The sequence below is a fragment of the Sporomusa aerivorans genome (assembly GCF_041428895.1).
GTDB classification, from domain to species: Bacteria; Bacillota; Negativicutes; order Sporomusales; family Sporomusaceae; genus Sporomusa; species Sporomusa aerivorans.
The window spans coordinates 3,047,501-3,103,860 of sequence record NZ_CP156926.1 but is presented as its reverse complement, the minus strand read 5'-3'; the positions used below and the strand labels follow the sequence as shown (position 1 = coordinate 3,103,860).

The 56,360-nt window shown below is 42.7% G+C and carries 62 protein-coding genes, 12 tRNA genes, 1 rRNA gene, 1 other RNA gene and 1 pseudogene (1 of these 77 cut by a window edge); 20 read left to right on the top strand and 57 right to left on the bottom strand.

The genetic code is table 11. The features are described from left to right. Positions 1-1,028, bottom strand: the 5' portion of a protein-coding gene (locus SATMO3_RS14615) for an APC family permease (protein WP_371381489.1). Its footprint begins 283 nt before the window's first position; 1,028 of the gene's 1,311 nt are visible here — the first part of the coding sequence; it begins with the start codon at positions 1,026-1,028; its stop codon lies off the left edge, out of view. 142 nt (positions 1,029-1,170) lie between these two features. Between SATMO3_RS14615 and SATMO3_RS14610 the strand changes: the two genes are divergently transcribed. Together SATMO3_RS14610 and SATMO3_RS14605 are read left to right on the top strand one after the other, a co-directional pair. Then, positions 1,171-2,568 (top strand): [Fe-Fe] hydrogenase large subunit C-terminal domain-containing protein, encoded by a 1,398-nt coding sequence (locus SATMO3_RS14610; protein WP_371381488.1) that lies wholly within the window; start codon positions 1,171-1,173, stop codon positions 2,566-2,568. A 232-nt stretch (positions 2,569-2,800) separates the two neighbouring features. Next, positions 2,801-4,150, top strand: a complete 1,350-nt coding sequence (locus SATMO3_RS14605) for a pyruvate carboxylase subunit B (protein WP_371381486.1) — start codon at positions 2,801-2,803, stop codon at positions 4,148-4,150. A 48-nt stretch (positions 4,151-4,198) separates the two neighbouring features. Here the strand turns inward: SATMO3_RS14605 and SATMO3_RS14600 are convergent, their stop codons facing one another. From SATMO3_RS14600 to modA (SATMO3_RS14575), 6 genes are all read right to left on the bottom strand, one after another. Beyond that, positions 4,199-5,863: a nucleoside kinase gene (locus SATMO3_RS14600; protein WP_371381485.1), complete on the bottom strand. Its 1,665-nt coding sequence runs from the start codon at positions 5,861-5,863 to the stop codon at positions 4,199-4,201. A 386-nt stretch (positions 5,864-6,249) separates the two neighbouring features. Continuing rightward, the gene (locus SATMO3_RS14595) at positions 6,250-6,567 is read right to left on the bottom strand and encodes a hypothetical protein (RefSeq protein ID WP_371372472.1); all 318 of its coding nucleotides are present in this window, start codon (positions 6,565-6,567) and stop codon (positions 6,250-6,252) included. 850 nt (positions 6,568-7,417) lie between these two features. Then, positions 7,418-8,101: an ATP-binding cassette domain-containing protein gene (locus SATMO3_RS14590; RefSeq protein WP_371381484.1), complete on the bottom strand. Its 684-nt coding sequence runs from the start codon at positions 8,099-8,101 to the stop codon at positions 7,418-7,420. Continuing rightward, the gene (gene modB, locus SATMO3_RS14585; protein ID WP_371381482.1) at positions 8,102-8,788 is read right to left on the bottom strand and encodes a molybdate ABC transporter permease subunit; all 687 of its coding nucleotides are present in this window, start codon (positions 8,786-8,788) and stop codon (positions 8,102-8,104) included. Between the two features lie 13 nt (positions 8,789-8,801). After that, on the bottom strand, positions 8,802-9,611 hold the full coding sequence (gene modA / locus SATMO3_RS14580; RefSeq protein WP_371381480.1) for a molybdate ABC transporter substrate-binding protein: 810 nt from the start codon (positions 9,609-9,611) through the stop codon (positions 8,802-8,804). A gap of 39 nt (positions 9,612-9,650) precedes the next feature. Then, positions 9,651-10,454, bottom strand: a complete 804-nt coding sequence (modA, locus tag SATMO3_RS14575) for a molybdate ABC transporter substrate-binding protein (RefSeq protein ID WP_371381479.1) — start codon at positions 10,452-10,454, stop codon at positions 9,651-9,653. Between the two features lie 343 nt (positions 10,455-10,797). Between modA (SATMO3_RS14575) and SATMO3_RS14570 the strand changes: the two genes are divergently transcribed. After that, positions 10,798-11,739 (top strand): substrate-binding domain-containing protein, encoded by a 942-nt coding sequence (locus tag SATMO3_RS14570; protein ID WP_371381478.1) that lies wholly within the window; start codon positions 10,798-10,800, stop codon positions 11,737-11,739. Positions 11,740-11,869: 130 nt separating this feature from the next. Here SATMO3_RS14570 and SATMO3_RS14565 read toward each other — a convergent pair whose 3' ends face one another. The 12 genes from SATMO3_RS14565 to SATMO3_RS14510 all read right to left on the bottom strand — a co-directional run bounded on the left by SATMO3_RS14565 (position 11,870) and on the right by SATMO3_RS14510 (position 22,504). After that, positions 11,870-12,043, bottom strand: coding sequence for a hypothetical protein (locus tag SATMO3_RS14565; protein WP_371381476.1), 174 nt, complete (start codon positions 12,041-12,043; stop codon positions 11,870-11,872). Between the two features lie 64 nt (positions 12,044-12,107). Next, positions 12,108-12,584, bottom strand: coding sequence for a superoxide dismutase family protein (locus SATMO3_RS14560; protein WP_371381474.1), 477 nt, complete (start codon positions 12,582-12,584; stop codon positions 12,108-12,110). A 171-nt stretch (positions 12,585-12,755) separates the two neighbouring features. Next, positions 12,756-14,003, bottom strand: coding sequence for an aminotransferase class I/II-fold pyridoxal phosphate-dependent enzyme (locus SATMO3_RS14555; protein WP_371381473.1), 1,248 nt, complete (start codon positions 14,001-14,003; stop codon positions 12,756-12,758). Positions 14,004-14,086: 83 nt separating this feature from the next. Further along, on the bottom strand, positions 14,087-15,379 hold the full coding sequence (asnS, locus tag SATMO3_RS14550; RefSeq protein WP_371381472.1) for an asparagine--tRNA ligase: 1,293 nt from the start codon (positions 15,377-15,379) through the stop codon (positions 14,087-14,089). 232 nt (positions 15,380-15,611) lie between these two features. Continuing rightward, positions 15,612-15,872 carry a small, acid-soluble spore protein, alpha/beta type gene (locus tag SATMO3_RS14545; protein ID WP_371381471.1) on the bottom strand — a complete coding sequence of 87 codons (261 nt, stop codon included), beginning with the start codon at positions 15,870-15,872 and terminating at the stop codon, positions 15,612-15,614. 187 nt (positions 15,873-16,059) lie between these two features. Continuing rightward, positions 16,060-16,947 (bottom strand): hypothetical protein, encoded by an 888-nt coding sequence (locus tag SATMO3_RS14540; RefSeq protein WP_371381470.1) that lies wholly within the window; start codon positions 16,945-16,947, stop codon positions 16,060-16,062. Positions 16,948-17,485: 538 nt separating this feature from the next. Beyond that, a complete protein-coding gene (locus tag SATMO3_RS14535) occupies positions 17,486-18,706 on the bottom strand; it encodes an aspartate kinase (protein ID WP_371381469.1) in 1,221 nt (406 codons plus the stop codon). Between the two features lie 192 nt (positions 18,707-18,898). Beyond that, positions 18,899-19,336 carry a hypothetical protein gene (locus SATMO3_RS14530; RefSeq protein WP_371381468.1) on the bottom strand — a complete coding sequence of 146 codons (438 nt, stop codon included), beginning with the start codon at positions 19,334-19,336 and terminating at the stop codon, positions 18,899-18,901. 81 nt (positions 19,337-19,417) lie between these two features. Further along, complete coding sequence (locus tag SATMO3_RS14525; protein WP_371381467.1) at positions 19,418-20,482, bottom strand: HD-GYP domain-containing protein; 1,065 nt, start codon at positions 20,480-20,482, stop codon at positions 19,418-19,420. Positions 20,483-20,603: 121 nt separating this feature from the next. Beyond that, complete coding sequence (locus tag SATMO3_RS14520) at positions 20,604-20,996, bottom strand: class II SORL domain-containing protein (RefSeq protein ID WP_371381466.1); 393 nt, start codon at positions 20,994-20,996, stop codon at positions 20,604-20,606. Between the two features lie 127 nt (positions 20,997-21,123). Continuing rightward, positions 21,124-22,239, bottom strand: a complete 1,116-nt coding sequence (locus SATMO3_RS14515; RefSeq protein ID WP_371381465.1) for a hypothetical protein — start codon at positions 22,237-22,239, stop codon at positions 21,124-21,126. A 13-nt stretch (positions 22,240-22,252) separates the two neighbouring features. Then, positions 22,253-22,504, bottom strand: a complete 252-nt coding sequence (locus SATMO3_RS14510; protein ID WP_371381464.1) for a hypothetical protein — start codon at positions 22,502-22,504, stop codon at positions 22,253-22,255. Positions 22,505-22,765: 261 nt separating this feature from the next. Between SATMO3_RS14510 and SATMO3_RS14505 the strand changes: the two genes are divergently transcribed. Together SATMO3_RS14505 and SATMO3_RS14500 are read left to right on the top strand one after the other, a co-directional pair. Beyond that, the gene (locus SATMO3_RS14505; RefSeq protein WP_371381463.1) at positions 22,766-23,110 is read left to right on the top strand and encodes a hypothetical protein; all 345 of its coding nucleotides are present in this window, start codon (positions 22,766-22,768) and stop codon (positions 23,108-23,110) included. 35 nt (positions 23,111-23,145) lie between these two features. Beyond that, on the top strand, positions 23,146-23,349 hold the full coding sequence (locus SATMO3_RS14500; RefSeq protein ID WP_371381462.1) for a hypothetical protein: 204 nt from the start codon (positions 23,146-23,148) through the stop codon (positions 23,347-23,349). Between the two features lie 210 nt (positions 23,350-23,559). Here SATMO3_RS14500 and arsA read toward each other — a convergent pair whose 3' ends face one another. The 7 genes from arsA to SATMO3_RS14465 all read right to left on the bottom strand — a co-directional run bounded on the left by arsA (position 23,560) and on the right by SATMO3_RS14465 (position 28,610). Beyond that, positions 23,560-25,314 carry an arsenical pump-driving ATPase gene (arsA, locus tag SATMO3_RS14495; protein ID WP_371381461.1) on the bottom strand — a complete coding sequence of 585 codons (1,755 nt, stop codon included), beginning with the start codon at positions 25,312-25,314 and terminating at the stop codon, positions 23,560-23,562. A gap of 21 nt (positions 25,315-25,335) precedes the next feature. Further along, complete coding sequence (gene arsD, locus SATMO3_RS14490) at positions 25,336-25,692, bottom strand: arsenite efflux transporter metallochaperone ArsD (protein ID WP_371381460.1); 357 nt, start codon at positions 25,690-25,692, stop codon at positions 25,336-25,338. A 34-nt stretch (positions 25,693-25,726) separates the two neighbouring features. Continuing rightward, on the bottom strand, positions 25,727-26,128 hold the full coding sequence (locus SATMO3_RS14485; RefSeq protein ID WP_371381719.1) for an arsenate reductase ArsC: 402 nt from the start codon (positions 26,126-26,128) through the stop codon (positions 25,727-25,729). Positions 26,129-26,151: 23 nt separating this feature from the next. Then, a complete protein-coding gene (locus SATMO3_RS14480; protein WP_371381459.1) occupies positions 26,152-26,466 on the bottom strand; it encodes an ArsR/SmtB family transcription factor in 315 nt (104 codons plus the stop codon). Between the two features lie 352 nt (positions 26,467-26,818). Continuing rightward, positions 26,819-27,628 (bottom strand): Ku protein, encoded by an 810-nt coding sequence (locus tag SATMO3_RS14475; RefSeq protein ID WP_371381458.1) that lies wholly within the window; start codon positions 27,626-27,628, stop codon positions 26,819-26,821. A gap of 323 nt (positions 27,629-27,951) precedes the next feature. Continuing rightward, the gene (locus SATMO3_RS14470; RefSeq protein WP_371381457.1) at positions 27,952-28,191 is read right to left on the bottom strand and encodes a hypothetical protein; all 240 of its coding nucleotides are present in this window, start codon (positions 28,189-28,191) and stop codon (positions 27,952-27,954) included. A 185-nt stretch (positions 28,192-28,376) separates the two neighbouring features. Then, positions 28,377-28,610 (bottom strand): hypothetical protein, encoded by a 234-nt coding sequence (locus SATMO3_RS14465; protein ID WP_371381456.1) that lies wholly within the window; start codon positions 28,608-28,610, stop codon positions 28,377-28,379. A gap of 384 nt (positions 28,611-28,994) precedes the next feature. Between SATMO3_RS14465 and SATMO3_RS14460 the strand changes: the two genes are divergently transcribed. Beyond that, the gene (locus SATMO3_RS14460) at positions 28,995-29,510 is read left to right on the top strand and encodes a hypothetical protein (protein WP_371381455.1); all 516 of its coding nucleotides are present in this window, start codon (positions 28,995-28,997) and stop codon (positions 29,508-29,510) included. Positions 29,511-29,599: 89 nt separating this feature from the next. Here the strand turns inward: SATMO3_RS14460 and SATMO3_RS14455 are convergent, their stop codons facing one another. The 10 genes from SATMO3_RS14455 to SATMO3_RS14410 form a co-directional block, all read right to left on the bottom strand. Further along, positions 29,600-29,881, bottom strand: coding sequence for a hypothetical protein (locus tag SATMO3_RS14455; protein WP_371381454.1), 282 nt, complete (start codon positions 29,879-29,881; stop codon positions 29,600-29,602). Between the two features lie 592 nt (positions 29,882-30,473). After that, positions 30,474-30,677, bottom strand: a complete 204-nt coding sequence (locus tag SATMO3_RS14450; protein ID WP_371381453.1) for a hypothetical protein — start codon at positions 30,675-30,677, stop codon at positions 30,474-30,476. A gap of 303 nt (positions 30,678-30,980) precedes the next feature. Then, positions 30,981-31,056: transfer RNA gene (locus SATMO3_RS14445), tRNA-Met, on the bottom strand. A gap of 16 nt (positions 31,057-31,072) precedes the next feature. Continuing rightward, positions 31,073-31,279, bottom strand: a complete 207-nt coding sequence (gene rpoZ, locus SATMO3_RS14440) for a DNA-directed RNA polymerase subunit omega (RefSeq protein WP_371381452.1) — start codon at positions 31,277-31,279, stop codon at positions 31,073-31,075. A gap of 216 nt (positions 31,280-31,495) precedes the next feature. Further along, the gene (locus tag SATMO3_RS14435) at positions 31,496-31,744 is read right to left on the bottom strand and encodes a hypothetical protein (RefSeq protein WP_371381451.1); all 249 of its coding nucleotides are present in this window, start codon (positions 31,742-31,744) and stop codon (positions 31,496-31,498) included. A gap of 611 nt (positions 31,745-32,355) precedes the next feature. After that, positions 32,356-32,700 (bottom strand): hypothetical protein, encoded by a 345-nt coding sequence (locus SATMO3_RS14430; protein ID WP_371381450.1) that lies wholly within the window; start codon positions 32,698-32,700, stop codon positions 32,356-32,358. After that, positions 32,697-32,825 (bottom strand): hypothetical protein, encoded by a 129-nt coding sequence (locus tag SATMO3_RS14425; RefSeq protein ID WP_371381449.1) that lies wholly within the window; start codon positions 32,823-32,825, stop codon positions 32,697-32,699. The genes SATMO3_RS14430 and SATMO3_RS14425 overlap by 4 nt, the downstream gene beginning before the upstream one ends. 54 nt (positions 32,826-32,879) lie before the next feature. Continuing rightward, positions 32,880-33,035, bottom strand: coding sequence for a hypothetical protein (locus SATMO3_RS14420; protein WP_371381448.1), 156 nt, complete (start codon positions 33,033-33,035; stop codon positions 32,880-32,882). A 65-nt stretch (positions 33,036-33,100) separates the two neighbouring features. Continuing rightward, on the bottom strand, positions 33,101-33,415 hold the full coding sequence (locus SATMO3_RS14415) for a peptidoglycan recognition family protein (protein ID WP_371381447.1): 315 nt from the start codon (positions 33,413-33,415) through the stop codon (positions 33,101-33,103). Positions 33,416-33,511: 96 nt separating this feature from the next. Then, entirely contained in the window at positions 33,512-33,862 is a 351-nt protein-coding gene (locus SATMO3_RS14410; RefSeq protein ID WP_371381446.1) for a hypothetical protein, read from the bottom strand. A gap of 121 nt (positions 33,863-33,983) precedes the next feature. Between SATMO3_RS14410 and SATMO3_RS14405 the strand changes: the two genes are divergently transcribed. From SATMO3_RS14405 to SATMO3_RS14395, 3 genes are all read left to right on the top strand, one after another. Then, positions 33,984-34,139, top strand: coding sequence for a DUF1540 domain-containing protein (locus SATMO3_RS14405; protein ID WP_371381445.1), 156 nt, complete (start codon positions 33,984-33,986; stop codon positions 34,137-34,139). A gap of 287 nt (positions 34,140-34,426) precedes the next feature. After that, entirely contained in the window at positions 34,427-34,576 is a 150-nt protein-coding gene (locus tag SATMO3_RS14400; RefSeq protein WP_371381444.1) for a hypothetical protein, read from the top strand. A gap of 415 nt (positions 34,577-34,991) precedes the next feature. Next, positions 34,992-35,144 (top strand): hypothetical protein, encoded by a 153-nt coding sequence (locus tag SATMO3_RS14395; RefSeq protein ID WP_371381443.1) that lies wholly within the window; start codon positions 34,992-34,994, stop codon positions 35,142-35,144. Positions 35,145-36,088: 944 nt separating this feature from the next. Here SATMO3_RS14395 and SATMO3_RS14390 read toward each other — a convergent pair. Beyond that, the gene (locus tag SATMO3_RS14390; RefSeq protein ID WP_371381442.1) at positions 36,089-36,235 is read right to left on the bottom strand and encodes a hypothetical protein; all 147 of its coding nucleotides are present in this window, start codon (positions 36,233-36,235) and stop codon (positions 36,089-36,091) included. Between the two features lie 971 nt (positions 36,236-37,206). After that, positions 37,207-37,392, bottom strand: coding sequence for a hypothetical protein (locus SATMO3_RS14385; protein ID WP_371381441.1), 186 nt, complete (start codon positions 37,390-37,392; stop codon positions 37,207-37,209). Between the two features lie 711 nt (positions 37,393-38,103). Here SATMO3_RS14385 and SATMO3_RS14380 point away from each other — a divergent pair. From SATMO3_RS14380 to SATMO3_RS14355, 6 genes and pseudogenes are all read left to right on the top strand, one after another. Further along, positions 38,104-38,262 carry an ImmA/IrrE family metallo-endopeptidase gene (locus SATMO3_RS14380; protein ID WP_371381440.1) on the top strand — a complete coding sequence of 53 codons (159 nt, stop codon included), beginning with the start codon at positions 38,104-38,106 and terminating at the stop codon, positions 38,260-38,262. Positions 38,263-38,266: 4 nt separating this feature from the next. Beyond that, positions 38,267-38,452: pseudogene (locus tag SATMO3_RS14375) on the top strand (ImmA/IrrE family metallo-endopeptidase); the annotation flags it as partial. Positions 38,453-38,695: 243 nt separating this feature from the next. Then, the gene (locus SATMO3_RS14370) at positions 38,696-39,970 is read left to right on the top strand and encodes a J domain-containing protein (protein WP_371381439.1); all 1,275 of its coding nucleotides are present in this window, start codon (positions 38,696-38,698) and stop codon (positions 39,968-39,970) included. A gap of 90 nt (positions 39,971-40,060) precedes the next feature. Further along, complete coding sequence (locus SATMO3_RS14365) at positions 40,061-40,327, top strand: YHYH domain-containing protein (protein ID WP_371381438.1); 267 nt, start codon at positions 40,061-40,063, stop codon at positions 40,325-40,327. Positions 40,328-40,440: 113 nt separating this feature from the next. After that, complete coding sequence (locus SATMO3_RS14360; protein ID WP_371373815.1) at positions 40,441-41,634, top strand: IS256 family transposase; 1,194 nt, start codon at positions 40,441-40,443, stop codon at positions 41,632-41,634. Between the two features lie 11 nt (positions 41,635-41,645). Further along, positions 41,646-41,819: a peptidoglycan-binding protein gene (locus tag SATMO3_RS14355; RefSeq protein WP_371381437.1), complete on the top strand. Its 174-nt coding sequence runs from the start codon at positions 41,646-41,648 to the stop codon at positions 41,817-41,819. A 252-nt stretch (positions 41,820-42,071) separates the two neighbouring features. Here SATMO3_RS14355 and SATMO3_RS14350 read toward each other — a convergent pair whose 3' ends face one another. Beyond that, the gene (locus SATMO3_RS14350; protein WP_371381436.1) at positions 42,072-43,502 is read right to left on the bottom strand and encodes a hypothetical protein; all 1,431 of its coding nucleotides are present in this window, start codon (positions 43,500-43,502) and stop codon (positions 42,072-42,074) included. Positions 43,503-43,773: 271 nt separating this feature from the next. Then, complete coding sequence (locus tag SATMO3_RS14345; protein WP_371381435.1) at positions 43,774-44,469, bottom strand: hypothetical protein; 696 nt, start codon at positions 44,467-44,469, stop codon at positions 43,774-43,776. 195 nt (positions 44,470-44,664) lie between these two features. Here SATMO3_RS14345 and SATMO3_RS14340 point away from each other — a divergent pair, with 195 nt between their 5' ends. From SATMO3_RS14340 to SATMO3_RS14320, 5 genes are all read left to right on the top strand, one after another. Next, on the top strand, positions 44,665-46,083 hold the full coding sequence (locus SATMO3_RS14340; RefSeq protein ID WP_371381434.1) for a recombinase family protein: 1,419 nt from the start codon (positions 44,665-44,667) through the stop codon (positions 46,081-46,083). Positions 46,084-46,148: 65 nt separating this feature from the next. Further along, the gene (locus SATMO3_RS14335; RefSeq protein WP_371381433.1) at positions 46,149-46,385 is read left to right on the top strand and encodes a hypothetical protein; all 237 of its coding nucleotides are present in this window, start codon (positions 46,149-46,151) and stop codon (positions 46,383-46,385) included. Between the two features lie 105 nt (positions 46,386-46,490). Further along, a complete protein-coding gene (locus tag SATMO3_RS14330; RefSeq protein WP_371381432.1) occupies positions 46,491-47,381 on the top strand; it encodes an RluA family pseudouridine synthase in 891 nt (296 codons plus the stop codon). A gap of 57 nt (positions 47,382-47,438) precedes the next feature. Then, complete coding sequence (gene fba / locus SATMO3_RS14325) at positions 47,439-48,368, top strand: class II fructose-1,6-bisphosphate aldolase (RefSeq protein WP_371381431.1); 930 nt, start codon at positions 47,439-47,441, stop codon at positions 48,366-48,368. Positions 48,369-48,432: 64 nt separating this feature from the next. After that, positions 48,433-48,564, top strand: a complete 132-nt coding sequence (locus tag SATMO3_RS14320; RefSeq protein WP_371381430.1) for a hypothetical protein — start codon at positions 48,433-48,435, stop codon at positions 48,562-48,564. Between the two features lie 45 nt (positions 48,565-48,609). Here SATMO3_RS14320 and SATMO3_RS14315 read toward each other — a convergent pair whose 3' ends face one another. The 17 genes from SATMO3_RS14315 to SATMO3_RS14235 form a co-directional block, all read right to left on the bottom strand. After that, positions 48,610-49,668 carry an SIR2 family protein gene (locus SATMO3_RS14315; RefSeq protein WP_371381429.1) on the bottom strand — a complete coding sequence of 353 codons (1,059 nt, stop codon included), beginning with the start codon at positions 49,666-49,668 and terminating at the stop codon, positions 48,610-48,612. A gap of 62 nt (positions 49,669-49,730) precedes the next feature. After that, a complete protein-coding gene (locus SATMO3_RS14310; protein ID WP_371381428.1) occupies positions 49,731-51,221 on the bottom strand; it encodes an AAA family ATPase in 1,491 nt (496 codons plus the stop codon). 1 nt (position 51,222) lies between these two features. Further along, entirely contained in the window at positions 51,223-51,771 is a 549-nt protein-coding gene (locus tag SATMO3_RS14305; RefSeq protein ID WP_371381427.1) for a hypothetical protein, read from the bottom strand. A gap of 252 nt (positions 51,772-52,023) precedes the next feature. Then, complete coding sequence (locus SATMO3_RS14300; RefSeq protein WP_371381426.1) at positions 52,024-52,368, bottom strand: MFS transporter; 345 nt, start codon at positions 52,366-52,368, stop codon at positions 52,024-52,026. A gap of 379 nt (positions 52,369-52,747) precedes the next feature. Next, positions 52,748-54,300, bottom strand: a 16S ribosomal RNA gene (locus SATMO3_RS14295). Positions 54,301-54,462: 162 nt separating this feature from the next. Beyond that, a tRNA-Pro gene (locus SATMO3_RS14290) sits at positions 54,463-54,539 on the bottom strand. 9 nt (positions 54,540-54,548) lie between these two features. Further along, positions 54,549-54,625 (bottom strand) — tRNA-Met (locus tag SATMO3_RS14285). 16 nt (positions 54,626-54,641) lie between these two features. Continuing rightward, positions 54,642-54,717: transfer RNA gene (locus SATMO3_RS14280), tRNA-Thr, on the bottom strand. Between the two features lie 231 nt (positions 54,718-54,948). Then, a tRNA-Met gene (locus SATMO3_RS14275) sits at positions 54,949-55,024 on the bottom strand. A 7-nt stretch (positions 55,025-55,031) separates the two neighbouring features. Then, positions 55,032-55,116, bottom strand: a tRNA-Tyr gene (locus SATMO3_RS14270). Between the two features lie 47 nt (positions 55,117-55,163). Continuing rightward, positions 55,164-55,239, bottom strand: a tRNA-Phe gene (locus SATMO3_RS14265). 101 nt (positions 55,240-55,340) lie between these two features. Next, positions 55,341-55,417: transfer RNA gene (locus tag SATMO3_RS14260), tRNA-Arg, on the bottom strand. Positions 55,418-55,444: 27 nt separating this feature from the next. Continuing rightward, positions 55,445-55,774, bottom strand: an RNA gene (gene rnpB / locus SATMO3_RS14255) — RNase P RNA component class B. Positions 55,775-55,796: 22 nt separating this feature from the next. Then, a tRNA-Asp gene (locus SATMO3_RS14250) sits at positions 55,797-55,873 on the bottom strand. Positions 55,874-55,953: 80 nt separating this feature from the next. After that, positions 55,954-56,029: transfer RNA gene (locus SATMO3_RS14245), tRNA-Val, on the bottom strand. A gap of 109 nt (positions 56,030-56,138) precedes the next feature. Further along, a tRNA-Glu gene (locus SATMO3_RS14240) sits at positions 56,139-56,213 on the bottom strand. A gap of 3 nt (positions 56,214-56,216) precedes the next feature. Then, positions 56,217-56,292 (bottom strand) — tRNA-Lys (locus SATMO3_RS14235). Positions 56,293-56,360 lie beyond the last annotated feature (68 nt).

Genomic DNA, 56,360 nt, shown 5'->3' with positions numbered 1-56,360 from the left:
ATAATGGTGGTTAATATTATGCCGAGAATCAAGGTATTGGCGGGCGCACCGGATTTACTGTGAGCACTGCCCAATAATTTGGATCCGGGTAACAGACCGTTTTGCGCCATAGCGTAGGGCACCCTCGCGCCTGTTAAAATATAGCCGTTCAGTGCACCGAAAACAGAAATTAATATCCCCACACTGATGAGTCTGCCCCCCATCTCACCGAATAATAAGCCGGCAGCTGTTCCGGCCGCCAGATTGCCCAGCAGGGCAATCTCGGAAGCAGGCAACAGATGGAGCAGCGCCATATTAACAGCCAGATAGGCCACAATAACTACCGTCAGCCCAATAATAATAGAGCGCGGCAGTTCTCTGTCCGGATTTTTCATTTCACCGGCAACAAAGCTGACGTTTATCCAGCCATCGTAAGCCCACAGTGTAGCAAGTACAGCCGCCCCCATGCCGGCAGCTCCCGCTATTCCACTCGACATGCCGATTATCTGACCATTTCCTTTCCATAAGCCGAATACGGCAATTAGTACAATGGGAATAAGTTTTGCCAAAGTAGAAACAGATTGAATAAAGCCGCCGTATCTGGTGCCCATGGCATTCACACCGCCTAAAAAAGCAACCGTAATGACGGCAACCGGCAATTTCCAGCTTTCGGGCAAATTAAAAAATGGCAGCAGTAAGGTTGCAAAATATAATCCCAGCGCACCGGTTGTCGCCGGTCCATAAATTAATGTCTGTACCCAGCCAAACAAGTACCCCCACATTTTGCCGTAGACTTCATCGAGGTAGGCATACAGGCCGCCTGTCTTGGGAATCTGTGCACCCAGTTCAGCTATCGTTAGGCCGGCAGCGATAGTAATAATCCCGCCCAGAGTCCAGGCAGCCAAAGCCATGGTTGAGTCGCCGGCAGCAAGAATAACTTTGCCTGGTTTCATAAAAATTCCTGAACCGATCACCATACCAATAACCAGCGCCGTAGCGGCAAACATCGAAAGATCTTGTCGCAATGCATTATTTGTTTTGTTATTCATTTTGTCTCCCTAATATGTTTATAAGAATACCAAGTACTACAATAGCAAACAAATACATAAACTACAACAGGAATTTCTACAAAAAACGTCAAATTAGGAATTAGGAATTAGAAACTATTATATATGAACAGGGTGATAGATAATGCCAAAAAATATGCCTCCCGATCTTAACATCAGACCGAGAATTCTGTATCAAGTAGCCAAAGCCGCCTGGGAAGGCCAGCTTTTCGAACGCCGCGAAGAAATTTGCCGTTTAGTGCAGTCAGAGTTCGAAGATAAAGCTACCCGCAGACTGGTAGCCAACCAGATCCGGATTGCCATGGGCCTGGAACCTAATAATTCGGAGGAGGTAATCAACGAATATGATGAAGAAGCGCTCATGGGCATGGGCAGTGAGCCTATCGTGCTTGCCAACCCGGAAGCCTGCGAGAACTGTAAAGGTGCACAATGTGAAATTGCCTGTCCATTGGGCGCTATTACCCGTGACGAACTTGGCCGGCCTTCCATTGACAGAGAAAAATGCGCTAACGACGGTTATTGCATAAAAGCCTGTGAATTTGGCGCATTGGCGGATAAGTCGCAGTTTGTGCCGTTAATAAAATTGCTCAAGCAAAATACACATAAAGTATATGCTTCGGTTGCGCCGGCTTTTGCCGGGCAGTTTGGCCCGGAAGTAACAGCCGGCAAACTACGGAGCGCACTCCTTAAACTGGGCTTTAGCGAAATGGTGGAAACGGCCTTATACGCTGACCTGATTACTATTAAAGAAGCCTTCGAATATGACGAGCATGTAAAAGACAAGCATGACTTTCTCATTACAAGCTGCTGCTGCCCTATTTGGATTAAGCTGATTGAAAATAAGTTTCCAGACCTAATGAGCCATATTTCTCCCTCTGTTTCGCCGATGGTTGCCTCAGGCCGGGTAATAAAGGAACTGGAACCTGATGCGAAAGTAGTATTCATAGGGCCCTGTGTGGCAAAAAAATCCGAGGCTCAGTTGCCGGATCTTAAGGGCGCAATTGATTTTGTTCTCACATTTCAGGAACTTGAGACTATTTTTGCGGCCGCCGATATTAACCCGGCCGAAGAAGCGGATGAAGAAAATCCGGTTGCTTCCTGGGGGGGCCGCCTTTATGGCCGTACCGGCGGGGTAAGTGCGGCCGTCGGTACAACTTTGGAAAAGCTTATTCCCCGCCGCGCGGAAAAATTTAATCCCGTCAAAGTTGACGGCATACCGGACTGTACAAAATTGCTGGAAAATATCAGGGCAGGCAGACTCGAAGCTAATTTTATTGAAGGAATGGCCTGCAAGGGTGGCTGTGTAGGCGGTCCCGGCCGCTTAATCCCCCCTGAACAGGGAACAGAATATGTAAATACTTATGGTAACGCGGCCAAAGCCCATACCCCTGTTGAAAACCCCCAGATCTATTCAATCCTGGCCAAGCTTGGACAAGACCAGGAGAATGTGCCCGCCATGACAGGCAGCAGCAAAATGGCTGCCATCCTGGCCCGCAAACTTAATCCTAATCCCCCGCAGTAATTATTATAGGAAATCCAATAAGATTTTCTCATAACGGGCAATGAGTAACAATCCGCCTCTGGCGCTTAACCTACGCTGTTACTCATTGCCCGTTTGCATTTTGGATACTGCGCCTGTGTCATGTATACAGTATTATTTTTTAAATAATACTGGTAAAAATACAAACAAACGACTAAAATTTAATTATTCAGGCATTTACTTCCAGTATATTATCAAAATAAGGGGGACTTTCATGTCTAAAGTATTCCCAGTAAAGATTACGGAAACAGTTCTGCGCGACGGGCACCAGTCCTTGGCTGCTACGCGGATGCGTACCTCGGATATGCTGCCTGTCTTAGAGCAGCTTGATGAAATCGGTTATTTTTCCATTGAGGCCTGGGGCGGCGCTACTTTTGACAGCTGTCTCCGTTTCCTGAATGAAGACCCCTGGGAGCGTCTCCGCACTCTTAAGAAGCACTTGAAAAAAACCCCCATTCAAATGCTGTTACGTGGTCAGAATGTGCTCGGCTATAATCATTACGCCGATGATGTTGTCAGTGAATTTGTCAAACGGGCTGTCGATAACGGCGTTGGTGTAATCCGTATTTTTGATGCGCTGAACGATGTCCGCAACATGGAGGCTTCCATGCGGGCGGCCAAAGAATCAGGCGCACATGTTCAAGGCGCTTTTGTGTATACCATCAGCCCTTATCATAATAATGAATCTTTTCTCAAGGTGGCCAAAGACCTAGTCAGCCTAGGCACTGATTCCATCTGCATCAAAGATATGGCCGGATTGCTGGCTCCTTATACGGCTTATGACCTGGTAAAGGCGCTTAAGGCGGAAATTAACGTCCCCATCCACCTCCACACCCATTACACCAGCGGTATGGCTTCCATGACTTACTTAAAGGCAATTGAAGCCGGTGTTGACATCATCGACTGTGCTCTGTCGCCGTTTGCCATGGCCTCTTCCCAGCCGGCAACGGAAGCTATGATTGCTGCTTTGGAAGGCAGCGAGCGGGATACCGGTCTAAGCAAGGAAGAGCTGTTCCCGCTAGCCGATCAATTTAGAGGCATCAAAAAGCAGTTATCCGAGACCTTTAATCTTAATACCAATATCGAAATTGACACGAAAGTACTTTCCTTCCAAATTCCCGGCGGCATGCTTTCCAATCTTTTAAACCAAATGAAGGAACAGGGCATGGCCGATAAATTCCCTGAACTTGTTGAGGAGATGCCCAGAGTGCGTGCTGAATTGGGTTACCCGCCGCTTGTCACACCGACCAGTCAGATCGTAGGGTCAATGTCAGCCTTTAATGTCATGCTGGGCAGATATAAGGTAGTACCACGCGAAGTAAAGGATCTGGCCCGTGGTAAGTATGGTCGTACCCCGGCGCCGATTAATCCTGAGTTTTTGAAGACGTTGATCGGTGATGATGAAATAATTACCCACCGGCCGGCAGATGATATTAAGCCGCAGATGGCTTCGCTGCGCCAGGAACTGGCTGACAAAGGCTATCCGAATGCCTCTACCGAAGACGTACTGTCCTATGCCGTATTCCCTGAAGTAGCCCTTAAGTTTTTTGAGAACAATCGGTAAGTTGCCAAGCGAAGGACCCTGCGGCTAAATGCCGCAGGGTCCTTCGCTTTAATTCTTTTCAAAACAGGATTTGCCGATAAATTCGCGCAGAATCGAGTTATGCGGGATTTCATTGTCTTCCACTGGCGAGAAATATTCCAAAAAGTTTAACAACCGCCGTGCTTCCGAATACTCCGGGTACTCTCCGGTAACCTTTTTCAATAGCGGTTCCGCATATTTTTTGAGAACGGCCAGTTCATAGATAAGCGCTGAGTTAAACATTAAATCCGCCTCTTCCTGAAATGGGAAAATGTTGCGTTCTTCCCCCCTCCGCACTGATGGCCACATTTTAAGTGTCATTAACGCGTCATGGGAGCGGAACTCACTGTCGCGGACAATCCTGCGGATAAGCCGGGCATCTGTTGTTGGGATACGGTTATGATTATCTATGGATAACTGGGTTAACGCACTAATATATATTTTGATTTTGCAGTGCCTGGGAACAGAACTTGTTAACCGCTCATTAAGACCGTGAATACCCTCAATAATTAGCGGCTGACCTTTATTTACCTTGATACGATGCCCCCGGTACTCCCGCTCCCCGGTTTTAAAATTAAAGGTAGGCAACTCAACTTCCTCACCAGCCAGAATTCTCGCCAAATGAGAGTTAAATAATTCCAGATCAATCGCTTCAATCGCTTCAAAATCATAGTCACCCTGTTCATCAAGTGGTGTCTTATCTCTATTGACAAAGTAATCATCAAGCGAAACCGGCACGGGCCAAACGCCGTTTACCCGTAGTTGAATATTAAGACGCTGGGCAAACGTGGTCTTACCTGAAGAAGAAGGACCGGCGACCAGTATCACGCGCACTTCATTGCGGTGGGAAGCAATAAAATCAGCAATCTGGGCTATCTTTTTCTCATGCAGAGCCTCGGCCACTCTGATAATATCTTTAATCTCATCATTGGCCGCACATTCGTTCAGAGTGGCAACATAGCCGCAGCGTAAAATATTGCCCCATTGGGCGGCTTCCTGAAATACTTTAAAGAGTTTAGGATTCTCCACAAATTGCGGCACCTTATCCGGATTTTCCTTTTCAGGCAGGCGCAATATGATTCCTGGCGGATAATATCTTAGATCAAAAACTTTTAAATAACCGGTAGACGGTGTCATGGTTCCGTAAAAATAATCGTACACCTGACCACAATAATAAATGCTCACCTTTTCCCGGTCAAGCTGCTTTAGGAGGCTTACTTTCTCCTGTTGTCCCGCTGCTTCAAACATTTCAATAGCTTCTGTTCTGGCAAGCGTTTTGCGAATAATAGGCCGGTCCTCCAGGACAATCTGCCGCATATGGGTTGCCAGTCTCTCAACATCCTCCGGCGTGATATCCCGTCCGTGATGCAGCTCACAATATAAACCTTTACTGAGTGAGTGTTCCACAGTAACTTCACAACCTGGAAAAATTTCCTGCGCAGCCACAATCATGAGCAGAGTCACACTGCGCTGATACACTTTCATCCCGGCATCGCTGCGAAGATCGAGAAAATCTACCTCGCTAGCCTGATCCAATTCATTTTGCAAATCCCTGATTTCATTATTTACCTTGGCAGCCACCACCGGTGTAGTATACCTATGAGCGGCATCGCGGCTAATTTCCAACAGAGTAACACCTTTATCGTATTCGGTTATACGGCCATTGGAGAATGTTATCGATATTTTGTCTGACACCTGTCTGGCCCCCTTATCCTGTGCGACTCTCTTTAAACTATATATAAATAGTTCAACAATATTCCCACATTTTCCTGCCAGAATTCTCAATTAACATAAAGTAAACTTACTTCAGGCGGGGTTTTAACCCCATCTGAAAAATCGGGAGTTTTAGAGCAGGTTAGTCGTCGGATAAATTAAGAACTTGGCATTAAGAAAAACCGCTAACGTGGTCCTTTGGCTTTGCACACGTCATCGAACCGGGCGTAAACCGTACTGAGGCGCAGGCGGCCGTTATGCATAAGCGGAGGTTAAGCGCCAGCGGCGGAGCGGTGTATAATGGTCGCCTGCGCCGGGCTTTGCGCCTGGCGCCCTTTGTTTTATATGGCCTCAGCGATTCGCAAAACTTAAATTTGCTTCTGCATAAAAGCGGTAAATTCCTGACGTATGCTTAAGCTGTCCCGAATACCTTCCCGGTAAACTATTTCAGCCGTAAGTCCGGATTCAATGGTAGTGGCGGCCTCATACTCCATAACCAGACGCAGCAATTCCGGCTGCTGTGCTTCCAGTTCGCGGGCAATTGCCATAAGCTGTGTTAGTACTGAATCGGCCTCTTTCACTACTTTCCTGTATTTTGCATCAGTAACACCGGCTATGTTAAGGATATTGTCCACTCTGTCAAAGACGTACTGCTCAAACGCCTGGTTTAAAATACTGTTAAACACAACAATGCCCCCCTATACTTAGGCTGAGGCAGACACGTTGGCGCTGCCGCCAGCTTTTTTTTACAGGGGGAAATTAAAAAGCGCATGCGAGGTTTTTAACCCTACACATGCGCTTTGCTTCGTCGTTTGCTAAATCCCAAACCTAATAAACCGGTAAGAACCGGCTGTCAACAGAAAAGCAGTCAGTACACTAGGTACGCAAACAGTTGCCTTTCCGTTGATTGTATCAGGAACAGGCTAAGTCTCTTACTGCATGAAGTCGCACAGCCTGCTCTCATGCCAACATCCCACTACACCCGCGCCTCGCTTGTGTTCAAACAGGCGGCATTGTATAATAGAAATGTCGTCGTGGACAGCTTGGCTGTTACGTGTAGGTGCGTTGACACCTTGCGCGTGCCGCGGGAGTGCGCTAACACTTCCGGGTCACGGCGACTTTTTAATTTCCACCTATTTCTAATTATAGCTTTTTCTGAGTGAATTGCAAGTAAAGTGAGACAGGCAGACCGGATTTTTTACTTGGCAGGGGCACGGTTATTTCTTTTTTATGATGAAAACAACAAGTGTTGCAAATGAGATCATAAGACAGTACTGAGGCACAGGCGGCCGTTATGCACTAGCGGAGGTTAAGCGCCAGCGGCGGAGCGGTGTATAATGGTCGCCTGCGCCGGGCTTTGACCTTGGCACCCCTTGTTTTATAAGGGCTTGCTGCCTCCCACTACTTTTAATTTCTGATATAGAAAAAAAGACGTAACCTGATGTTAAGTCTGCATTTAACATTAGGTATACGCCTATTCAGGCCTATGAATACATAGTATATCAATTTATCCCCAAGCCCCTGGCACAAATTTAATCAACCAACAATCTGACACTGAAGTAACTCTCCGGCAGCCGGCGCAGGGTTTGCTATTCGTCTGCCTTTCTCTAAGAATAAAAATTGATCCCCTAAGGCTTTTGCCTCAGCAAAATCATGAGTCACAAGGACGAAAGGAATTTTCCAGATTTCCTGAATACTTTTAAGTTCTGCTTGCAATTCCAGGCGTGTATTGCTGTCAAGGGCTGATAAGGGCTCATCCAGAAGCAAAATCTCGGGCTCGGCCATTAACGCCCGGGCCAAAGCCACTCGCTGCTTCTCACCGCCGGATAATTTATCAATGAAGCGTGCTGTCAGGTGCTCAATACGCAGCAATCCTAATAGTTTTTCATAGAGTTCGTTGGTTTTATGATCAATATTCTTGACACCATACCAAATATTTCTTTTTACATTCATATGAGGAAATAAGGCAAATTCCTGAAACATATACCCCACACGCCGCTTCTGCGGCGGCATGAATATTTTGGCTTCGGCGGAAAACAGAACACATTCATTGTGGATAATACTTCCTTCATCCGGCTTAAGCAGCCCGGCGATTGCCCTGAGAATGGTAGTTTTCCCGGCGCCAGATGATCCAAACAGCACCAGAGTGTTATTATCCACCGTAAACTGAATGTCCAGCGTAAAATCAGACAGTTTTTTCTTCATCGTAACCTGCAGCATCTAGAACAACCCCTTTACCGGCATTGCGCCCTGTCGTCTCCCGGCCCAGACATTCAAGCCAAAAATGAGGAAAAACGTTATACCGCTAATCATCAGGACGTACGCACCAGCCAAAGTCAAATCGTTGGATTCAGCCGCAAAATATATTGCCAGCGGAATGGTTTGGGTTTTCCCCGGAATATTGCCGGCTACCATAATAGTTGCGCCAAACTCGCCCAGAGCCCGGGCAAAGGATAACACCAAACCGGCCACTAATCCCGGCCATGCCAAAGGAACAGTTATTGTCAAAAAAACCCGCCACTCACTGGACCCCAGAGTCCGGGCCGCATCTTCCAGGTTATTGTCCACACCTTGAAATGCAGCTTTGGCGCTCTGGTACATGAGCGGAAATGCGACCACTGTGGCGGCAAGTATTGCCGCATAAGGGGTAAATATAATCTGAGTATGCAGCGTTTCGGACAGCAGACGACCTATCGGTCCTTGCTTTCCAATCAGAACCAATAGTATAAACCCGGTGACAACAGGAGGTAAAACCAAAGGCAAGGCAAAAAATGCTTCCAGAGCACTTTTACCGGAAAATTCTATGCTCCTCATGCCATACGCGGCCGCTACACCAAAAATAAATACGAATATAAGCGAGACAAGTGCAACCTTGACCGACAATAGGACTGGCTGCCATTCTATCATAGTACCACCTGCCTTATTGACTTCGGCCGACAAAAGTAAAGCCGTATTTTGTAAACACCGCTGCACTTTGCGGAGTACATAAGTAATTCAAAAAGTCCTCTGTCTCTTTGGGATGCTTGGAATTAGCCATCATCACTGCAGGAAACGCAACTGGCGTATGCGCCCCATCCGGCGCGGCAGCAACAATTTTGACCTTGTCACTTAGAACCGCTACTGTCGAAAATGCAATGCCTGCGTCAACATTCCCGGATTCAACATAAGCAATAACTGTGCGAACATCCTTAGCCTGTACAGCTTTATCCTTAACAGCTTCCCAAATGCCAAGATTTTTAAGGAATTCCATAGTATATTGTCCTGCCGGCACAGTCCCCGGTTCTCCCATACCGAATTTTGCAGCCATGCGTAAATCCTGGAAACCATTTATGATCGACTGTGAGTTTGCAGGAACAACCAATACTAACTTATCAGTAACCAATATTTTTCGTGAGGCGGAAACGACAAGATTCTTACTTTGCAGTTCATTGATTTGTTTCATCGAAGCAGATATAAACAGGTCGGCAGGAACCCCCTGCTCTAACTGCTGCTGGAGAACTCCGGAAGGGCCAAGATTGAATACCAGTTTTACATTATTGTTAGCTGCTTCATATTCCTTTTGGATCTCTGCCAAGGCATCCTTCAGACCAAGCGCAGCAGAAACATTAATTTCAACCGCCGCTGGCTTCGCAGGATTTTGCATCACAGGTTTCGTTGCCCATATGGTTCCGGCAACAGCCAGAGCAGCCAGCAATACAAGCAGCCAATTGGCTACATTCTTCCCCTTCACGGATAATCCCCCCTTCGTACTAACCCAGCAGTCTGGCTGTTACTTACCCATGACAAAGCCATTCTTTTCAAATACAGCTTTACTTTCTGCACTAAACAAATATTCAATAAAGGCCTCGGCTTCTTTTTGCTGCTTGCTGCCGGCAGTGATAGCAACAGGATAAACTATAGGCTGGTGACTGCTTTCCGGGGCAATAGCGGCAATTTTTACTTTGTCACTGGAAGCAGCATCTGTTTTGTAGACAACCCCGGCTTCCACATTGCCTGTTTCCGTATACGCCAATACAGTACGGACATCTTTGGCAAATACGATTCTTTCTTTTACGTTATCCCAAAGCCCTAATTTCTGTAGTACTTGTTGGGCATATTGACCGGCCGGCACTGTGGCCGTCTCTCCGAGCGCGATTTTCTTCACTGCCGCCTGAGTCAAATCTTCATATTTTGTTATGTTTATACTAGAATCTTTAGGCACAACAACTACCAGCTTATTTTCAACCAGATTTTTACGCGTAGGCTTATTAATTAAATTCTTGGCTTCAAGGTCATTCATTTGTTTAGGAGCTGCCGAAATGAAAATATCAGCAGGTGCCCCCTGTTCAATTTGCTGTTGGAGAGCACCGGAGGCCCCCAGGTTATAAACAATTTTTACATTTGGCTTTTTGGCCTGATAATTCTTCTGAATTTCCGCAAGGGCGTCCTTCATGCTGACAGCAGCCGAAACATTAAGTTCTACCGGCTGCGCTTGCTGCGCCGCTGGCGAAGCTTGTTTTTCGCTGGAACAGCCAGCCAAACCGGCAATAAGTACCAGTATCAACGCGACAATAATTAGCAATTTTGTTTTCATTTTTCGTCCTCCCTAGCCTTGCTCAATTCGGCAAGTAATAATATTTATCCATCGCATTTGCCCAGTTCATTAACTTATATGCAACCCTCCAATCTTAAAATAAAAAATCAACTAACATAACCGAACTACAATTAAGCTAGCTGATACAACAGTGTATCGATTAAATTGAATTATACAATAAATACTCTGCAGCAATTAGAAAAATCTTTACACTGTGCCTCAACCAAAATAAAACTAACAAAACTGAACATAATCTCTATGGTGTTATTATAGTATTTGTTGTATGATATTTGCAAGAGCTTGCCTACAAATTAATATAACTTTTTTTAATAGAGGTGCATATATGAGCGATACAACTTCCTATACTCCCGAAGAAGTGGCCAAGATCCTAAAAATATCCCGCTTCACCGTGTATGAGATGATTAAGCGAGGCGACCTTGCCGCTTATCATATCGGCCGCAAAGTGCGTGTCGAAGCGCCTGATCTGGAGGTATACATACAAAACTCCAAGAAAATCAAACAGCCGGTTGGGCAGCAGGCCGCTGCTCAACCGGCGGCGACACAGCAGGGAATTGAGCCGGATAGTCTTATTATCTGCGGTCAGGATATCATTTTGGATACTCTAACCCGCCACCTGGAAAGAATTATGCCCCACATTCGCTGCTTACGTAATTATTCCGGCAGCATCGACGGTTTATTAGCCTTGTACCGGGGTTCGGTCAATGTAGTAACTGCCCATTTATGGGACAGCGACACCGACACTTACAATACGCCTTATGTCCGCCGGTTTCTACCCGGCCATAGGACTCTGGTTTATAATTTAGCCTATCGCAACACCGGTTTCTATGTTGCCAAAGGCAATCCCAAAAACATCAACACCTGGAATGACCTAACCCGTCCTGATATAACGCTCATTAACCGGGAACGCGGTTCCGGCGCCCGGGTATTACTGGATGAAATGCTCCATGTGCTTGATATTGATTACCGCCAGATTAAGGGCTACACCCGGGAAGAAATGAGCCATCTGGCAGTAGCCAGTTATGTGGCCAGAGGCGAGGCTGATGTGGGCATTGGCATCGAAAAAGCCGCTCTCCAGGTTAGTGATATTGACTTTATCTTTCAGAAAAAAGAACGCTACGATATAGTTTTACGCAAGGAAGATGCTGAGAAGCCGCACTTTCAGGCATTATTAAACGTAATCCGGTCTGACGCATTTCGCAACGAGGTAGCTGGTATGGGCGGCTATGACTTATCCCAGACTGGCCAGCTTATGGGTAATATTTAGCCAGGTTGAAGTCTAAATAAAAGGAAAGCCCGTTAATCGGGCTTTCCTTTTGCCATCATTTAGGATTCGTTTACAAAAAATACGGTCTCTTTCCACCCTGCAAGCGCCGGTAAAAGTGACCGCATTATGTTCACCGTAATATTTTGAATAAACGGTAAGCAATGAATGGCAGCGACATTCTTCTCATAGCCAGCCGCATACCTAACAATACTAGAAATAAGCCGCCAAGGATATGAATAATCCAAAAACCGGTACGCGGAAATCGAAATGGTGTGTCATCCAGATTGTCACAATGCAAGCTCATAATGTTCGCCTCCTGTGACTAGTATTTCCCGTACTCAAATGCTCAGCAGTGGTAAATTCTGTTGCTAGCTTTCACGACAACGTCTTACTACACCACAAGCCAGCCGCCGGCCGGAGTTTCCGGCCGGTTGAGTCTGGTAATCATCAGGATTCTCGTGAATGATGACTGTCTTGCCGATCACGTCTGACACGGTAAATCGATCTGTAAAGAAGGACATAAAGGCAAATCCGCGGTTTGAAAATAACACAGGAAAATCACCTGCATGATTGCCATGCGCCTGATTGTCAGGATTCCAATGCCCGCCGGCTGCCATGAACGGATTATCGGGATCGCCAATCCGGCAACTGCCGCCCTCATGCAGATGAAAGCCATGAGGACCAACCGGCAGCTTTCCGTTTGCTGCCGGTTGATAGTTAGGCAATCCCCTCACTTCTACCGTCACCTTTGTGCCGCCCTGTACATTTCTGAAAGTTACTGTTCCGTGAATATCGGGGGCAAGAGGCCCCCCCTGCAAAAAAGCTACAGCCATACTGTCAGCCACTTCCTCCACCCCCTGCATTACATAGGAGAGCTGCTTTACTTTATATTATGTACCAGCAGACAGTGGTGACAAAAAAAGATTGCCCTGCCAGGCATTCGCAAATGGCAGATAAGAGTCTTCCCCTGCGTCCATTACGAATACCTGTGAGCAATCGAATTATAATACTCTTAATTATTTTTCAACGGTAGTTATTGCCCGGGCCACTTTGGCGGCCATGCCCGTGATTTTAGCTGAAGGTACGGCGCATACCGCAATGCGAATACCTTTACCCAGCGGTACGGCAAAAATATGGTTTTCATGCAATTTATCGCACACCGCATCCGGTTTGGCCGACGGTACCGTCAGGAAGAACCCGGCTATGTACGGCAGCATATTGAGGTTAGCCGCCTTGGCTTCACGTACAAAAATGTCGGAGCGTTCGCGAATAAGAGCATAATACTGGCTGCGTTCCTGGTCGGCCTGTGCAAGCAAGGACTTATCATTATATATGGTAGCTAAAAGCCGCATACAGCCGCGATTAATATTGGACCAGGTTGCCCGGCTGGTATATTGGTTAATATCGGCAAACTCTTTAATTACTTCTTTGCTTTTCGAAACACCGATCATAGCGCCGGTACGCTGTCCGTAGGCCGTGAACCCTTTCGACATGCTGTAGGCGATAATAATGAGTACGTTTTCAGGCAAGTTGCCAAACTTTTTCATAAATGCACGGCATTCATTCTGTTCCCCGGCATAATCAAGATAAGCGACATCCACTAACAGGATCAAGCGTTTTGACTGGTCTTTGGCAGCCTCTTTAACCACATCCAGTACGCTGTCCCATTCGCTGTCCGCCAAGCTATAGCCTGTCGGGTTATGCGCAGGTGTATTGATAATAGTAACTAAGCTGTTTTGTTTGGCAAGAAGTTCATTTACTTTGCTCTCAAATGATTTTATATTAAATTTCTGCTGCTCATCAAACAAAGTGAAGGTGTCAATCTTGCGCAAGGCATCTTCACATAAGACTTTGTAAGGCCCCCAGTACCAGTCGGAGGTTAAGACGGCATCACCCAATTCAGTGTAATTCCAGATAGTATGATGAATTACACCTGAACCGCCGGAGGTAGCAACCGCGTCGGTATAGGCGTCAGGCCGATTGTCAGCAAAAGTTAAGGCAGTAGCGGCATCCAAAAAGTCAGGCAGACCGGCAATAGGTGCATAATTGATTATTTCATTGATAGGCAGGGTGCGGAATAATTTTTCCACGGTAGGCAGGCAGACCAGATTTTCGTTATCGTCCAATATTGAGCCAATAGTGGCGTTTACTACTTTCTCTTTGCCATATTGTGCAGCAGCCTGATTGGCAGCCGCTGCAGCCCCAAAAATTTTGTCAGTAGCAAATTTACCTTTTGCATGTGATGCGGCAAGACTTACTGTCATGTTATCTCCCCCTATATACTTAAAAAATATATGATAATAACTACTAGCACTGTTGAGTGAGGCTGATTCCTAAAAAAACAGTCTCAGGGATACATTTTGTGAAGCATGCGTGGAAAAGGTATTGTCTCACGGATATGTTCAAGACCACATAACCAGGCTACTGTACGCTCAAGGCCCAGACCAAAACCGGAATGCGGCACACTGCCATATCTGCGCAAGTCCAAATACCATTCAAAGGCTTCTTGGGGCAGCTTATGTTCGGCAATACGCTGTTCTAATAATGCCAAGTCATCAATCCGCTGGCCGCCGCCGATAATTTCACCGTAGCCTTCAGGTGCCAGCAGGTCGGCGCCCAGTACTACGTTGGCATCATTGGGATCGGGTTTCATATAGAAAGCTTTGATGGCTGTGGGGTATCGATGCACAAATACCGGAGCATTAAAATGACTGGATATGATGGTTTCGTGCGGAGCACCAAAATCATCCCCCCAGGTAAAGTCTTCGCCGGCCTGTTTTAAAAGTTCCACTGCGTCAGTATAACTTATTCGCGGAAATGGGAGTTTAATGGCCTTGAGTTTCTCAACATCCCGTTCCAGCACATTAAGCTCATTTGTACATTTGGCAAGTACACGCTGGATAACATAATGAATCATTTCTTCCTGAAGCTCCATATTAGCATCGAGATCAAAATAAGCCATTTCGGCTTCGATCATCCAGAACTCGAGGAGATGACGACGGGTTTTGGACTTTTCAGCCCGGAAAGTAGGCCCAAAACAGTAAATCCGTCCCAAGGCCATGGCATTAGCCTCATTGTACAACTGACCGCTTTGCGACAAATAGCCTTTTTCACCGTGGTAGTCGATTTCAAATAAATTCGTAGTGCCTTCACATGCTGCCGGCGTAATGATCGGAGCATCAGCCAATACAAAATCGCGCTCATAAAAAAAATTTCTCAGAGCGTGTTCAATTTCTGAACGAATTCGCAGCACGGCAGCCTGGCGCGGCGTACGAATCCATAAATGACGGTGTTCAGCCAAAAAGTCCACACCATGCTCTTTATGGGTGATGGGATATTCTTCAGCCAGGCTGACTATCTCCATATCCGTTACTTGCATCTCATGTCCGCCAACCGAACGCGGTTCCTCACGTACTATGCCCGTAACTTTGACGGCGCTTTCCTGGGTGAGTTTTCTGGCCTCGGCAAAAAGTGCTTCGCCCACCTCTTGCTTTACAACCACTCCCTGCATCAGACCGGAGCCATCCCGGAGAATAATAAAAGTTATTTTTCCGGAAGAGCGCTGATTGTATACCCAGCCTTGTACAGTAACTTGCTCGCCAACATGACGGTGCAAATTTTTGATTAATGCCGTTTTCACACCATGCACTCCTTTTTCCTAATAGGACTGGTATATATGGTACACATACAAAAAACATATGGTTAGATATGCCTATTATACACCTATTCTGGCTATACCATTATATTTCCTGTTTATTATTTAACAAAAAGTGCTTTTTTTCATTCCGCCTGACTTGCTGTATAATGTACTGGCGACAACCCCGGGAATGAATAATACTGTATAAGCAAGAAAAAGCAGGCTTTCGCCTGCTTTAGGGTTTTTGGTTGGCATCTTGTTTAGCAGTAAGTGTGCTGCTGGTAGCTTGAGTAGTACCCTGACCAAATTGGGTTTCACGAGCTTCAATCATTTTACGGACCATTTGTCCACCTACCCGGCCATTGTCAGCCGAAGTCAAAGCTCCCTTGTAGGTGTTTTTGTAGTCTTTAAGACCAAGTTCGGCAGCCGTTTCTTCTTTCAAGCGGTCGAGGCCACTTTGCGCTGCCGGATTCACCGGTTTTTTACTTCTTGACATTACGCAAAACCTCCATTTAAATTTATTTTGGGCGCCTGTTAATAGAATGCCTTTTATCAAATATCAAATACGTTGTAATTTTTGTCTGTCAAACCTAATATTTCTGTCTAAATCCGCAACCGGCGTTTTCTTTAAAAAGATAAGGCGGCCCAGATGAGCCGCCTTATCTTTGATTCAGTTATATAATTTAGAAGCTTACGGCAAATTCTACGTTAGTACGGTTATGATCGGCTTTGCTGCCGTTATTCTCTTCGGCAATATCCTGGTAAGCAGTCAGGGTAGCAGCGTCAGATACTTTATAGATACCTTTTACACGGAAACCTTTGGAGTCTTTGTACCAGCCGTCAGTAGTAAAATCAGGCAGAGCGCCGGCGTCAATATCACGATAAGATACTGCATATTTGAAATCGCCTTTTTGCGCAGCTTGTCCTACAGCAATCTCAGCAAGATAGCCATCAGCCTTTAAAGTATTGTTTTTAGCATATTCAACATTCAACACTACGTTATCAGCCAATTTAGTATCGGCATTAATACCATAATATTTGTTATCCGCTTCTTTCAGGAAGGAGGCACCGAGGTTAACATCTCCCATTGCAGTGCTTACATCAGCAAAGTGAGTTTTGTCGTCATTGGCATCTCTACCGGTAAAGCCGTTCAGTTTTGTCCCATCAAGAGCAATGCCTACTTGTGCACCGGTAAATTTATCGTCATCCATCAAAAGACCTTTACCGATAGCAAGTGATTGACGGCCAACTTTTAAATCCACCTGATCAAATTTTGCGCCAATATATGCCTGATCGAAAGAAGTTGTAGTTGTTTGGCCGCCATCTCTGAGGTTATTATCCATTCTTGCACGGCCATGGATATAAAAAGTATCGTCGATTTGGGACTCCACATTCAGGCGGATACGGTTAGTGAAATAACCATAGTTTTCACCATCATCAGTAGTACGGGTATCTTGGTTACGATACTCGATGTTAGCGTCACCGGAGAAAGTTGGAGCAGCAGCGAATACAGCAGCGGTTGACAGGGTCAGGGAGGCCAATACAGCAGCAGCAAGCAGTTTCTTTTTCATCTCAATTCCTCCTCAGCAAATTAGATTTTAAGGTATAAGTCCAAACAGAGTTCTACCCTAATATAACAGTTTGCTTATTTTACCGGGAGGGTGTAGCTTTTCTGCATGAGTGTCCACGTTTCCTCACAGATACTCGGCTATACCTTAACCAGTAACTTCTGCCGACCATTATGTTTATTACCACCCCACCTACCTACCTTTTCATCAATAGGCTGGTCCGGTAATATTTAGGGTTAAGCAGTACGTTTTGGGTTACTGCTTTGTGATTATGTTAATTCTATTATATTTACATAATTCCTTCTTATTTGAAACTAAAATGCATTGGTAAATAAATCAAACGATCCTCCTATGATGCTGTCTGCCAGTTATACAACACTATTTTACACTTTTCATATTAATAGTGTTGTAAAGCTTATCGAATCCAAACATTATGTAACCTTACAATAATTCACTTTTACAAAAGACTTCATCTTGAAATAAAAAAAGACAGCCCCAGTATGTATTGGGAACTGTCTTCAATGATACTAATATACTCTTATTAACCTGGAAAGAAACGGGAATGAATAGCATTAACAGCTTGTTCAACTTTCGTTGCGTCAATAAGACAGGAGATGCTTATTTCCGAAGTACTAATGACTTCAATATTAATATTTGCGTCTGCCAAGGCGCCAAAGGTAGCAGCTGCAATCCCCGGATTACCTAACATCCCGGCACCGACAACAGAGACTTTTGCGACATTCTCATCAATAGTCAATCCAATAAACGACATTTCCTCCTTAAGTTTTTCCAGAATGGTTCTGGCCGGAGGAACATCCCCCTGAGCAATGGTAAACAGCATGTCAATTATGTGCTTATCGATTGCCCGCACGCTTTGAACAATCATATCTACGTCTATATTGGCCTCGGCCAGTGCCGAAAAAATCTTATAGGCAATTCCCGGACGATCAGGTACTCCCAGTACGGCAATTTTAGCAACATTGGTGTCATGTGTTACGCCACGAATCACAAATTCTTTTTCTTCCATTGTATATTCCTCCCTGATAAATGTACCTGATTCATTTGAAAAAGTCGAGCGAACATGAATGGGCATGCCATAATGCTTACCCAGCTCAACAGATCGTGGATGCATTACACCGGCGCCGAGCCGAGCCATCTCAAGCATTTCGTTATGGGTGATTTCTTTCATCCTTTTTGCTGTTGGAACAACCCTGGGATCAGATGAATAAATGCCGTCAACATCGGTATAAATTTCACAATGATCCGCTTTAAGTCCGGCTGCCACGGCTACCGCAGTAGTATCTGAACCCCCACGGCCCAACGTCGTAATATCACCGGTTTCAGTAAGTCCCTGAAAACCGGCAATTACCACAATTTTGCCAGCATCTAACTCTTTCAATACTCGATCAGGTGCTATACCGGTAATTTTAGCCTTATTATAAAATTCATTCGTGGTAATACCTGCTTGAAAGCCGGTCATTGATATGGCTTCCTGCCCCAATTTTGTAAATGCCATAGCCAGGAGTGCAATTGATATCTGCTCACCAGTTGCCAGCAGCATATCCATTTCACGTCCCTGGGTTTGATTTGTCACTGCTTTCGCCAAACTTATCAAATCGTCTGTAGTATCTCCCATCGCTGACACTACAACGACAATTTTATCGTCGGGTTTCTTTTCCTGTAATACCCGCCTGGCAACTGCCATAATTTTCTCTGGTGTAGCTACTGAGCTGCCGCCAAATTTTTTTACAATTAGTGCCATGCCTATCCCCCTCTGTTATGCAACATATAATTTAGCATGGCACTTTATATTCTCCATATGAATACAATATCCTTCTACAAGTGGACAAAATTGCAGAAAAATTTAATCACCCAAAGAAAATCGGCTTGCCCCCAACCCTTTGGCGGGAAGCGAAAGCCGATATTGTCCTCATGAAAAATATTATACTATCATTTAAGATAAGAAAATCCGGATAAAAATCAAACCGGCAAGGACAATTTCCCAGCAGCCTTTACTAACCATAATAATATTATCTTCCTGGTTGTAACACCACTCCGGAAAATTTTTGTAAACAGCAGCCATATCCTGCCATAATCCTATAGTTCCCAGGGTTGCAGCAAGCATAGCTACCGCTTTGAGACCGATTGCCGGGAATAACGCACTAATGGTAAAAAAGTAACAAGAGAGGATCATCCAGGCTAAAAAAATCAGCATCACCGTTACATGCCTGGCAACTCTTGACCCGGCGTAACCAGCCAATTTTAACAATGCCATTCTGATATGACGCCGTCCGCATAGTACGTTTCCTTTTTCATAACGCATATAACGCTGAGGAATATCCAAATTCCAGACAAAAGAGCAAAAGGCCATGATTAGCAGTAATTCCTGCATACCCTCAACCTCCCGGTACATTACATGCAGCTTATCCCGGTCCCTCATCCACATTATACCATTATTTAATTAATTGAACAATCAGACATCTATCACTTCACTAATCCCAATTACTTTATTTTTATTCAGATCGATAAATTCATTATCTCCGGTGCGGATAACAGGCCGGGAATAACTTACGTTGTCGTAATACACAACTTCTGCCACTCTTCCATCCGTTAGCCGCAGGAATTTTCCAGTCAGATAATTACTGATATTTTGCAAAAACACAGAACAAAACTCAGCATCTATCTTGCCAAACATCTCACTGGCTAAAGTCTCTATAACGCTAAAGGGGTCTGCTTTTGTTTTATATACCCTGTCCGAAGTCATCGCATCATAGATATCGACAATTGCAATTACTTTACCAAAATAATGAATTTGTCCACCTGATAGTTTTAGTGGATAGCCACTGCCATCCATCCGTTCATGATGCTGCAACACCCCCAGCCGGACAGTTTCCGGTAATTCCTTACTATCCTTTAAGAGTTCGTAGCCAAATACCGGATGGTATTGCATGATTTCAGTCTCTTTGCCGGATAATTTTTCCGGTTTGTTTAAAATATTAATATCCACCAGCGCCTTGCCGGCATCATGCATTAATCCCGCAAGAATCAAATCATTTAACTCCTGGCTTGTTATACCCAGCCATTTTCCCAGTACACCTGCCAATATGGAAACATTCAGGGAATGATGAAAAGTATAGTCATCTTTTCGTTCCAGCATTAGTAGATACGAAATGATTCCAGAAGTATTTACCAGCTGCAGAATAGAATTATCCGCCAAATCTCTCAGGGACTGTACTGACAGTTTTTTATAGCGGCGTGTTTGTTCAAAATAGGTCTTCAATGAATCCAGAGTACCTTCATAATTCTCTTTTGTTTGTCTGACGCATTCCATCAGATCCTCGACGTGAGCGGCTACCGTCTGATTAATTTCCTGAATGTCGATCTGCTGAATACCCCAATTAACAAGCTGATCAATGATGCGCTCCGATAGTATAATTCCTTCTCCTAAAAGAACCCGTCCTTTGTTGCCTAATACTGGTTTACTGATAGTCATACCGGGAACAATGTCTTTCACGCTGTACGATTTTGAATATACCATTAGAACATCCCCCCACCCATACTGCAAAATAATTATTGCAACGCTCTTGGGAAGAAGAACCAAGCGGTATGTAAAAAGGCCAGGGAACTTATCCCTGGCCCTTCAAGAGCGCCATATATAATTATTCTACAGAAATGGCCTTGGACCCTTCCCATAAGCCATGGATATTACAGTAGGCCTCAGCAACAAGAGTACCTGAACCACTCAGTTTGACTACTGCCTTACCATATGGCTCAGTATACACGGGGCCTTTATTGGCGCCCTCCACAGACTCTCCATGAGCTGCAAATTCAAATGCAGCCACTTCATAGGCAAATTTCCCGTTATCGGGCTTAAAATACAGTTTTATCCAGCGAATATGGTGCTCCGTTGTATTAGGATGGGCAATTTCTTTACCAACACAAACTTCAACAGTCACTTTTTCCCCAGCCTGAACTTTATCTGGCGCCTCAATCACCGGTACATGCTTTTCGGCCTTCCAATCAGCACTTTGAATTAAATCAGCAATTTTCATTGAGATTTCCCCCTTAGATTTATTTGGTATAGCTTACCATTAATTTAAGGATAATAATTCTCCAGAAAAATTAAAATTCCTTCTTGTTCTATTTTATGTATAAAATTCTTTTTACTATATGCTATTCTTACTTAAATATTCGCACACGCAGATTTTTTAGGATCTGCTTGTCCACACCTTCAAATTCCGGTGGAATTAACATCTCTACTGGATATAGTGCCAGCGAAGTGTCACATTCATACACACCATCAAAAGACTGTATCGCAGCAACAGCGTTAGTAGCCCTGTTGAGACTATCTACTTTCTCCCTGGGAATTTTCACAGTCAAAACACAATCATCGCTAAACTCATTTTTTGCGATCCCAGCAGCATAAATCACGGCAAAAGACGGGATATTCGCCAAAATAGTGGCAGCTACCTGCAAAATGATTCCTGCACACAGTTCAAAATATTGTTTATTAAATACCCTGGTATCCTTATCTTGATACTGGAGGCGGCCAGAAGGCAGTAATTCACAAATCTGTTTGGGAATAACCCCTTTGGAAGGTAACCATACCTTGATTAACGGTGTATTGGCATGAAACTCAATATCCACTTCGGCAATTACCGGCAGCTTCAACCGGTTGAGCGCTTCATCCAACCGGGAACGAACTGCGACGGGGTCACCTGTTGTTAACTGTTCGGCAAGCTCAATGCGGGAATTTTCTTTTTCTTCATGCTCGCGTTTTTTCTCCTCATAGGCTTGGCGTTCCCGGTTGTTTCGTTCGGCGATTTCATCCAGGGCGGCCTGTTCCGCTTTTTTAACGGATTCCTCCCGGTCTTTTACCTTAAAATAAAGCGATACGGCAGAAGCGACGCCCAGGGCGGCAGTTATTAAAAGAGTTATAGGACTAAAAAGGATAACTAATACCCCAAGCAAACAAACGATAGCTGCAATCCTGGCAGCAACAGGATAAACAAATTTCGCCTCTGTAATAGCTCTCGCCTTACCAACAAGGTGACTGTGATCGGTTAGCTGCAATTCCGGAAACGGTTCTCTGACAAGCAAACTCTGGTAGTCAACCGGCTCGTAGGTAGTCTTGCTGACAGAAGCCAGTTTTAGCTCATAGTCCTGGTGCTGCACAAACTCCTTACGCCAGCGCTCGAATTGTTCTTCACCTTTAAAATACCGGACTTCAGCCCGCTCACTATTATTGTGTTCTCTGCTTTTTTGAGTAAGTTTTTTTTCAGGATACGACGGCATAACAATGGCCTCCTTATTTTCTAATGGTTACTCTGATTGTTTTTCGTGCCACTACATAACAAAAGGCCAAAACTCCGCCGAGAGTAAAAAAGAATGCGACCGGCTTTATCATCATAATTTCCGAGCTGGCTATTAGGCTGAACAAAAGAGCTGTCATATAAGCCAAAAACAACTCGCCATACCGTGGACTGCTTACACGCGGCGCGATAATCAACCATACTAAAAAGCCCATAAGAATAATATTACTATTCTTCATAAACTCCATTGACTGAAGGTTCACCACCTACACATAGAATAAAAGTATATATTCGCTATATCCCGTTATTTTCCTGCCTGTAACTATTTTTGTCTGATTTGACGGCATTTTGGCAAAGCGTTTGCGAAAAATACCAAAATTGATGATATAATTCGTTTTCAAATTGTTAACGGCTGTAACATTATGTTCTGGAAATTCATATGCTGAATTAGAAAACTATATAAACATGTATCACTTCTCTAAGGTAAATAAAGGAGGTCATTGATATTTATGGAAACTAAATATCCTCATTGGTATGGTCCGGATGATAAAATGTGCTGCGACTTTCCGGATAAAGACATGATGTGCTGTGATGACAACTACATGGAAGACCCTATGGCTTACAAAATGTTCCGCGATAACTTCAAAGACCGCCTTCTCTGCTTCCTGGGCGATGAAGTCATTCTTGGCACAGATGCCATGATTGACCGCAAAGGCGCTACGTTCTGCGGTACAATTTGTTATGTAGGTTGCGATTACATTATTGTTAACAGCACATTCTGCCGTCGCTCCATTTCACTGCATGTACCCATCAAAATGATACGTTTCATTGCTCCCTTTAAAGGACGCCGTTAGAAATCCCGTTAGCCTTATTTAAGGAGACGATTACCATGAAAAAACTATTTAGCCGCCGTCCATTAGCTGTCGATCCTGCACATATGATTACACTTCATCAGGAAGCCATTGAACAGCTTGAACTAATGCGTACAGCTGTGGAAGCATCGGAGCATGCCAGCGACAGGATGCGCGACACACTTAACACAATAACCGAAGCTCATTGGGAAGCTTATATGGACATTATACACATGATATAAGTACAATGTTAGAAAAATAAGTCCCCGGCACATGCCAGGGACTTTAGGCTTTTATCCTGTTTTCTTTTTACGTCTCGGCTTCTCTTGTTCCTTAATGGCTGCAATACTTGCCTCCAGCGCGGCCATAATGTCAACAACCTTGCCGTCAGGTTCTACCTGTTTAACTCCAACTAATGTAGCTTCGCATTTAATTGATCTTGGTTTTTGTCTTTAGCCTTTAATTATATCTAGGAGACTATTTCCCTTTAATTCTGTTCCGTGCCATTTGATTAGTACAGTATGGTCTAAGGATATTGCCACGACTTTATTAATCCATTCTACTTCACTTTGTGATTTTGCCTTTAACAGTGGACTCTTGGTATTTGTAAGATAAAGGCTTGAGTTTACTACCCACCACTTGGAATGAATACCTGCCCGTTCTAAGTCTTCAGAAAGTCGCATTGCTTCGTGGACCGGAGTAGCTTCCGGCAAGGTTACAATCACTACTTCTGTCTCCGTAGCATCTCTTAATCGGGGCAGTAATCTTTTCACACTTTCCGGAATGTCGCCCTGGCTTTTTTGAATCTCTTTGTGGTAACTCTGGGTTGCATCCAATAATAAGAGGGTGTGGCCGGTAGGAGCCGTATCAATTACAATTACCTGGTCTTCGTCTGCCTGCTCAACAATATCGGCAAAGGCCCTAAATACAGCGATTTCTTGAGTACAAGGCGATCTTAAGTCTTCTTCGATATAGGCTAGATCAGCGTCTCCCACCGACTCTCTTGCTTTGGAGAGCACTTCTTCTTTGTATTTGGCAAGTTCTTGGGCTTCGTCGATATGGCTGATTTTTAAGTTTTGGCTGCTATCAAGCAAAAATTTCAAGTGATGCGCCGGATCAGTAGTTGTAAGATGTACCTTGGTTCCCATTCTAGTTAGCCCTAAAGCAATGGTTGCCGCTAAGGTAGTTTTGCCTACGCCACCTTTACCCATCGTAAAAATAACTTTCTTATGCGTTGTAAAAAGATCTCTGATCAAGTCAGTTAAAGAGTCCACTTTGTTCAGTGTAGCTGTAGATTCAGGTGCGCTCACATGGTCAGCGGTTAACATTTTGCGAATATTATCAACACCATAGACATTGTAGGCCCGAAGAGGGATATAGTAGGTTGGAAGGCTATGCAAGTAGTCAGGCATATTTTGTAGGGCTTGTTGTTGCTTATTACACAGATTTAAAGCTACTTCGTCTTCCGGATTATCGAGATCCATGACCCCATTAATAATTATGGTTTGATTATTAATACCAATATCTTTTAGTTCTTCGGAAGCCCGTTTTGCTTCCAAGAGTGGTGTTTTTTCCGGTCTTGCCACTAGAATCACGGTGGTCATGCTCGGCTTAGCCAGCGTTTCTACGGCATTTTTGTACATCTGCTTGTTTTCTTCCAAGCCGGATAATTGTCCTAAACAGGAAGCGCCATGTGTGTTTTCACTGATAAAGTTACTCCAGGCGGAAGGCAACTGCAGCATGCGTAGAGTATGACCGGTAGGAGCTGTGTCAAAGATGACATGATCATACTTATCTTTAATTGCTTCATCGGTTAGATAATGAGAAAACTCATTGAACGCAGCAATTTCTACGGTACAGGACCCTGATAGTTGCTCTTCCATACTAGCGATTGCCGCTTCCGGCAATAAGCCTTTGTATGGCCCAATTACTTTTTCTTTATATTCGCGAGATACTTCTATCGGATCTAAGTTTACAACGGTTAGACCGGGAACCGTAGAAATCAAGGTTCCTTTGTTATCCAACTCTACTCCGAACACGTCCTGCAAATTGGACGCCGGATCTGTACTAATTAGCATAACCGTTTTACCGCCATCAGCCAAGTTAACGGCTGTCGCACAGGCGGCTGATGTTTTACCGACGCCGCCTTTGCCCGTGAAGAAGAAATATTTGGTGAGCTCGATGTGCGTAGGTTTATACAATTCCATCAGCTAGCCTCCTTGGATTGATTAACAGCATCCGCCTTCACAGCAGCAACTGGATTTTTTAGGCTGAAAATTCACTTCCAGTCCGGTCCACTCAGCAAATTCTGTATTGGTAGGATAGCTCTTTGTTTTAGCGACCTGGCCATCCACTAAAATAATTGGCAGTATTTCAGGACCATTTTGTTTTAAATAGTCACTAATTATTTGATTCTCCACGAAGGCTTTAGGCTGGCCGGAGAGGTTAAACCGACTGATATCGGCACCTTTCTGGCTAAGGGTTTCAATAACAGTTGCTACTCTTAGAAGTTCTTTATCAACACTGGGTCCGCAAACCCCGGTAGAACAGCACATAGCTGGTTCATAAATCATTATTTTTTTCATAATATCACTCTCCATATTTTTAATTACCTATCCATTAGATTAAATTGGATTTTATCCGATGGATAAGATCTTCCATTTTAGATTTTATTAGCCCGCGAGTAATTCTAAAGTCTTCATCACTTTTTCCAGTGGGATCTTCCAGTCCCCAATCCTCACGATAACTACAGGCAAGGGTTGGACACTGTACATTACAGCCCATGGTTACCACGATATCGACATCTGGGATGTATTGAATCAATTTAGGCTTTTGGTGAAGCTCCATGTCAATGCCGATTTCTTTCATAATCCGTACGGCATCCTGATTAATGTACTCTCTGTTTTCCGTGCCAGCGGAAACACACTCAAATACATTAAGTCCCAAAACTCTTCCAAAAGCCTCCGCCATTTGCGAACGGCATGAATTGTGGACACAAATGAATGCTATTCGTTTCACAATATCCTCTCCTCAAATATTCATTCCTAGCAATCGCCAAGTTTCTTTACTTTACTGGTATCATTTACCAGATGCGTATTTGCATCAGAGAGTAGCTTTTCTAAGAAGGGATATTCTAAATAAGCTTCATTTGGGATGCTGTAATAAACCCATTGCCCCTTTTTTTCTGCGTCGATAAGACCAACCATTCTTAATTTGTTTAGGTGCTTGGATGTGGCTGATTGAGAGATCGATAGGATTTGTTCAATTTCACAAACACAACGGGAACCGGTTTGAAGGTAGCACATAATTGCTAATCGGTTATAGTCTGCTAGTGCCTTTAAAACATCAATGAGCTTCATAAATCACCGTCCGAATAGTAGTATATTCCCATATAGGAATATATATTCTTATTATATGATCTTATTATTTGAAAGGCAACAAGTTTCTTAAAATCGTAAAAGATATCTTTAAACTGTAAATTTTAATTTGTTATTTAGCCGGGAATCCGGCTTATTTTTCTACTCAAAATAAAAAAGCCCGGCAGCCGAAGCTACCGAGCGATTATTTATTTGTTATTGAAAAAATCTACATTGTCTTTTTGGGTATCTTTCTGGGTATCTTTTTGGATGTCTTTTTGAGGTACTGCTTTTGTAATTGGTTTTTTATGATGATGTTTTTCCTTGCATTCACGTCCAAGCGGACGGTTATTACTCAACCTGTTTTCTTTTTGCGCTTTGGTTTCTCCTTCTCTTCTATCGCTTTAATACTTGCCTCAAGCGCGGCCATTATATCGATAACCTTGCCGGCAGAAGCATGCTCGTTTTCCGTAACACAAGAAATCTGTTCTTTCTCAGCCTTAGTTATAATCAAATTATAGACAGCATTGTAATATTCATTTCTATATTTGTTAGGATCGAATTTGCTAATTTGCGATTCAACCAGCAGCTTGGCCATGCTCAATTCTTTGTCAGATAGCTCTATATCCGGCTTAACTTCCAGATCGGCTGTACTGATCAATTCTTCCGGAAATAGCATCGTTGACAGAGATAGAGCCCCCTCTGTCGGTCGTATAGCAACCAAGTATTCTTTCTGGTGCTTCACTATTTTGGCAATGCCGACCACGTTAGATTCTTTTAACGCCCGAAGTAATAACGCATAGGCTTTTCCAGCACCTTCATTCGGCACCAAGTAATAACTCGCATCATAATGCCTCGGGTCTATCTCATCAAGGCGACAAAAATCTTCAATATCGATTACCCTGGACTGTTCTGGACTGATCTGCTCCAGTTCAGCATCCGATATGACAACATAACTATCTGGTGATACTTCATAACCTTTTACAATCTGATCGGCCGGTACTTCCTTACCGTCTATAGCTGCTACCTTTTTATATTGCACTCTGCTGTAATCGGATTTTCTAAGCTGGTTAAAATTGATAGCTTGTTTTCTCGTAGCCGGTACAAGGCTGACAGGAATATTGACAAGACCAAAGGATAACATTCCTTTCCAGATAGGACGCATGATCCCACCTACTTCTAGGTATAGAAATAAAGCTGCCGTTGGTGGCAGCTCCTTTTTGTTTATTATAACATTTTTTTTGGTGCCGGTCAGGTGGAATGATCCGGGGCACTTAGGCTGCCTATTGTTCTAGTTCCTGAAGTATATTGGGCAAGTCAGCTATTAACTCCCGCAATTCTTCCTCTGTTAAGATCACTTCTAATCTTTCTGTATTGTCCATAACTAACACACCCTTCCTATTAAATAAAAAATGCGAAGCCAAAACATGCAGCTTCGCATTTAATAATGCTATTATACACTACTTCAACAAATTTTACTAGTAGTATTTACCGCTCAATAAACCATTTACCTTCAACACAAAATAAATACACCTGCTTATTTGCAATCCGGCAAGTATATCGCATACCATACCCGCCCGCTTTGAGTGATGCTGCCGGACGAGCATCTAGCAGACGGTCAACATCATACTTGCGCCCGTCTTCCCAGTGCAGGAAGAGGGGCTTTATTTTGCCATCTGGGTCGTGGTAAGCAGTCACGCCGACAGGTATTTTGTGTTTGTTTTCCATTCTGCACCTCACCGGAACATTTGTTCGTTTTCAGTTTAGAACATGCGTTCGAAAATTGCAAGTGGCAATAAACAGAAAATAAAAAAGCCCCTGGCCAGGGGCTTATAATTTTAACCGGTTTTCTTTTTCTTTGGCTTCTGTTTACTTATCGCCTGGATACTCGCCTCCAGGCGGCATACCAAGTTTTAGTAGTCCTTACTATACGAAATCTTAAAGCATCGACGTCTTACCCGTTTACGAATGTCTTCCAAGTTATCGTTCGTATTATTCTTACAATTGAAGCCAATCTTAACCGCATCACACGATGATACGCCTAGTTTTACTACTGACGCTTCGTCCGAAGTTTTGAGTTTCGCTTTAATTCCTTCTACTTGTTTTTTATTAAGATTTCCTTGAATCTTAACTTTTTTTACTAACATTTAAATTTCTCCTTAATTACATATTGGGAGATATGTCTTCTGAAACGACTCCTATTATCTTTTCAGTTTTCTTGTCTAAATATAACTAATAAATGACTACGTTCCGTGATACACCTTTGCTTTCTTTCATTTCATAGTCTGCTAATAAATTTCGTTTTTTATGCCAATATTGCAGCGGCAATGATTAGAAATAAAAAAGGACCCGGCGCTGCAACCGGGTAAAACTAGGTATGTATGGTTTTTGCAAAGGAGATGTTCTTAATTATATTGGGCTGATGTTAGAATCACCTTAACTTCCCTGGAGAATTTTATAGCCTGAAGGAATAATCTGTAAAATGTGGTATTTATAATAAGAAATAAATATTTTAGTGGAGGCTGATGCTCTTGAAAAGAATATTGTTGATAATCCTAATGATCATATTATCATTGGGAACGGTACAAGCCCACGCCAGTGATATATCACAAAACGAGAAACAAATCCTTCCGGTATTAATTGTAAATAATTCATACTCAGGTACAGGACCTGCAACATCTAAGTATAAATCTGAACTGTCTTCTATTTTAGCTAATCAAATTACAAAATCATTAGATGCGAAATATAATGTTGATCTTATAGACAATACTTTTAATATTCTTGATGTTGCAAGTACAGAGAAAAATGATATATTAGACATGTTTAAAGACACGAATTATTCTATAATTATATTAGTTGAAATTCTACCATATCACACTGAAATGTATGGAAGTTTTGGTTCAATACATATGAAAATCTTAGACATAAAAAATCAAAAATATCTATACAATGGAAAACTCTGGCGCGAAAAACGTTCACTGGATAGCATCTTGAACGCTATGACAACTGAATTGGATACGATTTTAAAGAATGTATTTAAATTATAAGATGCAATATGACCTGGTAAGCCGGTAAACCGGCTTATTTTTCTGCCCAAAATAAAAAAGCCCGGCAGCCGTAGCTACCGAGCGATTATTTATTTGTTATTGAAAAAATCTACATTGTCTTTTTGGGTATCTTTTTGGATGTCTTTTTGAGGTACTGCCTTTGTAATTGGTTTTTTATGATGATGTTTTTCCTTGCATTCAGGCGTTACGCCATTAGCACACTTTTTCAAGCAAGCGGGATCTCCACAACACTCTTCTATTGCTGGCGGTTCTTCGACTCGGGGAGCTGCTGACACTACAGTTGCAAATAAGCCGACCTGCATCAGTCCTAACGCGGAATAAATCACAAGCTTTTTCAACATACCTTTCATCTGGAAACCTCCTTTAAATATGTATATGTCAGATGCACAATTTACATAATACAGTCTTTTATTTAAATTTTTATTAAAATTGCGTAGGTAAATTGCACTAATCCATAAAGAGTCGCCCACCAGGTGAACCCGGCAGGCGACTTTTAATAGGGTGGCTATAATGGAGATTGCTCAACATCTTTAATATACATTGTGTTTTTTAGAATTGCTTTAGAAGTAAAAATCTCGTCCCCCGGCCAATGACTGAGAGACGGGATTTTATGATTTTAATATCTTATTTTGGCTGCTCAGACTGTGGTTGTTGTTTCAGGGTATGCTGCTTATTGGAAATAAAAAAAGGACCGACACGCTGGCCGGGGTATAAGAGAGGAGTGTGTACTTATTCTGAAGAACAATTTTATTATATTTACCTGATAGTAGAATTACCTTTAAAAATAAAACCGCACCCCGGAGGATGCGGCAAAAACTGGGGATGACGATAGCAGCTATTCTATCGCCATCTATTAGATTATTTCATAGGCATTTGAATTACCTTAATAAATTTGGTAAACAGCAAAAAAGCCGCCCACCAGTTTCCCGGCAGGCGGCAGTACTACATCAAATTTTTGGCATCTTTGTCAAACACATAAGTAAGGTAGTCACGAATAATAGCATTAGCTTTTGGTTTATCATCAGCATTTAAAAAATGAAAATTACCGTCAGCAATCTTGTATTCATTAATCCCATTTAATCTCAATTGCTCTTCCATGAGCGTCATCAAATTATTTATTAAAGAATCATTCTTATCAAAATTCATGTTTTTCTATCAATCCCTTATCCCATTGCAATGATATACATCAAATACGTTATGCCACCAAAAGCTATAATACTGCCTTTGACCGGCCAAATTTTACGCTTGTTTCTTTTAGGTTTAATCTGCGTTTCAGCTAATGCTCTAACGAAAAACATAGACTCACCTCTACTTAATGTATAATCCGATATAATTATACCACAATTTTACATAAAATAACTCGTCTTGAGTTGGGACGTTTTTTAAAGGTGTATGTTACAGGATAACAAAAGCCGCCAACCAGTTGTCCAGTAAGCGGCTAATTTTTCTTGGTTGCGGGGACAGGACTTGAACCTGTGACCTTCGGGTTATGAGCCCGACGAGCTACCAACTGCTCCACCCCGCGATATAATTTTACTTAGCTATTTAATTCCGACTTTAGTTCGTTGGTAAGTTAATTTCCCTGAAGCAATTTCCTCTAAGGCAACACTAACTGGCTTTTGAGGCTTATCATCTACCAAGATTTCGCCACGGCTTAAGATTTCGCGAGCTCGTTTAGCCGCTACAACACAAAGAGTGTATTTATCATCCACTTTGCTTAGCAAAACTTCTAATGGCGGATTAATCATTTTTCTTTGCCTCTTTTCATTATTACCTATATAACTAGCTTTCACATCTTTAATTATTGTCAACTTTTTATTTTAACATCTAATGCTCATTTATTATAACACACATCACTGATAAACTCCAATTATTATAAGATAAAAAAGCCCGCCTCCCGGCCATAACGTCTGTACTGAACCAGGAAAAACGGCTGAGAGACGGGCTTTTATGATTTTAATATCTTATCTTGGTTGGTCAGGCTGTGGCTGCTGAGGTTGCTCAGGCTGTGGTTGTTGTTGCTTGGGCTGCTGCTTATGATGTGATTTAGGCTGTTGCTTATGATGCGGATCGTTAGGATCAGGCTGCGGTTGATCGGCAACAGCCATCATTTGATAATTTGGAACTGAACTTTGTTGATTATCATGAGCGCTTACTATTGAAGAAAGGCTCAAAACAAACATTGCAATCATTAGAACTAACATTTTTTTCATTGATATTCCCCCAGTAGATTTCTTTCTCTATATTGCAATTATATATACCAATTCTTAGAATTTATTTAGAAAAACTTGCCATAAAAACAAAAAAAGCCGCCCGCCAGGACGAACCCGGCAGGCGGCTGCAGTTAAATACTACTAAGATCTTACTAATTTATCTCAATAACAAGTTTAAAAGGTAATTTATGGGCATCTGACGAAATATGTGCATATTTAATAATGGAGGTGTTAATATGCCCTATGTCTTATCTCCTTTAGAAAAATACCAAACAATCTTGGAATTATTAAAAAGCCTATCGTTTACATGATTTTGAACCAATATTGCACATATAAGATAAAGGCGGCAACCAAGTAAGGTTGCCGCCTAACCTAACCATAATGGTTAGGAATTGGTACCGCTTCAGGTACTGGGCTCATGACATCACCTCACTTTAGTTCTAGAACAATTAGTAGAATTAAAACAGCATAAATAACTTATCTGTTTTCCAAACGGATTTTACTTCCCATCCAACATTTTTCTTAATATCCTCGGCATCCTGGTGTACTATAGCCTTATCCTTGCTGTAATTCCGTTGCAATCCTATGGGTATGTACCCTTCTCCTCTGTGTTAACCGTACCCAGCAGACCATTCCCAATTTCGGTAATTGTTTACCTTGAAAATACCAACATCCCAGTTGGATTCAGGTGTTTTTTGCTCGTTCGGTACAACCACTGTCCGGTCTGTCTTTTCAAGTGCCAGCGGCGGCAATGAGTTGTCTTGCTGGTTTATCTGGTCTGTAACTTTTTCGGCTGCAGCTTGGACAGTTGGGGCTTGAACAATATAATGGACTTCCGGCTGTAGCTTCCCGGCCTGGGCATCGGTTACGGCTTTTGCCAGCAGTTCGGCGTTTTGCTTTGATACCTTTAGCTCATTCTGCAGAGTATTGATATCTTTAGCCTGATCGGCAGTCATTTTAACAGCTGCTGCAATTTGGCTTCTTGGGCCGTGTTATGCTGCCACAACATCCACCCGGCCAACGCAAGCAACAAAACAACGCCAAGCAGCATAGCCGCCTGGCGTTTGGATAAACTAAGCATAGTACTCCTCATTCCTTTCTTGCGCCGCCCTTCTGCGGCGTATTTTTATATCTTTTAGCAGATGACCAACATAACCAATGCAATCACAATCGCAATAGCAAGCCATACTTGCCATTGCTCGAAATTATGGAAAGCAGCAAAACCATCCACAAAACCATTAACTTTACGGCCAGCATTATCAATCGTATTTTTTATTTTCCCTATATCCATATTAAACCTCCACGTTATGTTATTTTACTATATTCACTTTACGCTTGATCCGTCCGTAAGCAAGGTTAACTATTTTGCTGATACCAGATTGCTTTGCCTCGTAGCGTCTGCAGGATATCATACAGGTTCTGGCCAGGGCAATCCGTAGCCATAAGATCCCGGTGTCCGACAATGGTGTTAACATCAGGAGTCAGACCGTGCCGGGTGCAGATATCGGCCAACAGCATGGTTCCACTCTCAATCTGTGCCGGCGTTGGCTGCATCTTGTCCATATTTCCCGCAAAATTGATACCAATGCTGCCGGTATTAAAACCTTGCGCATGAGCTCCGACATATTCCTCCGGCCTGCCGCGTTCAATGGTGCCGTCAACGCGCACCACGCACTGCCACTATAACAATATCTCGCCACATGTCCTGAATTGTACGCTCAGACGGGCACCACCCGGTAATCTCCCCGAACCTCTGCTGAACCGGAGCTATCCACCCCGGCCGCCATCTGGCGATATATAGAATCGACATTCCTGCCTCAGCTCAAGCAATTGCTTTTTCTTGGGCCCAATAATACTTTTTACATCCTCAACCACCCGCAGCCATTTGGCGGTATCACTAGTGTTAAATGCCTCCAGTTTAATAGCCATAGCCTCAACTGGCTTACCAATTCCGCCGCGTCCACCGCCCACATTTTCATCCTTTGCTTTCGTCCCGGCAGTAATCTCTTGATATAGTTCATCATGTGATCGCCTGCGTTCCCTGTAATGTATGAGCCAGCTTGCAGCTATCCGGTTCTCGTGCTTTATCTGTTCTTTTATGTCTAATGCTTGCTGCACTTACCCCCACCCCCATAAAATTAAAAGCCGAATAGGGCAGGCTGGCTGCCCTTTGTTTATTTAAGTTTCATAAATATAAACTGCACACTTCAAGCCATAATAAGCTTGGAGGTGAATAGACATGTCGAAAGTAACCAAATGTATGTGCGAAGAATGCCACCACAATAATAACTTTAAATGTACTGCTGATGGTATTGAAGTTAAATCAAGTGGTGATCTTCGAGTACAAACTTCTGATGGTACAGCCTGTAATACGTTTAAGATGCGACAGAGCTAATCAGTTTACACTTACAAGGCGGTCACTGACCGCCTTTCATCTATTTTCTTACACAAATGTAAATCCCGTCTATTAACAAATCTACTCCCAAAGCCGCTGCATGCCCTTGGTTGGTACCAGTTCGACCTTCTTCTCACCGCAGACAATGAGGCTTGCAAACAGCTGCAGAATTGTTTACGGCTTTCATGATGCACCTCTTTTCGTACTTATGGCTTCACAAACAAAATAAAAAAGCTTGCATTAAAACATGTCCATCATCTAAACTAAAAATGAAAGGGGGTTGTATTATGCCAACCTTCCGTATCATCATAAATGGTGAACCAACCGAAGAAACAGTCACAGGTACCACTTACATGGACGCATACTTTCTGGCAGTACAAGCAGTACCACAAGCTTACAAAAACGATTTTAAGCTTGAAGAGGAAAAATCGGAGTAAAATACCATAATCTGAACAGCGCTAACCACGCTGTTCTTTTATTTTCTTTGACAATTCCATGTTACGGTTGAAGCAGGGATTGTTATGGCCTTCATGGTTGTCCCTCCTATATATTTTAGGTAACCTAATAAACACAAATTGACGTAACATGTGGTCAATATCACGCATAAAATATAATAGACCTACTCAGAAAATATTATGGAGGTATGTATAATAATGAAATACCATATGCATGATGATGACTGTATGTCAGATGACAACTGTATGCCGGAACGCGAGTGCATGCCAGAACCGTGCAGACCATGCCATAGAAGGTGTGTTGGAGTATACAAACTGTACGAAACTTGTTGTTATGATATGGTCAGGGTCTGTCCCCGTTGTGGCCACGAGCACAATTTAGCCCGGTGCTCTAAGTGTGGATTACCGAACGACGATCCACCTCGCTTTGGCGGCTTTGGTGGACGCAGATTCGGTGGATTCGGAGGTTTCGGTGGATTTGGTGGATTCGGCTTCTTCCCATTTTTCCCATTCTTCCCGTTCCGGCGACGTTTTCGTAGGTTTTAATTAAATTCGCTGTTCTCGAAAGTTACTTACTGTATCTCATAAGCCCTGATTGGGCTTATTTTTTTATCCTGCTGGTCGCTTAAACCAATCTCGCCCGGCGGGCATATATACAAAGCACAACTGGCTACTCCCGTAGTGGCGCATCAGCGTTCGCATGGTCTTTGATATATTTGCAGTCAGTACATGTTTTACGCTTATAACATGAGTTGCACTGACAAGCTTTACGCACATCGGTAGCGCCTCCCCACTCCCAGATTCTTTGCTTGCCCATGACGGTACATTGTTATGGCTTTCATTCTGCACCTCCTTTAAACACTTATCGACGTAACATGTAGCCAATATCACGCATAAAATATAATAGACTCAATCAGAAAAATATTGTGGAGGTACGATAATGAGGTCTAATATGCGTGATAACTGTATGCCTGAACATGAATGCAGGCCATGCCATAGAAGGTGTGTCGGAACCTTTTCTAGACACTTTCGAATATATGAAACCTGTTGCCGCGATATTTGCGAAGTCTGTCCTTGCTGTGGACACGAATTCGATTCAACCCAGTATAGTGGATGTCCTATGTGTGGAACATCGTTCGATGATCCGCCCGGTGATTCTGAAAGAAGATTCGGTAGAAGGGGCAGACGCAGGTTCTATAGTGCTCGACAGTTTCGTGAGTTTTATTAAATTCGCTGTTATCGAAAGAAGCTACTTCATAAGCCCTGAATGGGCTTATTTTTTTGTCCGCTGTTCGCTTAAACCACTCTCGCCTGTAGCGGATATATATAAACTCATTAACACCTCGATAACATTTCACATAATATATAGCAGGCAAATATATCCAAGTTTTATCTCTTATAAAGAGCGGAATGATCACCCGCTCTTTATATTTTTGTTGAATTGTCCACATCCTCTCCAATTATTAGTCTTGGCGTAGCTTCTGTACCTGAAGTTCACCTAACTCCCTCGGTAATTACAATCTCAGTCTTACCAATCACCCCAACCGGTCCAATGCTCCAATCCAGGTCAACAACCTTCGTGCTGTCGTCCCGAATAACCCCTGACTTCACCAACCCGTCCATAATCCACTTGGGAGTCATATTATCCTTGTCCCTGCGCCGATCAATGTCTGGGTAGTATGTTATCCTTATGGATGTTTACAAGAACGAAAACGGATTATTAGTTTTTGATCTCTACAATAAAGACTCTGAGGATGGTTATAGTGGTGGAAAAATAGAGGCTGATTCAGATGAATTTTTAAAAGCCTTGAATAGTTTATTGTCAGATTAATTCCCCACTACCCCAGCGGGAGCCTAAGCCCCCGCCTTTTCTTCTATTCGCATATAACTCTGGCAAGCTTTATTTCGCCGCATCCGTTTTACGTCAACAGGCTTACCTTCCCTCTGCTCAATTTGGTAACATACTGGAATTTCATACCTGTCATATATCAAATAACGGCAATTGCCGCAATTTCTAAGCGGTTGAACAACTTTCATTACCTCTCACCTCTACTTTATTGAAGTTCCGAAGGTCACTATTGCCCCCTAGACTACACATCTAGCAGCCGTTTAACAATCTCATGCTGCTCTTTCATACTCAATTGGTTGTCTATAAACGGGTTAAATCTGAGCTCTAACTGGTACCGGCCAATAGATCGTTTTTGTTCACACACTGGGCCGTAGTCCCTTGTTTCGTCTTTGAGAATACGGCCACAGCGTTTCATTATCCAGCCATTTGTGCGTGTTTACGCAACTCAGATGTAAATTTATTTAATTCAGCTTGACTTGTTATTAATTCAGTCAGACTGCTCGCAGGTTTTTGGTATAACTCACAGGCAATCAGATGTACCTGATCTTCATTGAGCCCAAACACTTTGACGTTAGACCAAAACGTATCCTACTTAATCACACTGTTATTTTGAGATCGTTCTTGCGCTTTCTCTTGTGCCTTTTCCTGAGCTATTTTTTGTTGAGCAATTGGAATCGGGAGTTCTTTTGTCTGTCTCCCCACACCACAACCCCATTACGCCCTGCCGATCTGGTGGGGTTCCTTTTTTATAAGGCTTGTCCAACTAAGCAACGGATTTGTCCGGTTCATCACCGTCCTTTTCCTTGCGGGTAGACTCAGTACCTAATACATCATCAAAGGCCGGACCTAACCTTTTAATAAACCATTCAGGCGGCTCTATGCTCACGCTACCATCACGAGCAACGAAGCCCAGAAATACGACAGGCAGTTTTTCTTTTTTTCTTGGCACCGTCACCCCTCCCATAAAACATATGCGGTGCATGGTTGTCTGCTTTCATTTTTTTAGGAACAACTCTGATTTGAGTCCGCAGAATAACCTTGGTGTTTCCTGGAAATAATTATTATAAATTATTCCTGATTGTGTCCACCCACTTAAATCCTTCACTTAGTTGTCAATACAGTTGCTTGCAGGATTATACAATTTACTCCAGAAGTATTTGAGTTTAATACTTTTAGTGAGTGATATTGTGTATTCAGAACTTATAACGCTTCTTGAAAAGACGTGAATTGTACTTGGCACAATAGCTTTGGTATGACTGCTTACAATTTTTATAAAGGGCTACCTAGACTTGAAATAAAAAAACCTTCAGATCGCAACTATATTTTTGAGTCCTCCGATTGACCCCCGGAATAACGCCAAATGATCGGCAGGAAATCATGGAAGATTTAGCCGAATACTTCAAGTTCAAGCTACAACAAAAAAAGCAACAAAGAAAAAACTATTAACGGCATAAGCAACCGTTAATAATTTTTGACCTTCTTGTCGAACATATGTTCTGTAAGGAGTAATTTCCGTGTTAGATTTAGCTATTCAAATTGCCCAAACTCACTATGAAAGATATAAGGCGACCTACCCTTACGCTTCAGAAATGGTAACTAAGATTATAGAAGACTGTGGCGTAACAATTGACGTCCCTTGCGCAGCAGCAATTTTGCCGGCATGCTATGGAATGATGATGGCCGTTTTATCATTGTTGTTAATCCTGATCTTCCGAAAGCCCGAAGATTATTTATTCTTGCCCACGAGTTGGGACACTTTTTAATGCACAGGTTCTTATCAGCCCGCATTTTTTTGTACCCGCTTAAAAGGACAAGCTGATCAGAAGGAACGCCAAGCAAATGTATTTGCTGCTGAACTGATAATGCCGATTGATAAAATTAGATGGTATGCCAAAATGGGCTTTAATATAAAAAGTGCTGCTCGTTGTATGGGGGTATCGGAGGAAGCGTTGCGGTACAGGATTAAGGAATTGAAGCAACGACAGGCTTCGAAAGCAGCCACATCATAGAATACACTATTTAATACAATTTATTTTACAAAATTCATCATTATGTAACATGATAAATCGACATATTTCTATGTTACTTTAGTATTACAATTGTCGATATATAAAACAATTTATAAATAAATATTCTAGCCGCGTTTTGATTATAAAAGAAAAACACAGCCGTCTATTGAGCATGCTGTGTTTTATTTGCACATTTTAACTTTCCCGAGATTGGACAAACACACTGACTTGTGGAGTGAAGTTATGAGAAACGAACCCCTCGACTACTACGAAATACTTGAGGTTCATCCAAAAGCTTCCCAGGAAATAATCAGAAAAGCTTACTTAACTTTATCTAAGAAATATCACCCAGATACTACTTCTCTAGACAAAACCTTCGCTGCAAAGAAAATGAAGCTCATTAATGAAGCTTATAATACTCTTTCAGATAAAGATTTACGTACGCGGTATGACCTATCGTATAGTTTGAAGAATCAGCCTAATGCCAATGAAAAGCGTTCTGATGATTACACTACAGATGACAAAATCAAGTTAGCTCTATTTGCCTGTTCAGAAATAAACAGCCTTTGTCAAAGCATAAGAAAAGAACCTGGCTATCAAAGGCTAAACTCTCAAGCATGTGCAAAAGCTTATAACCATTGGGGAAATTATGTTTTGCCTGCAATTACTAGTCTGCGTAGAAACGATATGGGGCCAGGTTTTTATTCAATGGTAATGGAACGTAATTCTACTTTTTTTAATGAATGCGCACTGACTTTATGGATTCTTGCTGGCGCATATACCTGGGCCGACGAATTTAGCCAAGCAAAAAGTTTACTAACAGAGAGTTTAAATTATGTTTATAGAAACGATGAGTTATATTCTAAAATCATGACAGCAATGGACAATGTAAATAAATCCCTTAATACCATAAATAAAGCACAAACAAATAATCAAGAAACACAAAAACCATCTGTGTCAGGAGGAAAATTTTGGGCTGTAGCTGTAGTGATAATTGGCTTTTTCCTTTGGGTCGCTATTCCTAGTACACCGAACAAAGGTTCAGTTAGTACAGCTCCAAAAGCATCTCAGCCTTCTGCCCAAACTTCAAAACAGTCACAACAGCCGGCTGTCCAGCTTCCAAATCCTAAGCTAGGTGTCAAAACTCAATATGTTCAGGGGGATCCCTATTCAAACAACGGCGGGCTTTGTCAAATAACTATTGATAATACACGTAATGACTTTCCTGTAATGGTACGTATCTGGAGTACTTCAGGTCAGCCACGCCCGGTAAGATCATTTACAATACGACAATCCGAGCAGTTCACGGCAGAAAGTCTTAATCCTGGAGCATATGAAGTGCGTTATGTGCATCTCTACGAAATTGGTGCTTCGAAAGAAGCTTACAAATCTGAACCCATGAACTTAATGGAACGTAACACTTCAGATGGCACCGAGTATTCAGCCATGCGGCTTACTCTTTACAAGGTTGCTCACGGCAATACGCATACATACAATATCCCTTTGAGCGATTTATAGCGAAATGGCGACCGTCGAAAAACGAAGTTAACAAGCAGTGTTTTATTTATAGGATTTGTCGAACACACGTTTTAGAAAGGATTGAATGATTTGACTTTAAAAACCACCTCTAAGTTCTTTGAAAAAGCGTTGGTAACTTTGCTAGTAGTCACCCTGCCCGTATCTTTTGCTAATGCACATCCCGGCCGCACCGACAGCAACGGTGGCCACTATGTCCGCACCGCTGGTTGGGGATATCCCGTAGGCTCGTATCACTACCATAACGGTGGACCATCTAAGCCTGCCAAGAAGAAGCCTGCTGATGTTGTAGATATAAAGCTGGTACAACAGAAGCTTAACGAACTGGGCTATGATTGATAATGTACAATAAGTTTCGCAAATTGAATTAAAAGAAAAAAGAGGACAAGTTTGCAGTCCAAAAGGTAAAATGAAGTCACCACAACACCATTTACCGAAAGGAGACTGCAAACATGTCCAAGGAAATTATACAGTTGAATGAGGAAATCATCAAGGGAGAATTGAAAGAACTGGTACGTAGCAGCGTGGAGGAAACGCTAAATAATCTGTTGGATCAGGAGGCTAGTGACCTGACGCAGGCTGCCAAATACGAGCGTACCGAATCTCGGCAAGGCTATCGTTCCGGTCACTACGATAGAAGTCTGACAACCACATCAGGAAATGTGACTCTCAAAGTCCCTAAACTCAAAGGGATTCCTTTCGAAACCGCAATCATTGAACGGTATCGCCGCCGGGAAAGCTCCGTAGAGGAAGCGCTAATTGAAATGTACCTGGCCGGCGTATCCGTCCGGCGAGTGGAGGATATTACAGAAGCTTTGTGGGGAACCAAGGTATCTCCGTCGACTATCAGCGAGTTAAATAAGAAAGCCTATGTCCATATAGAAGAGTGGAGAAACCGCCCCTTACAGGGCCAGAAATATCCCTATATCTATGTGGATGGAATTTATCTGCGCCGCAATTGGGGCGGTGAATATGAGCATGTGAGTGTACTTGTGGCAATCGCAGTCAATGAAGAGGGTTATCGTGAGGTTCTGGGCGCTGCCGAAGGTATGAAAGAGGATAAAGCCAGTTGGACAGAGTTCTTCAAATGGCTAAAAAACCGTGGCCTAACTGGTGTAAATCTGGTTATAGGAGACAAATGCCTAGGGATGTTGGAGTCGGTATACGACGTGTTTCCTGAAGCCAAATATCAGCGTTGCACCGTCCATTTCTATCGGAATGTCTTTTCAGTAGTACCTCGATCCAAAGTCAAACTAGTAGCTAAAATGCTTAAAGCAATTCATGCCCAGGAAAGCAAATCTGCTGCCAAAGAAAAGGCCAAACAGGTCGCTCAATCCCTGAGAGAAATGAAGCTCAAAGAAGCTGCCACTAAGATAGAAAACAGCATTGATGAAACGCTCACTTACACAGACTTTCCTTATGAGCATTGGACAAGAATTCGTACGAACAATGTGATTGAACGCTTGAACCGAGAAATTAAGCGCCGGACAAGAGTAGTCGGCACGTTTCCTGACGGCCAATCTGCCCTCATGTTAGTCTGCGCCCGCCTTCGTCACGTTGCCGGAACCCAGTGGGGCAGTAAAAAGTATATGAATATGAAACACTTAGAAACTACCGACCTTGAGTCGGGTTTTAGTGCTGACTGATTTTATTTAATATGGATTGCAAACGAATTTGCGAAACTATCTTGACGGTACCCTATGATTGTGGCGAAGCAGATGGTATTAAAGGAGAAAAAACTGAACAGTCAATAAAAAACTTCCAGGCTGATAAGGGCCTAGAAGCTAATGGAATTGTTGGTCCTAAAACCAAAGAAGCTTTGGGGTTGTAACGAAGCGTGTCCGTGATTTCAGGCCTTGCCTATCATCGACTTTAACCGCATTTCACTGGCTGCCTATGGTGGTATGCTTTCCGTTGTTAGTTTTGGAAATAAGGTGAATTTTAAATACCGGCGAATGTCGTTGATCCCGGGCAGTCTTTTCTTACAGTGGATGAGTGGCGCGATGTGGTTGGGAAGATTCAGGCAGCGCCGGGGGCTATGGTTGATATTAACTTGTGAAAGATAGTTAACCCTTCAGTTACGTTATCTCTTCTCATGAGTAATTTCAAAACTTATACCGATATTTGAAGTTTCATCGATGAAACCATATTCGAGCGCTACTTCTACAACTATATATCTTCTTGTATTAGTAACATATCTAATCAGCTCGTCCTTTTTAAACGGTAGATAAATATCGTTTGTAATATTATATAGATATTCTCCTTCACTATTCAACTTAGCCATTTCTAAGATGTCATCTTCAGGTATTTTCTCAAGAAATATCTTAATATCTAATAAATGCACATAAAATTTACTGCTATCTATCGTTAAAAGAAGATTGTCGAATCCTTCAGCTTTAATTTTAAACATCTGATCTTCAAATACTTTGAAATCTTCTTCTTTCTCAAAGTTATGAAACCAATTTCTATAACCTATTAGAGTATCCACATTTATCTTTGTTGTATTTAGTAAATCAAAAAATTTATTTAAGATATCTTTATCATCATAGGAAACTTTATGTACATGTATTTTTTTATATACTAAAAAGATTAAGATACGTAAAAAGTAATGATAAATTTCTGTTGTTAAAGAGTTTATATCTACAAGATTCGGAAATGTATTAAGCTTCATAATCTGTTTTTTGTAAAACTTAGGTTGTTCAGGTTTATTTTTAAAAATGGCTATCTTATCTATTATTTCAATCTTAATTTGTTCAATCTTTGAGGATATTGTTAATTCAAATTCACTAAAATCATTCGATGATGCTTTTTTCAATTCAGATATTTTGTAAACTTGTCCTAATGCACTATCCAGCTTATCAATTCTTTCAATTAAAGCATCATCACTAAGATTTTTGCCATAAAATAACTCTAGAAATTTTTTGTATTGATTTCTTAATCTTTCTTTGCTATTGCTTCCAAAAGTACTACAAAAATGAAACTCACGCTCTGAAATAATCGCATTAAAGTCTGTAATTAAAGAATTAACATCATATTCAGTGGTTACAATATAGAATACAAAAAACTCATCTACAACATAATCCATAATAACAAATTTTGCTCGACCAGTTTTAAATATCTCCCATGACGAAATTATACTTTTTGTTTCGTCAATTAAATTTTTATCAATTTTAAAACTATATTTTGCCGTATATAAAAAAGTATTTATCACACTTTTGTGTTTATTAATAAAATCAATTGCAAATTCTTTTGCTTTTTCATTTACTAATTCCTCTTTTTCAGCTAAGTAATATAGATAAATGAAAATTAAGAAGATAAAGCTCTCTTTATTGTTTTGGCGAGTTTTTCTTTCTACCACATCAATAAAGGTTTCTTTTAATAGATCATATTCACGATTATCTATTAGTGTTTTAGTATAATTACACAATTCATTATAAGCAACTTTTTTCATTTCAACAGAAATTTCCCCGTATCTATATGTTATATCTATAGCTTCATATAGCGATTTTTTCAATCTATTTTGTCCGTAATTATTATGAACATAAAGACAGTAATACACTGAAGACGAAAAATTAATTAACATCGAGTAATTATTTTTTGAATCATACTCTAGAGTATACAGATTATATCTTAAATGCAAAATATTTCTATACAAACTATCCCTATACTCTATATTCGCTAATTTCTTAAAATAGGCATTTCCAATTTCATTCCATATCCTGAAGCTACTTTTTTTGAGCTTAAATAAATTCGTTATTGACTCAAGCATTAAATAATTTATATTATTATTTTTCTTGCTCAAAAATATAAGAACATATACTTATATAATTTTCTTCCCAAAATTTATTTATATGATTATCGGATTGATTATTATTTATTATAATAAAAAGATCCTGCAAGATATTTAAATCCTTTTTAACTCTGGAAAAATAGTTATTATCTACTGCATATTTAATATCATCTGAAATTACGTTTAAAATCCCTTGCTTTTCCCCAAGCTGTCCATCTTCACAAATACTTAGGCAGTGTTCTTTTATTGCTTCTTCAATATACTTATCACCGTTAAATATCTTAAAGATATCGTAGACCATAACACCAATTAATAAGATACTAATTAAGAAAGTAGTTATTAGACTATTATAATAATTAAAAATTATAGAAATATAGCTTATAAGAATAAGAAATAATTCAAACAAAATTATGTTTCTGTGCTTTAATATATACGGTCTAATATGCATTATAAACCGCGAAACTGGTACTCCATATATCGTTTCCTTATAGGAACCTGCCAATAACGAAATAAGCGCTATTCCTAATGTAGCAACAGACGCTTGTACCTGAAAAATGGTATTCATTTGATCTTCGATATTATTAGATAGTAATACAAACGGATCAAAAATATCATTGTCATATAATAGAGCAATAACATAGCTAACTGAAATTAAAAATAATATTCCGCATTCAAATACTTTCCTTTTCAAAATACATGTCCTCTCTTCGTTAAAAAGGTATCAAAAAAGCGTCTCCCCTTTTCAATACTTTACAAATACAATAAAATACAATAAAAGTCCTTTATTATTTTTAAATACTCTAATTAACCTAATAAAGTGACATGCAAAGATATTAATGCAGCGTTAAAGTAAATGCGTATCTCATAGAAAACCAGGTGATTAAAAATGAATGCTATCTATTCCCGTGTAAGTACGGACGAACAGGCCCGTACAGGATATTCCCTACAAGATCAAATACAAAGCTGCCGGCAGCGCTTACTATCACTCGGCTTAGCCAATATCAATGACTACATTGACGATGGCTATTCCGGTGAGTTTCTCGAACGGCCGGCATTAGATAAGTTGCGGGATGATTTGCGCGCAGGAATTATAGAACATGTCTGTGTATACGACCCTGACCGGCTGAGCCGTAACCTTACTAATCAGCTTATTTTAGCCGATGAAATTGAAAAATCCGGTGCGAAACTTTTATTCATCACCGGCGATTATGATGCTTCACCAGAAGGACGGCTATTTTTCAGTATGCGTGGCGCCATATCAGCTTTTGAAAAAGCCAAAATTCGTGAGCGGTCCATGCGTGGTAAAAGGGCTAAAGTGTTAGCCGGTAAGCCAATCTTCTCCCGACCTCCTTTTGGCTATTCGTGCGACAGGAAAACCGATCAATATATCATTGTGCCGGAAGAAGCAGAAATAGTCCGTTCCATATTCGATTACTACGTAAACAAAAAATATGGTACCCTACCTCTTGCTGCCGATCTCCAAGCCAACGGCATAATCAATACCAGAACCGGAAGACCATTCTCAGCCTCAGTGCTGCACCATATACTTTCCAACGAACTATATGCTGGCACCAAATGGTCTTTTACAACTTACCAGAAACTGATCGCTCAAAAAAAGCGAAAGCTAATACACCGTGACAAGTCGGAATGGGTAGCCATCACTATCCCGGCCATTATCGATCAAGAGACATGGGAAAAAGCATGCGAAATCCGCGAACAAAATAAGGTATTAGCCAAACGTAATGCCAAGTATGAATATCTGTTATCAAGCGTCATAAAATGTGCCAATTGCGGTTACGCCATGCGCGGCATAACGTTCCCCAAACGCACCCAAAAAGATTACAGCTATTACGTGTGTACCGCTTATATTAACGGAAATGAATGCGATTGCCGCACCGGGATACCCGTAAAAGAATTAGACGAAGCTGTTTGGGATTATATCCAAAAAACATATTCAAAATCCTATAAGTCTAATAAGGGACGTCGCATAAAGGAAAAGCCACGTGAATCTACCGAGAGTCATTTAGCCAATTTAAAGGCTCGTAAGGTCGCAATTTTAAAATGGGTATCAACCGGTACCATCGACATGAATGAAGCCGAGAAAGAGCTAAATAACCTAAATACGGCGATAAATAATGTCATTGAGTCGCTAGAAAAGCAGCCGCAGGTAATTGATATTTCGCCCAAAGAAATATCCAACGCCAAAACACTTGAAGATAAGCGCCGGGTCCTTTTGAAGCTACGCATCACGGTTCATGCAAAAAAAGAGAATGGCCAGATCTCTTATGACGTAAGGGATTATTGACTTTCTAACATTGCGCTCGTATCATACACATGATTTGTATGCACGACGATAGTTTGGCAGCAGTTATGAAAAAGCATGGTTTTAAAATAAATGATAATGAGCTGGCAGATACCGAACGGCAATTGCTAGGTAGCCGTCTACTAATTCTGGCACTCCTACCGGGACTTATCCGACGCCATCGCCGGTTTGTCTACTACTACGGCTTACGTACAAATCCTATGGGTGAATATGTAAAAGAATCAATTTCATTGGAGCGGGAACATTTAACGGAATTAATCGGCATGGTACAAAACATAATCTAGGACTTTTTTTAAAAGGAGGCAGCTTGCCTCCTGTATTTTTTAAGAGGATTATTATTCAGGTATTACGAATACTAATAGTTACTTACATCCACCAGAGGAGTTACTATGCCTGAATTTGTAGTGCCGCCAAATATTTCTCCCCAGCCGGTAAAAGATTATTTGCGCCGCCGAGTTGGCTTGTCGCTGACTTTATGGCGCAAAATTAAAACAACCGGAACATTATTAATCAACGCCCTTCCTGCCACCATATGTACTGAGGTACATCCTGGCGACACAATTTCTGTCACCTGGCCTGAGGCTTCCTCTATTATTGCTGAAGCTTTACCTCTTGCCATAGCTTATGAAGATGATTGGCTGCTTGTTGCCGATAAACCAACCGGCATGCTGGTGCATCCGGCAGCAGGCCAACATTCGGGTACGCTTGCCAATGCGATAATGCATTATTATCACCAGCAAAGCTATTCCTGCGGGTTTCATCCAGTCAATAGGCTGGACCGCAATACCTCTGGGCTTGTTCTTATTGCTAAACGCCCGGATATTCAGCATTGGCTCAATCAAAACCAAAACTCAATAACTAAAGAGTATCTCGCGATTGTTTCTGGCACACCCGCTCCTGCCAATGGCCAGATTGATGCTCCTATCGGGCGTAAACCCAACAGTATAATCGAACGGGAAGTTCGGCCTGATGGGCAGCAGGCGATCACTCACTACCGTATTCTAACTAGCTTTGGCCAGGCAAGTTTGCTTGAGGTCCTGCTAAAGACCGGACGTACGCACCAGATTCGTGTTCATTTTTGTTATATTGGCTGTCCTTTGTTGGGAGATGATCTCTACGGGGGACCGGTTACTCTAATTACACGTCAGGCTTTACACGCAGCCAAACTTAGCCTGCCACATCCGGTAAGTGGACAAGTGCTTACGGTTACCAGTCCGCTGCCTGCAGACTTGGTCAATGTACTCAGCACACTTGGCGGGAAAAAATTAAATATGCTATAATGTATTTGAAATATGCTATAATATATTCTGTTTCAGGAAAACATAGGAGGGATTTCCATGCCATTAGTAACTTCAAAAGAAATGTTTAAAAAGGCTTATGAAGGCCAATATGCTGTTGGCGCGTTTAACGTCAATAACATGGAAATTATTCAGGGCATTGTCGATGCTGCCAAGGAAGAACAGGCTCCCCTCATCCTTCAGGTATCCGCCGGCGCCCGTAAATATGCCAAACACATCTATCTCATTAAACTGGTAGAAGCAGCCCTGGAAGATTCAGGCCTGCCTATCTGTTTACATCTTGATCATGGCGAGGATTTTGAAATATGTAAATCCTGCATTGATGGCGGATTTAGTTCTGTTATGATTGATGGCTCAAAGTTGCCTTTTGAAGAGAATATAGCCCTTACAAAAAAAGTTGTTGAATACGCGCATGCGCATGGCGTTGTTGTCGAAGCAGAACTGGGCCGTCTGGCAGGTGTGGAGGATGCTGTCAATGTCAGCGCTAAAGACGCGACCTATACAGATCCTAATCAAGCTGTGGAATTTGTTGAGCGCACCGGAGTTGATTCCTTAGCCATAGCAATTGGTACTAGTCATGGCGCTTACAAGTTTAAAGGTGAGTGCCGCCTCGACTTTGATCGCTTGGAAACTATTTCCAAGCTACTGTCTGACTTCCCGCTGGTGTTGCATGGTGCTTCTACTGTTCTGCCTGAGTTTGTCGAGAAGTGCAACAACTTTGGCGGCCAGATTAAAGGTGCTCAAGGCGTCCCGGAAGATATGCTGCTCAAAGCCGGTAAACTTGGCGTATGCAAAATTAATATTGATACCGACCTTCGTTTAGCCATGACGGCGTCGATTCGCGAGCATCTTGCGAACAATCCTGCAGATTTTGATCCCCGTCAATATCTTAAGCCTGCCCGTGAAGCCATCAAGGGCATGGTTAAACATAAAATCCGTAATGTCTTAAATTGCAGTGGCCGCCTGTAAAAGCAGCATATAATTTCTATAATGGGAGAAATTAAAGGTACCATTTATAGAAAGGAGCTGCCAAATGCACGCTAATAACATAAATTACGCATCCTTGTCGGCTGAAGAGCTCGACACTATCAAAAAGTTTGAAAACGAATTTGCCACTAAGCATGGCAATAGCATTTTTCTTCTTGCATTTGATCAGAATAAATAACAAATCAGAAAATGAAAAATAAGCCGCTTGCGGCTTATTTTTTTTTCATATATGCATCTCCGGATGTTCACAGAACTCTTCGAAGGTATCTTTTGCAAAACAGACATGTGTTCCCAAAAATCGCATGTAGCGATTCTTTTCCTCTTCACATGTTTCAGTTTCTTTTCCCGGATAATTATTAATAACCGTTATTTTCAATTGGTCATCACGACTTGTCTGGATACGCTTAAGTAAATATTTGATGTGCATATCCGCATCAGGAAAAGAATAGCCGCAAAATATCAGGTGCCCAATATCTTTTAAACTTGCTTCGGCTTTATGCCAGACAATAGTTAAAAAACTGTTAGACATATCTTTAAAATAGGTTGGCGGCACAATCACCGGAGTCTTTACAGAACGGCACCTGCTGCATAGCGCCGGCGACGGATCTGCCAAAAGCTTAAGCATGCCTTTTTCATCCTCGACTACATTCAGTGAATTACACGCTGGACAGTAAGACCAGTTTAGCGACCCATGCACTTTATAGAGCGGTACAACAGGCATGCGTTTGCCATGGCAGTCATCAAACCGGGAAAGAGAACATTCCATCCCGTAGTCTAAAACAATATCTTCTCTGCCGGCTAACGCCCGGTCAATCAAAACATCATAATTAGTGGATAAAAAAACCATCTCCGTAAGATATCCTAGATCTCCCAGGCGATCAACTAATAAACGGTGAAGACCTTTGACGATGGAAGTTTTATCTTCAAGTACCTCTGCCATCAACAGCACCAGATATTGACGGATAAAGCCAATCCGGTTGCAGTCTGACGCTATGTTTTCCAAATCAAAATTTTTAAATGACTGGCGCTTGCGTACCGCCAAATCTAAGAGACCTATGGCTTCCTCAAATGTCGGAAACTCAACCGTATCCAAATCGTCATTTAGTACATCAATATAAAACATTTGTTTAAAATAAGCACGTAATTCGTTAACCCGTTTAATATCACTATAATCTTTTTTTTCACGCAAAGCTTTAAAATATTTTCTAAAAAGCATGCTCTGTACAGGTGCACCTTCAGCAGCAGATGCGCCGCCACCAAAAAATATAGCTGTTTTCATCATACAATTTTTAATTTCTCCACTGCATACCATAATATGCATGTAACTACCCTATCGGCAGTAGACTAGAAGACCTGCACGGATGTACCGATTGCATCCCTGAACTCGTTGCCGGATAAACATTCCCTGCTCATAACCAGATCGACTAGCTGAGTAAAAAGCGCTTTCTTATTGTTAATAAGTTTTTTTACCTGACTCTCCACTTCGTTAATAATGCCGGTAATCGTTTTATGGAGTAATTCTTTGGGGACGTCTTCGGGCGAAACAATGCCTAGCTCGGACATACCTCCGAAAACTATTTGTTTTGCCAAATCAGCAGCTTGCTTAAAGTCATTTGCTGCACCTGTACTGCGCGCCCCAAGGAAGGTTTCTTCTGCAATCGCCCCAGCAACAGCTATTGCCATTTTCCCTTTTATAAAATCCACAGTATATAGATACTTATCATCTTGCTGTGTTTGACGCACATAACCTAATGCGTTTCCCCGCGGCACAACATTAACACTGGCTACCGAGCCTGGCTGAGTACACTCACTTAGCAGTGCGTGACCTATTTCATGAATGGCAATTCGTTTCCTTTCTTCCGAACTAGGAATTCTATCTAATTTCTCACCCATAATAACTTTTTCAACCGCACTGCGCAAATGCTGAGCGGTAATTACATTTGACTTTTCCCGAAAAGCTAAGATAGCAGCCTCGTTAGCCACACTCTCCAGGTGGGCCCCGGAAAATCCGAATGTATCATTGGCCACGTCATTGAGGACAACTTCTTCAGCCACTGGCTTGTTCCGGGTGTGTAATTCCAAAATTTTTAGCCGTCCCTTCTTGTCAGGTAAATCAACTTTAACCTGCCGGTCAAAACGACCAGGACGAAGCAGTGCGGGATCGAGAATATCCACCCGGTTTGTTGCACCAATGACTAATATGCGAATGGTATCATTAGCAGATATCCCATCCATTTGTACTAAAAGCTCATTCAATGTCTGGTCATATTCCAAGTGGCCGCTGTTTTGGCCACGTTTTCCACCTAGTACTTCAATCTCGTCTATAAAGATAACCGCGCTTTTTTTATTATCACGTCTTGCTGTATTAGCTGCCTGTTTAAATAATTGACGTACACGCTGGGCGCCAACACCAACATACATTTCAACAAACTCTGATCCGCTTGCTGCCAAAAATGCAGATTCAGTAAATTGTGCAGCCGCTTTAGCCAAAAGAGTTTTTCCTGTTCCTGGCGGCCCATTAAGCAGGATGCCTTTGAGTGGGCGGATGCCCAGTGACTTTATACGTTCAAAATCTTTTATGAACTCAAGAGCCTCACAAAGCTCGCCTTTGGCTATATCTTGACCGCCAATATCATCAAAGCTTATTAAAGGCTCTTCGCCAGACCGTTTAGCAACACCCGCAAAAGTTTTACTGCCAGATCGTTTGCCAGCAACATAATAGAAAGCAGCTAAAATACTGCCTAAAAAAATTACCGGCATTACATCCACACCTTCAAATACCAGGAAGATAAGGATTGCGGCTATGATACCAATAATAATTTCAATATGTGGCATATTATTTCACCCCCTGGCCACTGTCACTACGGGCAATTACCATATACATTTCTGCATCGGCTTTTGTCATCTGCAGGTAGATATTTTTTGTATCTACATATATTTTTACTGCTATCCCCACCTTCTGGGCCTTTGCTTCAATCTTTTCAGACATAATGGCAAAGTTTCCGTTAACACTTGCTTCTTGCACATAATAATGGACAGTATAGAAAAACTGCTCTAATTCGGGTGTACGATTATCCTGAATAACAATATCGTACTTTTTACCGCCATCAATATTTTTTAAGCCATCAATAATTGCGGTATAGGCTTTTTGTAAATCAGGAACATTCGCAAGCTTTACGAAGATCTTGTTTTTGTCACTATTTTTTCCTTGTTCATTGATACGGCCAATGCTAACTGATTCCACACCTTTAATGCTTTGGAACATATCGCTGATAGGCTTGGCTACCGCGTATTTATTCCAAAATAATTGACCGCCGAATAGAAGGGCAAGGGTAATCACGAGAGCCAGACATCCTTTAACCCAATTATAATCCTTTTGTGGCATATTCCCAATGCCCCCTTCCTATATATATTGGTTATTATTTTGCAGTACTAATAGTCGTTAAAATTATATCATATATTGCTGTTTCAATATAGCGTAAATAATAGCCAGGGAAGTGGCATACCTTGCCACTAACGTGTCAATACTATACTACATACTGCAGACATTCTACTTCTTGTCCCTTCTGTTCCGTGATCGCAGCCGTGTATAACAGCAAAAAACCCTGCTCGCAAAATGAGCAGGGTTTTTATGCATTTAATCTATTAGCTCTTTATTCTTTGTCTCAGGAATCAAAAAGTACACGTTAATAGCCGCTGCAACATAGATGAAAGCCAGCAATGCCAGCGCTCCTGACAAGGTGTACTTAGCAGCTAATATGCCAATTAGTACAGGAGCCAAGCCGCCTACGGCACGACCAGTATTAAATATAAAATTCTCAGCAGTAGAACGTGCATCTGTTGAATAGTTCTCAGATAAGAGTGCACCATAACCCGCCATCATACCATTGCAGAAAAAGCCAAGAATTGCACCGCCTACCAGTAGACTTTCGCCAGTGTGCCTGTCGATTCTAAAACTCCTGTACTGCTTGGATCTGTCCATTATAACTTCCTCCCAAAATTAAAAGGCTTTCTGTCCTGAAGCGACAGAAAGCCTTATTGAGCTAATTCTTAGCACAATAAACTCAATAATAGATAATCAAGTTTTGACCTTGTCAGCCTCACAGGACTGTTTTAAAGGATCCCAGTATACTTTTTTTAGATTATTACATATGTTTATTAGTTTGTCAATAGTTACGTCGAATTTAGTTATATTATACACTAGTTTGCCTTTATAAGTAAAAAACCTACGAAAAAGTTCATTTTCGTAGGTTTTTCTCAACTCTTCATTCCCTCAAAACCAAACAATGTAAGAGTTATCATCTGCCTGATGTGTCGACCTTGGAAGTAGTTCAGGTGTTACCCCGAACGGTTCTCCCTAGAAAGGAGGTGATCCAGCCGCACCTTCCGATACGGCTACCTTGTTACGACTTCACCCCAATCATCGGCCCCACCTTAGACGGCTGGCTCCTTACGGTTACCCCACCGGCTTCGGGTGTTTCCAACTTTCGTGGTGTGACGGGCGGTGTGTACAAGGCCCGGGAACGTATTCACCGCAGTATGCTGACCTGCGATTACTAGCGATTCCGACTTCACGGAGGCGAGTTGCAGCCTCCGATCCGAACTGAGAGCTTGTTTATGCGTTTCGCTTACCTTCGCAGGCTTGCTTCGCTTTGTTTAAGCCCATTGTAGTACGTGTGTAGCCCAGGACATAAGGGGCATGATGACTTGACGTCATCCCCGCCTTCCTCCGCATTGTCTGCGGCAGTCTCCCTTGAGTTCCCACCATAACGTGCTGGCAACAAAGGATAAGGGTTGCGCTCGTTGCGGGACTTAACCCAACATCTCACGACACGAGCTGACGACAGCCATGCACCACCTGTTTTTGTGTCCCCGAAGGGAGGGATCTATCTCTAGACCTTTCACTCAATGTCAAGCCCTGGTAAGGTTCTTCGCGTTGCGTCGAATTAAACCACATACTCCACCGCTTGTGCGGGCCCCCGTCAATTCCTTTGAGTTTCAACCTTGCGGCCGTACTCCCCAGGCGGGGTACTTATTGCGTTAACTCCGGCACAGGAGGGGTCGATACCTCCTACACCTAGTACCCATCGTTTACGGCCAGGACTACCGGGGTATCTAATCCCGTTCGCTCCCCTGGCTTTCGCGCCTCAGTGTCAGACACAGTCCAGAAAGTCGCCTTCGCCACTGGTGTTCCTCCCAATATCTACGCATTTCACCGCTACACTGGGAATTCCACTTTCCTCTCCTGCACTCAAGATCTCCAGTTTCCTGCGCCCATACGGAGTTGAGCTCCGCACTTAGACACAAGACTTAAAAATCCACCTACACGCCCTTTACGCCCAATAATTCCGGACAACGCTTGCCACCTACGTATTACCGCGGCTGCTGGCACGTAGTTAGCCGTGGCTTCCTCCTTTGGTACCGTCATTACCTTGCATTATTTACACAAGATACGTTCGTCCCAAACGACAGAGCTTTACGATCCGAAAACCTTCTTCACTCACGCGGCGTTGCTCCGTCAGACTTTCGTCCATTGCGGAAGATTCCCCACTGCTGCCTCCCGTAGGAGTCTGGGCCGTGTCTCAGTCCCAGTGTGGCCGTTCATCCTCTCAGACCGGCTACTGATCGTCGCCTTGGTGAGCCATTACCTCACCAACTAGCTAATCAGACGCAGACCCATCTCTAAACGGTAGCTTATATATAGAGGCCACCTTTCTTAACTCAGTCATGCAACCAAGTCACCACATTCGGTATTAGCACCACTTTCGCGGTGTTGTCCCCAGTTTAGAGGCAGGTTGTCTACGCGTTACTCACCCGTTCGCCACTAGGAGTTACAAGTAACTCCCCGTTCGACTTGCATGTGTTAGGCACGCCGCCAGCGTTCGTCCTGAGCCAGGATCAAACTCTCCAATAAAGTTTATTTATTGAAGCCATTTGTTGGCTCATAAAAATTTAAAAGAAATTATTTAATGTGCTCAAACGAGCACCGCACATCTGGCATATGATGCATTACTTACATTGTTCAGTTTTCAGGGAACGTACGCAAGGATGCGCTTATAATCCAGCAATAAAATACTGGTCGGAGCGGCAGGATTCGAACCTGCGACCCCCTGGTCCCAAGCCAGGTACTCTACCAAACTGAGCCACGCCCCGATTATTGCCTGGTGGCGGCGCAGGGATTTGAACCCCGGACACTTCGGGTATGAACCGAATGCTCTAGCCAACTGAGCTACGCCGCCATATTAAAAATATAAATGGAGCTAGTGACCGGGATTGAACCGGTGACCTTATCCTTACCAAGGATACGCTCTACCGACTGAGCTACACCAGCACATCACACAAACAGGTTATTAGCGCCTATCTGCTTCGTTGCTCCTCAAAACGCTTGCTTACGCACTTCCCAGTGCGCCGCGCTGCGCGTTTTTCCGGTGCGCCTCGCATCTGGACACTACTAACCTGTTTGCGGCCTTGTGTCGGATACGTGCTTGTCGCAGATTGAGCTATTCTTTATAAAGCTTCGCTTTATAAAATCGAGTTTTACATAAGCGAAGCGATAGTATCATGGTTGCGGGGACAGGACTTGAACCTGTGACCTTCGGGTTATGAGCCCGACGAGCTACCAACTGCTCCACCCCGCGATGTTATTGGTGGAGGGAGGTGGATTCGAACCACCGAAGTCAAAGACGGCAGATTTACAGTCTGCTCCCTTTAGCCACTCGGGAATCCCTCCAGATTGTTTGGAGCTGGCGATAGGAATTGAACCCACAATCGCATGCATGGTGCCTCAGGGCAGAATCGAACTGCCGACACGAGGATTTTCAGTCCTCTGCTCTACCGACTGAGCTACCGAGGCGTTAAGCAGCGAACCAGGTTGTCACGAGCCGCAAAGGCGACATGAGAACCTACGTAAGTCGCTTAGTTCTGAGCGTAGTGAAGAACTTCCACTCAATAAAATGGCGACCCCGGCAGGATTCGAACCTGCGACCTTTTGATTCGTAGTCAAACGCTCTATCCAGCTGAGCTACGGAGTCTCTTTATATATTACAGCCTTCATTAAAAACCGTAAGCCAGTTTCTGTTTTAGGAAATTATTTATCTAACGCACCGAGTGCGTTCTCCCCTTCGGTTTGTTTCCCTACAGGAAGTTCCCCTACCAAAATTCGGGTTTCTGCCTCGCGGAGTTTACCACTTTTCACTAGACTGTCGCCAGTCTACTCATTCTCTGTGCACTTTATGACTACTTTCGGCTACGTGAGTCAATTTCATCGTCGTCAGAGCTTAGCTCTGCCCCATCTTGCGATGGGCGCGAACACTACAGCCATCTCAGGCCGTGGCAGTCTGGACTTTCCTCAATACTACACTAATGCAGTACCGCAATTTCCCGTTTTTAAAAAAGGCTGGAATTTTTTTATGGCGACCCCGAACGGATTTGAACCGTCGATCTCCGCCGTGACAGGGCGGCATGTTAGACCGCTACACCACGGGGCCGCATTATTCGATTTTCGACTTTAGACCTTCGATGTTCGATAATTATCGAATGTCGAGCGTCTAGCATCGAGTATCGAGATTGGTGGGCGATGACAGGATCGAACTGCCGACATCCTGCTTGTAAGGCAGGCGCTCTCCCAGCTGAGCTAATCGCCCGTATTCTAGATAATAAAGGAATACGCTTCCTCACTTCCGCTCGGAAGTAAGCGACTCACTCAGGTTCTCATTTCGCCTATCGGCTCGTGAGAACCTGGTTCGCTGCTTATGGTGACCCGTAAGGGAATCGAACCCTTGATACCGCCGTGAAAGGGCGGTGTCTTAACCGCTTGACCAACGGGCCAGTTGGTGACCCACCCGCGACTCGAACGCGGGACACCCTGATTAAAAGTCAGGTGCTCTACCGACTGAGCTAGTAGGTCATTACATTTGATTGCTCAAGGAATTATATTTTACCATATCTACTTATACATTTCAATAAGTACTTTTT

Coding starts and splice junctions, on each gene's coding strand:
- SATMO3_RS14610 (WP_371381488.1), top strand. CDS start 1,171: ATGCCAAAAAATATGCCTCCCGATCTTAACATCAGACCGAGAATTCTG.
- SATMO3_RS14605 (WP_371381486.1), top strand. CDS start 2,801: ATGTCTAAAGTATTCCCAGTAAAGATTACGGAAACAGTTCTGCGCGAC.
- SATMO3_RS14590 (WP_371381484.1), bottom strand. CDS start 8,101: ATGCTGCAGGTTACGATGAAGAAAAAACTGTCTGATTTTACGCTGGAC.
- modB (WP_371381482.1), bottom strand. CDS start 8,788: ATGATAGAATGGCAGCCAGTCCTATTGTCGGTCAAGGTTGCACTTGTC.
- modA (WP_371381479.1), bottom strand. CDS start 10,454: ATGAAAACAAAATTGCTAATTATTGTCGCGTTGATACTGGTACTTATT.
- SATMO3_RS14570 (WP_371381478.1), top strand. CDS start 10,798: ATGAGCGATACAACTTCCTATACTCCCGAAGAAGTGGCCAAGATCCTA.
- SATMO3_RS14565 (WP_371381476.1), bottom strand. CDS start 12,043: ATGAGCTTGCATTGTGACAATCTGGATGACACACCATTTCGATTTCCG.
- SATMO3_RS14555 (WP_371381473.1), bottom strand. CDS start 14,003: ATGACAGTAAGTCTTGCCGCATCACATGCAAAAGGTAAATTTGCTACT.
- SATMO3_RS14545 (WP_371381471.1), bottom strand. CDS start 15,872: ATGTCAAGAAGTAAAAAACCGGTGAATCCGGCAGCGCAAAGTGGCCTC.
- SATMO3_RS14540 (WP_371381470.1), bottom strand. CDS start 16,947: ATGAAAAAGAAACTGCTTGCTGCTGCTGTATTGGCCTCCCTGACCCTG.
- SATMO3_RS14535 (WP_371381469.1), bottom strand. CDS start 18,706: ATGGCACTAATTGTAAAAAAATTTGGCGGCAGCTCAGTAGCTACACCA.
- SATMO3_RS14530 (WP_371381468.1), bottom strand. CDS start 19,336: ATGCAGGAATTACTGCTAATCATGGCCTTTTGCTCTTTTGTCTGGAAT.
- SATMO3_RS14525 (WP_371381467.1), bottom strand. CDS start 20,482: ATGGTATATTCAAAATCGTACAGCGTGAAAGACATTGTTCCCGGTATG.
- SATMO3_RS14520 (WP_371381466.1), bottom strand. CDS start 20,996: ATGAAAATTGCTGATTTAATTCAAAGTGCTGATTGGAAGGCCGAAAAG.
- SATMO3_RS14515 (WP_371381465.1), bottom strand. CDS start 22,239: ATGCCGTCGTATCCTGAAAAAAAACTTACTCAAAAAAGCAGAGAACAC.
- SATMO3_RS14510 (WP_371381464.1), bottom strand. CDS start 22,504: ATGGAGTTTATGAAGAATAGTAATATTATTCTTATGGGCTTTTTAGTA.
- SATMO3_RS14505 (WP_371381463.1), top strand. CDS start 22,766: ATGGAAACTAAATATCCTCATTGGTATGGTCCGGATGATAAAATGTGC.
- SATMO3_RS14500 (WP_371381462.1), top strand. CDS start 23,146: ATGAAAAAACTATTTAGCCGCCGTCCATTAGCTGTCGATCCTGCACAT.
- arsA (WP_371381461.1), bottom strand. CDS start 25,314: ATGGAATTGTATAAACCTACGCACATCGAGCTCACCAAATATTTCTTC.
- arsD (WP_371381460.1), bottom strand. CDS start 25,692: ATGAAAAAAATAATGATTTATGAACCAGCTATGTGCTGTTCTACCGGG.
- SATMO3_RS14480 (WP_371381459.1), bottom strand. CDS start 26,466: ATGAAGCTCATTGATGTTTTAAAGGCACTAGCAGACTATAACCGATTA.
- SATMO3_RS14475 (WP_371381458.1), bottom strand. CDS start 27,628: ATGCGTCCTATCTGGAAAGGAATGTTATCCTTTGGTCTTGTCAATATT.
- SATMO3_RS14470 (WP_371381457.1), bottom strand. CDS start 28,191: ATGGAAAACAAACACAAAATACCTGTCGGCGTGACTGCTTACCACGAC.
- SATMO3_RS14465 (WP_371381456.1), bottom strand. CDS start 28,610: ATGTTAGTAAAAAAAGTTAAGATTCAAGGAAATCTTAATAAAAAACAA.
- SATMO3_RS14455 (WP_371381454.1), bottom strand. CDS start 29,881: ATGAAAGGTATGTTGAAAAAGCTTGTGATTTATTCCGCGTTAGGACTG.
- SATMO3_RS14450 (WP_371381453.1), bottom strand. CDS start 30,677: ATGAATTTTGATAAGAATGATTCTTTAATAAATAATTTGATGACGCTC.
- rpoZ (WP_371381452.1), bottom strand. CDS start 31,279: ATGATTAATCCGCCATTAGAAGTTTTGCTAAGCAAAGTGGATGATAAA.
- SATMO3_RS14435 (WP_371381451.1), bottom strand. CDS start 31,744: ATGAAAAAAATGTTAGTTCTAATGATTGCAATGTTTGTTTTGAGCCTT.
- SATMO3_RS14430 (WP_371381450.1), bottom strand. CDS start 32,700: ATGACTGCCGATCAGGCTAAAGATATCAATACTCTGCAGAATGAGCTA.
- SATMO3_RS14425 (WP_371381449.1), bottom strand. CDS start 32,825: ATGCTTAGTTTATCCAAACGCCAGGCGGCTATGCTGCTTGGCGTTGTT.
- SATMO3_RS14420 (WP_371381448.1), bottom strand. CDS start 33,035: ATGGATATAGGGAAAATAAAAAATACGATTGATAATGCTGGCCGTAAA.
- SATMO3_RS14405 (WP_371381445.1), top strand. CDS start 33,984: ATGTCGAAAGTAACCAAATGTATGTGCGAAGAATGCCACCACAATAAT.
- SATMO3_RS14400 (WP_371381444.1), top strand. CDS start 34,427: ATGCCAACCTTCCGTATCATCATAAATGGTGAACCAACCGAAGAAACA.
- SATMO3_RS14390 (WP_371381442.1), bottom strand. CDS start 36,235: ATGACTCCCAAGTGGATTATGGACGGGTTGGTGAAGTCAGGGGTTATT.
- SATMO3_RS14380 (WP_371381440.1), top strand. CDS start 38,104: ATGCTATGGAATGATGATGGCCGTTTTATCATTGTTGTTAATCCTGAT.
- SATMO3_RS14370 (WP_371381439.1), top strand. CDS start 38,696: ATGAGAAACGAACCCCTCGACTACTACGAAATACTTGAGGTTCATCCA.
- SATMO3_RS14360 (WP_371373815.1), top strand. CDS start 40,441: ATGTCCAAGGAAATTATACAGTTGAATGAGGAAATCATCAAGGGAGAA.
- SATMO3_RS14355 (WP_371381437.1), top strand. CDS start 41,646: ATGGATTGCAAACGAATTTGCGAAACTATCTTGACGGTACCCTATGAT.
- SATMO3_RS14340 (WP_371381434.1), top strand. CDS start 44,665: ATGAATGCTATCTATTCCCGTGTAAGTACGGACGAACAGGCCCGTACA.
- SATMO3_RS14335 (WP_371381433.1), top strand. CDS start 46,149: ATGAAAAAGCATGGTTTTAAAATAAATGATAATGAGCTGGCAGATACC.
- SATMO3_RS14330 (WP_371381432.1), top strand. CDS start 46,491: ATGCCTGAATTTGTAGTGCCGCCAAATATTTCTCCCCAGCCGGTAAAA.
- fba (WP_371381431.1), top strand. CDS start 47,439: ATGCCATTAGTAACTTCAAAAGAAATGTTTAAAAAGGCTTATGAAGGC.
- SATMO3_RS14320 (WP_371381430.1), top strand. CDS start 48,433: ATGCACGCTAATAACATAAATTACGCATCCTTGTCGGCTGAAGAGCTC.
- SATMO3_RS14315 (WP_371381429.1), bottom strand. CDS start 49,668: ATGATGAAAACAGCTATATTTTTTGGTGGCGGCGCATCTGCTGCTGAA.
- SATMO3_RS14310 (WP_371381428.1), bottom strand. CDS start 51,221: ATGCCACATATTGAAATTATTATTGGTATCATAGCCGCAATCCTTATC.
- SATMO3_RS14305 (WP_371381427.1), bottom strand. CDS start 51,771: ATGCCACAAAAGGATTATAATTGGGTTAAAGGATGTCTGGCTCTCGTG.
- SATMO3_RS14300 (WP_371381426.1), bottom strand. CDS start 52,368: ATGGACAGATCCAAGCAGTACAGGAGTTTTAGAATCGACAGGCACACT.